This is a genomic window from Rhodococcus sp. WY5, from assembly GCF_018588185.1.
Classification (GTDB): domain Bacteria; phylum Actinomycetota; class Actinomycetes; order Mycobacteriales; family Mycobacteriaceae; genus Rhodococcus_F; species Rhodococcus_F qingshengii.
Genome location: NZ_JAAMPR010000001.1, coordinates 4,600,832 through 4,657,639 on the forward strand (window position 1 = coordinate 4,600,832; position 56,808 = coordinate 4,657,639).

Below are 56,808 nucleotides of genomic sequence, written 5' to 3' on the forward strand. Positions count from 1 at the left end.
GCATCGGGCCCATAGAACGAGGGGTGGTACTTCAGTGCCGACGTACCGTCGAAACCAAACGCGTCGAAACCAATCGCGTCGTCGAAAACCCTGTTGCTTTTCAGTGCTGCGTTACCCATCGTGACCTCCGCTGGTCGACACCGATCGATGTGTTCGATCATGCGTTCGATGGAACGCATGTTCGAATTTCTACCACGCCTGGCCGACAATGTCTCTACTTGGAGCGACACGAATCGAACAGATGTTTGAAACCGCGAGCAAATCCGGCTAGATTCGTGTCAGACCACACAGCGGGAATTGCGAAAGCCTCCGTGTTTGTCGACAGCTCGAATGTTGGCAGGAGGCACCGACAGGTTTCTGCGCGACTTGCACCAGGCACTTTGCAGGCACTTTTGCAGGCTGTTTTTCAGACACGACTTCTTCAGACACGGAGGCAACAGGCCATGAAGGACGATCGCTCCAGCACAGCCGCGGAGGCAGGAGCTTCTGCAGTTCCGTCTCCGTCGAGCGAGACGCTCACCGAGCGTCAGCGGCGCGTTCTCGAAGTGATCCGCGATTCGGTGACGGAGCGCGGGTATCCGCCGAGCATTCGCGAAATCGGGGATGCGGTGGGGCTTACCTCCACGTCGTCGGTCGCGCATCAACTGCGAACGTTGGAGCGCAAGGGCTTCCTTCGACGCGATCCCAATCGCCCTCGTGCAGTCGATGTTCGGGGTCTCGACGAGGTTGCGGCCGATACCGCCATCGCGTCGGTGTCGAAGCATTCCGGCGAGTACAACAGTGCCGACCCGCTGCCAGAGCCGGCGTTCGTCCCCATCCTGGGCCGCATCGCTGCCGGCGGACCGATCCTCGCCGAGGAAGCTGTGGAGGATGTGTTTCCACTCCCCCGCGAGCTCGTCGGCCAAGGTTCGCTCTTCATGCTCAAGGTTGTCGGTGAGTCGATGATCGATGCAGCGATCTGCGATGGCGACTGGGTTGTCGTCCGTCAGCAGAACGTCGCCGAGAACGGTGACATCGTGGCCGCAATGATCGACGGCGAAGCCACCGTGAAGACGTTCAAGCGTACGAAGAAGGAGGTGTGGCTGATGCCGCACAACGACCTCTTCGAGCCGATTCCCGGCAACAACGCCGTCATCTTGGGCAAGGTTGTCACGGTCATGCGGAAGATCTGAGTTCGCTCGCACCCTCGATCACAAAACTCTGGGCCCCGGCATCAGCCGGGGCCCAGAGTCTTTTCGTGACGATCAGCGGTCCATCACCCGAATCAGAGATTCAGCGAACGTCCGATGATCTCCTTCATGATCTCGGTTGTGCCACCGTAGATGGTCTGCACACGAGAGTCCATATACGCCTTGGCAACCGGGTATTCCTTCATGTAGCCGTAGCCTCCGTGCAGCTGGAGGCAGCGGTCGATGAGCTTGACCTGAGCTTCGGTGGTCCACCACTTCGCCATCGCAGCTTCCTGCACGGTCAGCTTCTCGGCATTGAGCTGCTCGATGAACTTGTCCACCAGGATGCGCACTGCCGTGGTCTCTGTTGCCAATTCGGCCAGTACGAATCGGGTGTTCTGGAAGCTGCCGATCGACTTGCCGAATGCCTTGCGGTCACGGCAGTACTGGATCGTGCTCTCGAGAACCGATTCCATTGCGGCGGCAGCAACGACGGCGATCGAGAGTCGTTCCTGGGGAAGGTTCTTCATCAAGTAGAAGAAGCCCATTCCCTCTTCGCCCAGCAGGTTGGCAGCGGGAACGCGTACGTCGGTGAAGCTGAGTTCGGCGGTGTCCTGAGCCTTCATGCCGATCTTGTCGAGATTGCGTCCTCGCTCGAAGCCGGGCATGTCCCGCTCGACCACGAGGAGGCTGAAGCCCTGAGCACCCTTGTCCGGGTCGGTGCACGCGACAACGATGATGATGTCGGCGTTGATTCCGTTGGTGATGAAGGTCTTCGAACCGTTGAGTACCCAGTGGTCCCCGTCGCGAACTGCTTTCGTCTTGATGCCCTGCAGGTCGCTACCGGTACCCGGTTCGGTCATCGCGATCGCCGAGATCAGCTCACCCGACGCGAATCCGGGTAGCCAACGCTGCTTCTGCTCCTCGTTGGTCAACTCCAGGAGGTACGGCGCCACCACGTCGTTGTGCAGCGTGAAGCCGATACCACTGAAGCCACCCTTGGTGGTTTCCTCGGTGATGATCGCGTTGTAGCGGAAATCCTTGACACCGCCGCCGCCGAATTCCTCAGGTACCGCGGTTCCCAGGAATCCCTGCTTTCCGGCCTCGACCCAGACGTCACGATCGACGATGTTCTGCTCTTCCCACTTCTCGTGGTTCGGTGCCACGTGCTGTGCCAAGAACTTCTGGTACGACTCCCGGAAGAGTTCATGTTCCGGTTCGAACAGGGTGCGCTCCACGCCGACTCCTTGCAATTCGATATACGGCACTTCAGTGATGTACCCGGTGGGGACGATGTACCCGGTCGGGATGTTTTCGCTGAGACTGGGCACGCCGAAGTTCGCGGGCCCACGTCACTGCCTCCGACGGTAGAACCTGTTGCGATACCCGTCGATGACCCGAACGATCACGATTCGTGACTGTAGCGGTTATCTGTTACTCGAAGTACGGAATTTGGCGAGGTATCGCATGATCGGGTAGGCGACCAGGATGCCGATCGACCCCCAAGCGATGCCGCCCAGCTCGACCGAACCAATGGTCAGCGTCAGGTTCCCGATGCCGGCAACCAGTGCGGCAGCGGCGACGGTCAGGTTGACCGGATCGGTGAAGTCCACCTTCGCTTCCATCCAGATGCGCACACCGAGAATGCCGATGAGTCCGTAGAGAACCATCGTCGCACCGCCGATGACGCCGTTCGGAACCGTGAAGACCAGTGCACCGAATTTGGGCGAAAATGCCAGGATCACGGCGGTGGCGGCCGCTACCCAGTACGCCGCGGTCGAGTACACACGCGTCGCTGCCATGACCCCGATGTTCTCGGCATACGTGGTGGTTCCGGATCCGCCGCCGGCGCCCGCCAAGGTCGTGGCGAGACCGTCTGCAAACAGCGCATTGCCGGCCAGATCATCGAGGGACTTACCCGTCATGGCGGACACCGCCTTGACATGTCCGACGTTCTCGGCGACCAGAACGATCACCACGGGCAGCGCGAGCACGATCACCGACCAGTCGAACGACGGTCCGTGCAGACTCGGCAGCCCGAACCAGTCGGCTTCGCGCAGAGCGGACACTCGTTCACTGTCGAGACCACCGATGACCGCGGCGAAGACCCAGCCGATCACTACGCCGACCAGAATGCCCAACCGGCCGAGCAGCCCGGGACCGACGACCGTGACCAGCAGGATCGAAACGAGCGTCACCGTGGCGATCAGCGGCTGCGATTCGAAGGAGCCGACCGCCGTCGGAGCGAGGTTGAGACCGATCAGCGCGACGACGGCGCCTGTCACTACCGGCGGCATGACGGCGTCGATGACCCGGCTGCCGATCAGACGTACGGCGACGCCGATCAACATCAACACGATGCCGACGGCCATGACGGCACCGAGCTGCGCGGCCGGGCCCGATCCTGCCGACGCTGTCAGCGGGGCGATGAACGCGAAGGACGAACCGAGATAGCTCGGGATCCGGCCCCGGGTGATGAGCAGGAACAGCGCGGTGCCGATACCCGAGAACAACAGCGTCGTCGTGACGGGGAAGCCGGTGATGGTCGGAACGAGCAGTGTCGCTCCGAACATCGCGATGACGTGCTGCATCCCGATCCCGATGGTGCGCGGCCAACTCAGTCGTTCGTCCGGCGCCACGACGGCGCCGTCGGCGATCCGCTTGCCGTCTCCGTGGACAGTCCAGCCGATTCCGCCGGCCCCGGTCATTGTTTCTCGTTCGATCACAGGTCGAAATACTAGAGGTCAGGCGCTCGGTCTCCGACCGAGACCAACGAAACCAGTTCAGCTGATTGCGTCGGCCGCCGCTTTGCGCGCTGCCACCGGATCACCGGTTGCCAGCACCGCCGCCGCAGCCGCCTCACATTGCGCCATGGTGACTGACCCGACCTTCGCTCCCACACCCGCGACCGACGCCGCAGCGCACGACAGCGAGGAAACTCCGAGTCCGGCCAGAACACACGCCAACAGTGGATCGGCGGCCGCCTCACCGCAGACGCCGACGCGCTTGCCTGCCGCCTGACCGGCCTGGGCCGTACGTGCGACAAGGGCGAGCACCGCGGGCTGCCACGGATCGGTCAGGTCGGCGAGTTCGGAGGACATCCGATCAGCGGCCATCGTGTACTGAGCGAGGTCGTTGGTACCGATCGAGAGGAATTCGACGTGTTCGAGAATCTGGTCGGCCAACAGCGCCGCCGCCGGGATCTCGACCATCACACCGGGAACAAGATCGCGTGCCCGCACCGCATCGGCAAAACGTTTCGCCTCGGCCGGGGTGGCGATCATCGGTGCCATGACCCACGGGGACGAGTTGGTCGACGCCGCGGCTGCCGCGATCGCGTCGAGCTGGCGGTCGAGAATTCCCATGTCCTGCCAGGCGATTCGGACCCCACGAACGCCGAGGGCCGGATTCGCTTCCTCTTGATGGTTGGCGAATTTGAGCGGCTTGTCCGAACCCGCGTCCAACGTGCGAATGATGACCTTCTTTCCTGCGAAGGCCTCGAGAACTTCGGCGTAGATCGCCGCCTGCTCGTCTACGGTCGGTTCGGTCTCACGGCCGAGGAAGCAGAGTTCGGTCCGGAAGAGCCCGATGCCTCCCGCTGCGGTCAACGCCGCGGCGCGAGCGCCCGCGCCGTCTTGAACATTGGCGAGAACGTCTACCGGCCGACCGTCCGACGTCCGGCCTGGTCCGGTCCACGTGCTGACGCGTTCGCGATCGATCCGGGATTGTTCGACCAGTTCGCGCGCCTGCTCGGGATCCGGCTCCGCGATCACGTCGCCGGTGGTTCCGTCGATCAGAATCGGTGTTCCAGCCGCGATGGATTCCAATTCCTTCGCAGCCACGATGCACGGGATGCCCAACTGCCTCGCGATGATTGCCGTGTGGCTGGTCGGGCCGCCGAAGATGGTCACGAGTCCGATGATCTTGGTTGCATCGAGGCCCGCGGTGTCCGCAGGAGCCAGATCGTCCGCGCACAGCACCGACGGCGTCTCGGGCATCGGAACTCCGGGTTCGGGCAATCCGGAGAGTTCGGCGATCACGCGGTCGCGGATGTCCTCGAGATCGGTGACGCGCTCGGCCATCACACCGCCGACCTTGGTGAACAGCACCACGAACTGCTCCGTCGCCGCGATCGCAGCCTGCACCGGGGGCACTCCGCCGGCGATCGACTTCTTTGCCGCCCCGATCCAGCCGCGATCGGCTGCCATCGCCGCGTTGGCCTGCAAGACCTCGGCGGCCGCGCCTGTGGCTTCGGCAGCCCGTCCGAGAAGGCGGTTCTCGACAGCCTTCGCTGCTGCGACGAAGGCGTCTGCAGCGGCCTCTCGATCGACCTCGTCGAGTGCGGGCGCATCGGTGACGAGTTCTGGTCGGCTGGACGGCCAGATAGCCGGGCCGTAGGCAATTCCGGGCACGACGGGGGTGCCGTGCACGGTGATTCGGTTGAGCTGTTCGGTCATCTGTCCTCCTTGAGCGATGGGCCCGGTGTCACACCGGATCACCTCGAGCGCGTAAAGCCCTCACCTTCGTTGTGACGAAGATTACTCCCAAGTCTTGACATGTCAACACACTCGGGCGTAAAACAACATAAAGCAACATTCACTGTGATCCACAACGCACCGTCGGATCACATTTCGGAATCGGAGAGCACGTGTACGCGGAAGAACGCCAACAAGCGATCGGCACCATGGTGTCGCAGCGCGGACGCATGTCCGTGGCGGCGCTGTCGGAAACCTTCGGTGTGACCACCGAGACCGTGCGTCGCGATCTGGCCTTCCTCGAGCGGATCGGACAGATCAGGCGTGTACACGGCGGCGCCGTTCCGACCGGATCCCTCCACGTGACCGAACCGGGCATGGCGGAACGCGATCAGACCCGCGCGCAACAGAAGGACCGGATCGCCCGCTGCGCGGTCACCTATCTCCCTCCTACCGGCGGCAGCGTCATCTTCGACGCGGGCACGACCACGGGCCGCATGATCCCCGAACTTCCGACCGAGAACGACTTCACGGCCGTGACCAATTCCGTGCCGATCGGCGCACGACTGGCATCGATGAACTCGATTTCCCTGATCCTGCTCGGCGGACGAGTACGCGGGGTGACGCAAGCCGCGGTCGGCGAGGACGCTCTGCGCCTGCTGAGCACGTTGCGGGTCGACGTCGCCTTCGTCGGAACCAACGCGATCAGCGTCGGGCACGGACTCTCCACCCCGGACAGCGAAGAGGCCGCCGTCAAACGAGCGATGGTCAAGGCCGCCAATCACGTTGTCGTGGTGGCCGATTCCAGCAAAGTCGGCCGCGAGCACTTGATCAGCTTCGCACCACTCGACAGCATCGACGTCCTCATCACCGACGAAGAGATCAGTCCCACAGACACATCCGAGTTCCACGACCACGGAATCGAGGTGGTGATCGCATGATCGTCACACTGACAGCCAACCCGAGTATCGATCGGACCGTACAACTCGAGCAACGGCTCGAACGAGGCTCCGTCCTACGCGCCCACTCCACTCGCAGCGACCCCGGCGGCAAGGGGGTCAACGTGGCGCGTGTTCTCGCCGCAGCCGACCTCGACGTGCTCGCGGTGCTGCCGGGAAACGGTGGTGACCCTCTGCTCTCGGCGCTCGCAACCGGTGGGATTCCCCACATCGGCGTCGCCACAACGGGTCCGGCTCGCACCAACATCACCATCGCGGAACCGGACGGGACCACGACGAAGATCAACGAACCGGGCGCAACGCTGTCCGGTTCGACGCTCGACGCCCTGGCACAGGAGTTGATCGCCCGCGCCGACACCGCACTGTGGTTCGCGCTGTCCGGCTCACTGCCTCCCGGCGTTCCGCTGGGGTGGTACGGCGAACTGGTCGCCGCGCTGCGCGATCACCCGTGCAAGGTGGCGGTCGACACCTCGGACGCCCCACTGACGGCACTCGCCGAAGGCTTCCCCGGCTCGGCACCTGATCTGCTCAAACCCAACGGCGAGGAACTCGCGCAACTGACCGGCGTCGACGGCCACGTCCTCGAACGTGCTGCCGAGAACGGTGATCCCGGGCCTGCAATCACGGCGGCGCAGCGATTGGTCGATCGCGGAGTCGGCAGCGTGCTCGCCACGCTCGGCGCAGCCGGGGCCGTCCTCGTCACGGCCGACGGCGCGTGGATCGCCACCGCTCCCCCGATTGTCGCAGTCAGTACCGTCGGCGCAGGCGATTCGTCGCTGGCCGGCTACATCCTCGCCGAAGCTGGCGGCGGCTCGGAATCCGAGCGGCTACGTCACGCGGTCGCCTACGGAAGCGCCGCTGCCTCCCTTCCCGGCACAACCCTTCCCACACCCGAACAGATCGATCTGGCAGCGGTTTCGGTATCTGCAGCAGATGCCGCCTCTCCCATCCCCGTCCCCACCGAACTCGCCTGACGCCCTAAGGAACCTGACATGTCCGATACCACCGCAGCCGGCAGTTCCGGCCCGGAGATCATCAGTCCCGAACTGATCTCACTCGACACCGACCTGGGTTCGACCAAGGAAGATGTCATTCGTTCTCTCGCAGCGCGATTGACTGCAGCGGGACGGGCGAGCGACGCCGCGGGACTGGTCGATGCCGCACTCGCTCGCGAAGCGCAGTCCGCGACCGGACTGCCCGGCGGAATCGCAATTCCCCACTGCCGCGCCGAGGCTGTCTCGTCCGCGTCCCTGGGGTTTGCTCGACTCGATCCGAAGGTCGACTTCGGTGCACCCGACGGCCCCGCCGATCTGGTCTTCCTGATCGCGGCCCCCGAAGGCGCCGGGGCCGAGCACATGAAGCTGCTCTCCTCGTTGGCCCGAGCACTCGTCAGGCCCGCGTTCGTCACGTCACTTCGTGAAGCGTCGACGCCGGACGAGATCGTGAGACTGGTCGACGAGGTACTCAATCCCGCACCGAAGGATCCTGCAGCAAAGGCTGCGGCAGCGACACCCCCGGCACCTGTTTCCACCGGGAAACACGCTACCGAGGAGACCCCGGCACCAGCGCCCGCGGAGCGTCACATCGTCGCGGTCACCGCCTGCCCGACCGGAATCGCTCACACCTACATGGCGGCGGACTCACTCGTCGCCGCGGGTGAACGCGCCGGCGTCAAGGTGCACGTCGAAACCCAAGGTTCGAGCGGAAGCACCCCCCTTGATCCTTCGGTGATCGCCGGAGCCGCCGCGGTCATCTTCGCCACCGACGTCGGAGTGAAGGGCCGCGAACGATTCGCCGGTAAGCCCGTCGTCGCTTCCGGTGTGAAGCGGGCAATCAACGAGCCGGACAAGATGCTCGCAGAAGCGTTGCGCGCCTCCGAGAATCCCGCCGCCGCCACCGTTGACGGCACCGCCGCAGCGGCCGCGGATTCCGATGCCGGTTCCGTAGGGTTCGGCACCCACCTCCGTCAGGTCCTCCTGACCGGTGTCAGCTACATGATCCCGTTCGTCGCGGCCGGCGGCCTGCTGATCGCACTCGGCTTCCTGCTCGGCGGATACGAGATCTCCGGTCCGGCCAAGGACATCGTTCTCAACAACTCGATCACCAACCTTCCCGACGGTGGTCTGGCCACCTATCTCGGCGCAGTGCTGTTCCAGATCGGTTCGTTGGCATTCAGCTTCCTGGTGCCCGCGTTGGCCGGCTACATCGCCTTCGCCATCGCCGACCGGCCTGGCATCGCTCCCGGCTTCACAGCCGGGGCGGTCGCCGTGTTCGTCGGTGCCGGTTTCATCGGCGGCTTGGTCGGTGGTCTCATCGCCGGTGTCGTCGCGCTCTACATCGGCCGGATCGCCGTCCCGCAGTGGCTGCGAGGCCTGATGCCGGTGGTGATCATTCCGCTGTTCGCGACGCTGGTCGTCGGAGCACTGATGTTCATCGTCCTCGGGCGTCCGCTCGCCGCGATCACCTCCGGTCTCACCGACTGGCTCAACGGACTGTCCGGCAGCTCGGCCATCTTCCTCGGCATCATTCTCGGCCTGATGATGTGCTTCGACCTCGGTGGACCGGTCAACAAGGCGGCTTACGCCTTCGCCGTCGCCGGACTCAACGTCAACGACCCGGCCACTTTGCGCATCATGGCGGCTGTCATGGCTGCCGGTATGGTTCCGCCGCTTGCCATGGCACTTGCCTCGACGGTGCTGCGTCCCAAGCTCTTCAGCGAAGCCGAACGGGAGAACGGAAAGGCTGCCTGGTTGCTGGGTTCGGCATTCATCTCCGAGGGCGCGATTCCGTTCGCCGCTGCCGACCCGCTTCGCGTGATCCCCTCGATGATGGCGGGCGGCGCGGTCACCGGCGCGCTGATCATGGCTTTCGACGTCACTCTCAGCGCCCCGCACGGCGGGATCTTCGTCTTCTTCGCAGTCGGCGGAATCGGCTGGTTCCTGGTCTCGCTCGCCGCGGGAACCGTGGTAGCTGCGCTCGCCGTCGTCGGAGCCAAGGAGTTCTTCCGCAAGGGGCCGTCCGATGCCGAACTCGACCCCGAAATCGTGCCCGCTGCGGCATGATCGACAGCAGGCAACACTGCAGTCACCACCTGAGTCACCAGATCTGCCCGAACACCCCATAACGTCCGCAACGACAGTTCTACAACGAGGAGATCCCATGCCCAGCAAGACAGTTGCCGTCGGTTCCGCAGTCGGCCTCCACGCCCGCCCCGCCGCTCTCATCGCCGAAGCAGTCGGAGCCTCCGGCGCCACGGTCACCCTCGCAGTCGCCGACGGCGAACCCGTGGATGCAGGTTCGGCACTGATGATCATGACGCTCGGAGCCGCCAAGGACACCGAAGTAACCATCGAGTCCGACGACGCCGACGCACTCGCCAAGGTCGCCGAGCTGGTAGCCGCTGATCTCGACGCCTGACCTGATGTCAGTCGGTGCTGTGCAGCGGGCCGGACACTCTCACGGAGTCAGTGCGAGTGTCCGGCCCAGCCAGTCCATTTCGAGTTCCAGAGCAGTGCCCCACACATCACCCGAGTGCCCGCCGGGAAGGGTGTAGTAGTCCACGTTCATGTCGGCGGCGCGTGCAGCCTCGAACATGATCTCCTGCTGAGGGCGGTAGATGTCGTCGTCCTCACCCGCGACAAATACACCAGACAACTGCGGATACCGATTCTGCGCCATCAGGTCTCGGGCGTTGACCGCGTCGAAAGCGTCTTCGTCGCCGTCGAACATCGCAGCCACAGTGTCCTCGTGGTCACCGGTCGACGGTTCGTCCTGGCCGGAGAAGTCCAGGAACGACGGGTATCGGTCCGGGAAGTTCACGGCCATTTCGATCGCGCATGTCCCGCCGTACGAAAACCCACCGATAGCCCATTGCGCAGCGTCCGGATTCACTTGAAGGTTCGATTCGATCCAGTTCGGGACGTCCTGGTCCAGATACGTCGCGACGTTGCCGAGCGCCGAATCCATGCAGCCGGGGTTGGCGTCGTAGTCCCCCAACGCGTCGGGCACCACCACCACGGGAGCAAGCCCGGAATGCCTCGACGCATAGGCGTCGACGGTGGTCGCGAGCCGGCCACTGTCCAGCCAGTCGCTGGGGCTGCCGGGTTCACCCGCCACCAACACCAGTACGGGCAACTCGGCACGCGGATCGGCAAGATAGGCCGGCGGGAGATACAGCGTCGCAGGCCTCGCGTCGAATCCCGAAACGTTTCCTGGAATCGCCGCTTCCGTCACGACACCGTTGCTCGGCATCCGCACCGGAACCTGCCAATGAGTTTCGGTGGGCAGTCCCCGTTGTACCCAAGGTTCGGCCCCGGGGAGCGAATCGAAGGCAACGTTCTCGACCGAGCCCACCGGCCAGTGCCCGACCAGTGAGCCGAGTGTGGGATAGGTGCCGGTCTGCGCGTTGACCTGACCTACTGCGACGATCGCGGCCAGCCCGGCGAATGCCGTCACCGAAAGGCCACGCGCAAGCCCTGGGCGCCGAAGGAGAACGAGTGCGGCGCCGATGACTCCGAACATCGCCAGCGCTATCCAGACAAAATTCGACGCCGGTAGCTGCGCGGGCAGCGGCCGAAAGCTGAGCCACACGAACGTCGCACCGGTGGCTGATCCGAGCACTGACAGAACTAGCGCAACCAACGCGGCCCTACGCGGCAACCACCGAAGCAGAAGCAACGTGCCGACGCCGACGATGACGAAACCCACGAGCAGCACTGCGGTGATGTGTCCGTGCTCGAGTGACATACGCGAGAGCCGCGTCAGGAGTTGATGCCCGTGCATTCGTTCCAGTATCCACATCTACCGGCGGTCTGCGAATTCGTGGAATTATTTGGGAATCAGCGGCGTCGTCGAAATCTCACGAACGCCGCGCCCCCGATCGCACATCCTGCCGCGACCAACCCGGCCCACACGAATGTCCACGGATCGACCCCGACACCGACCGAACCGTCAGACGAGTCAGCCGTCGCTTCTGTCGCGTCCACGAGCGCTCGCATCACGTACACCGGCGGCAACGCTCCGCCGGCAGATTCAGAACCGATCAGAACATCGCCCGCATCGTTGAATGCCACCGCCTCACCCTGAGGCTCCTTCGGGAGCGGGATCCGCAGCGGTTCGGTACCGGTGAGCGTCGCGCCGATTCCGCCGTCCACGACTTCGTACACGTACAGGTCGGAGTAACTCCGAAGTGCGATCGCCGAACCGTCCGACGACACCGCTCCCCCGGTGAACATCACCGACACGGGCTTCTCCGGTCCGAGGGACACGGCTCCGACGCGCTCGAGCGGCGTCGGGCCGGGCTGCGCCAAGTCACTCAGTTTCTGATCCCCGACCGGTGTGTAGACACTGCTCTCGCCGAACAATTCCTTGGTCACGACAAAAACGTGGCCGTCGGGATCTAGCAGTATCGACTCGGTGTCGTGCGCACCGTCCGGGTACGTGAGGCGGTGCAACGTACCGTCACCGGAATCGAGGTCCATCGTGATGAACGCCACTGTTTCGCGGGTCCGGAGGTTGTCACCGGTGTCCGAGAGAACGAGCGTTCGCCCACTCACCGCAAGATCTTCGACGTCGTAAGGGTCTATCGGGACCGGAATCTGTTTCTGGACAACACAGTTCAGGTCCATTTCGAATACGAAGTCGTCACTGCCGCCGTCGCCCATCGCGTAGATCCGATCGTCGACGACGACCATCCCCGACAACTCCTGGAGCGCAGGATCGGTAGGCGTACAGAGTGGGGCGAACTCGCTCGGTTCGAACGACGACGCCTGTGCGAGCGCTCCGGGAAGCAGTGCGGCTGCCGTAGTCGCAGCAATCACCGCGACCACGGCCCCGAAACTACGCACTAGGTGCGTACTCGACCAATGCCGAGGCCAACATCTGTGGCACGCGTGCGTGCACCCGCGTTCCCGCCTCTTCGTGAGTCGATTCCAAAATCGTTCCGTCCGAGTGGATTCGAGCCATCAAGTCACCGCGCGTGTACGGCACCAGCACGTCGACCTCGACCTCCGGCCGAACCAGCACCTCGCTGAGATGTGCTCTTAGTTCGGCGATTCCCTCACCCGTCCGCGCCGAGACGAACACGGCACCAGGCAACAGACCACGTAGTTGCGTCAACGTAACCGGATCTGCCGCGTCGATCTTGTTGACCACGATCAACTCCGGCGGAGCCTTCGAATCCGTCTCGCGCAGAACATCGGTGACGACTTCCCGAACAGCCTTGATCTGTTCTGTCGGCAACGGATCCGAACCGTCGACGACGTGCAGCAGCAGATCCGCGTCGGTTACTTCCTCGAGAGTCGAGCGGAATGCCTCGACCAACTGAGTCGGCAGGTGTCGCACGAAGCCGACCGTGTCGGTGAGTACGTACTCGCGGCCGTCGTCGAGTGCTGCGCGGCGAGTGGTCGGGTCCAAGGTGGCGAACAACGCGTTCTCCACGAGCACACCCGATCCGGTGAGCGAATTGAGCAGACTCGATTTGCCCGCGTTGGTGTATCCGAGGATGGCGATCGACGGGATGTCGCTCTGCAGTCGACGTGTGCGCTTGGTGTCGCGAGCGGCCTTCATGCCCTTGATCTCGCGGCGTAGTTTTGCCATGCGCTCACGAATACGACGGCGGTCCGTCTCGATTTTCGTTTCACCGGGACCACGCAGGCCCACACCGCCGTTACTGCCGGCACGGCCACCGGCCTGGCGCGACATCGACTCGCCCCAACCACGCAGACGCGGGAGCATGTACTCCATCTGAGCAAAAGCGACCTGCGCCTTACCCTCACGCGAAGTGGCGTGCTGAGCAAAGATGTCAAGAATCAGAGCTGTCCGGTCGATGACCTTGACCTTGACGATCTTCTCCAGCGCCGTGAGCTGCGCCGGCGTCAGCTCACCGTCGCAGACGACGGTGTCGGCACCGGTCGCCAGCACAACTTCGCGCAGTTCCTGCGCCTTGCCCGAACCGATGTAGGTGGCAGCGTCAGGTTTGTCGCGACGCTGAACCAGTCCTTCGAGGACCTCGGAGCCGGCCGTCTCGGCAAGTGCGGCCAACTCGGTCATGCTCGCCTCGGCCTGCTCGGCAGTTCCCTGCGTCCAGACGCCGACCAGGACAACTCTTTCGAGTCGAAGCTGGCGGTACTCGACTTCGGTGACGTCCTCGAGCTCGGTCGACAGACCGGCCACGCGGCGCAGGGCGCCGCGATCTGCGAGTTGCATCTCACCGGTCGACGGGTTGCCCGATGCGGACGCTGCCGTGTATTCGGCTTGCGCGTACTCGGACTGCTCGTGAGCGGTGGACTCTTCGTTTTCATGTGTGTTCGTCATACAAGATCCATGGTCCCACGAAACCTGGCCACGGTGCATCCGTATTTCCCGCAGGCGTATTTCCCGCGGGCGATATCACACAAGCGATTGCCACCAGGCATCGCTGATCGTCCCGTTCGCCACCAGAACCGAGGGCCCCCGCAACGACCCTTTGCCGCCTTCGACGGTGACCTGTACCTCGCCGCCGAGCACGCGCACCAGTACCGAGCCTTCATCGCGGCCGTCGTACCTCAGCGCCGCGGCCGCAGCTGCGACCGTTCCGGTTCCGCAGGAACGAGTCTCGCCCACACCACGCTCGTGTACGCGCATGTGGACCCCACCGTCGTGGATCGGCGTCACGATCTCGATGTTGACCCCGTGCGGGAAGAACCCGGGATCGAAGCCCGGAGAAACACTCAAATCGAGCGCACTCAAAACTTCTGCCGTCACGTGCTCGTCGACACACGCCAAATGCGGATTACCGACGTCGATGCCGACGCCGGCGAAGACGCGGCCGTCGATTGTTGCCGAACTGGTGCCGAGGTCCTTGATCGGGCCCATCGCCACGGTCACGTCACCATGTGTGGCGTCGTAGCCGTGCACCACGACCGGACGCGCTCCGGCGCGGCTGCCGACCACGAACTCGTCCTTGCTCTCCAAGCCCGAGGCCTTGAGATAGTGGGCGAATACGCGAACTCCGTTTCCGCACATCTCCGCGATGGAGCCGTCGCTGTTGCGGTAGTCCATGAACCAGTCTTCGGCAGCGACGCCGTCGGGCAGCGCACCGAGCACGCCCGCGTCCGCAAGTGCGCCTGCCCGGGCGACACGAAGGATGCCGTCGGCGCCGAGGCCACGCTGACGATCACACAACGCTGAAACTCGCGCCGGCTCGAGATCGACCCGAACGTCGAGGTCAGGGAGAACAACGAAGTCGTTCTGCGTGCCGTGGCCCTTACTGAAATCCATGGTCGCCATCCTATCCGGACCTGCCGACCGACTCACGCAGGTGACGCGGTGACCACGACGTTCTGTTCGTACGTGAAGCCGGACGGCAACGAGGGGTCGGGCACGGTTGCGCCGCCGCAGGTCACGAGGACCAGCCTGGGCGCACCCGTTTCGGAAAAGAACTCGGCCGGCAAAGCCACCTTTTCGTACAGCTTCAGGCTCGCTGCGTGATAGGTGAACATCGTTCCGGTGTCGTCGCTCACGTAGATCGGTGTTCCGGGCTTCATCTGGTGCAGCGCCCACAAGGCGCCGTGCGTGCGATCACCGTCGTCGACGTGGCCGGCAACAAGATTGGTGCCCTCCGAAGATCCGAACTGCACACCGTTGGTGAAATGCGAAACCTTGTCAGGATGCGGAAGGATCATTCCGCGGTTGGCGCCGAACCCACTGGTCACGATGTCGGCTCGCACATCGAGATCGGGAATCGCGAGCGTGTTCGGCGGCAGATCCGTTGGCGCAGGCGCCCACGTCGCCCCTGGATCGGTTGGAGCTCCCACGTCGAAGGGTGCTTCGGGAACAGGTGCGCTGATGGGCTTCCCGGCCGCACTCACCGCAAAATAGACGAGCACCCCGCCGACCGCGAGAAATGTGACGAGCAGTAGGAGAAGCGGCAGCCGACCCGCGGGTCGGCCTCTCGGTCGCGCGTGTGTCCCGGTCTGCGCCATGTTCGTTGTCCTCCAGTCCGTCGATCGCGAAACGAATGGATCGCGAAAGAGCTAACTGTAAGATAGCTGATCGGGGCGATCGTGTTACAGGCCGCGATATGCAAGGGCAGCGAAGGCCGAGCGAGCCAGCTCCGGATCGGCACCGTCGAGCCAGTGCACGCGTGCGTCACGACGGAACCATGATCGTTGGCGGCGAACGTAGCGCCGCGTCCCGATGAACGTCCGTTCGAGTGCTTCGGCCAGATCGTATTCACCGTCGAAATGTGCGAGCACCTGTGCGTAGCCGATGGCTCGCGGCGCTGTGACGCCCTCACGCAATCCTTGCTCGACGAGTACGGCGACTTCGTCGACAAGTCCGCCTGAAAACATCAGCTCGGTTCGCAACCGAATCCGGGCGTCGAGTTCTTCCGTATCCCGATCCACGCCGAGAATGCGGGTTCCCCATCGAGGGTCACCGATCTGCGGCGCCGAGGCCGCGAACGGCAGACCTGTCAGCTCGACGACCTCGAGCGCCCGAACCATCCGCCGACCGTCCGTCGGCAGTATCGACGCCGCTGCTACCGGATCAGCAGCAACAAGCGCCGTATGCACCGCACCGACCCCACCGTCGGCCAGCACTGCCTCCCACTTCGCACGAACTTCGGGATCCGTTGCCGGAAAGGACCATTCGTCGAGTAGAGACTGGACGTACATCATGGATCCGCCGACGATCACCGGAACCTTGCCCGCCACGATCAGATTCTCGGCGATCGCGATCGCGTCGCTTTGATAACGCGCGACGGTGGCGGTCTCCTTCACGTCGAGAACGTCGAGCAGGTGATGCGGAATCCCGCGACGCTCGGCCGGCGTCAGTTTGGCGGTCCCGATATCCATGCCGCGATAGAGCTGCATCGCGTCGATGTTGATGATTTCACCGCCGAATTCCTCGGCCAGCGCCAGCGCGAGATCGGACTTTCCCGACGCTGTCGGACCGACAACTGCGATCGGGCGAAGTTCTTCAGGGACGTTCACGGCCGCCACGTCCCGACGTGGTAACCGACGCCGAACGGCGCATCGCTGTAGTCGGCCGTCGCGCGAGGATGGGCTGACCGAGACGAGCCCGTAAAGGCACCGGCCAGGACCTGCCACGCCGCGCGCCCCTGGGCTCCGACACTCCGGCAGAGCTGGGGATCGAGAGCAAGAAGCGCCTCCGGGTCACCGGCCGTCAGGGCGTCGTCGATGGCCGACTGCACACCCGCGGCGCGCTCGTCGAAGCTTCCTGGCGCCTTTGCCGTCAGCGTGGACGCACCGTCAGCAACGATCAGAAGCCCTTGCGGTCGGTTGTCGCTGTCGAGTTGCTTGCGCAGCTGCTGCCCGAACTCACGACATTCATTCGCCGACGCCTTTGCACTGACGACGTGCATGTCGACGGTTATCTCCACGTCTGTTCGGCCACGCAGCCAGCCGGCAACAAGGGCGCACAGTTCGAGAGATGGCATCGGTTCGCCTGCCGCATCCGCGTCCAGTGACGTCCGGACATCGGCGCCGAATCCAGCGAACGTACCGATCTGCCCACGTCCGACGCCCGATCGCCAGAGTTCGCCTGCTGCTTTCTCGGGTTCTGCATTCTCGGGGCCGACGCCGACGCCCACCCAGTGCACCGCCTCGTGAGCGAGCCGGCGCACGGCGGTTGTCGCTGCAGCACGCACCTGAGCGGACTCGGCCGAATCACCGGACAATTCCGGCACGAGTAACGGCGCCGAGGGGACGAGAACAGCGGAAGTCAACACAGTTGCCACGCTAGTCGACCCCGAGGTGGCGACCTCACACCCTCTTACCTGATTCAATAGTCGGAGAACGTGAGTACCGGGTTCAATGGAACCAGGAATGCGATCAGGCAGCCGTGACGCGCGGCAGAGACGAGGACCGATGACCGAGAACAGTGAACCCACCACCGGCGCCGACAGCAGTTCGGCCAGCCCGAGCCCGGCAGCACCCAAACCCGGCGCTCCCAAACCTGGTGGACCACGCCCCGGTGCGCCCCGCCCCGGAGCACCTCGCCCCGGACCAGCAGCCTCGCATGCCGTCACCGCCGCACCGGCCAGCGACCCGAGCAAGTTCGGACGCGTCGAGGAAGACGGAACCGCCTGGGTGAAGACCGCTGACGGTGAACGTCAGATCGGTTCGTGGCAGGCCGGCGACGCCACCGAGGGCCTCGCCCATTTCGGTCGTCGCTACGACGACCTCGCGACCGAGGTCTCGCTACTCGAGGCGCGACTGACGTCGGGCGCCGGAGACGCCAAGAAGACCAAGGCTGCCGCCATCGCTCTGTCCGAATCCCTCTCGACCGCTGCAGTGATCGGTGACCTCGACGCTTTGGCTCGCCGACTCGACGTGATCGTTGCCGGTTCCGACGAGGCCGCAGCGCACGCGAAGGAAGAGAAGGAACAGTCGCGCGCGGCAAGCACCGCCCGCAAGGAGGCCCTCGCAGTCGAGGCCGAGCAGATCGGCTCGGAGTCGACCCAGTGGAAGACCGCGGGTGATCGACTGCGCGAGATTCTCGACGAGTGGAAGACGATTCGCGGAATCGACCGCAAGGTCGACGACGCGCTGTGGAAGCGGTACTCCAAGGCTCGCGAGTCCTTCAACCGACGACGTGGAGCGCACTTCGCCGAACTCGACCGGGATCGTGCGAGCGCCCGTTCGACGAAGGAAGAACTGGTCGAGCGCGCCGAGAAGCTGTCGACCTCCACTGAATGGGGACAGACCGCCGGGGAATTCCGCGATCTGCTCAGCGAGTGGAAGGCTGCCGGCCGCGCACCGCGCGAGGCCGACGACAACCTGTGGAAGCGCTTCAAGGGCGCTCAGGACGTGTTCTTCGCCGCGCGCAACGCTGCTGCATCCGAGCGCGACGCCGAATTCGAGCAGAACGCAGTCGCGAAGGAAGAGCTGCTCGCTGCGAACGCGAACATCGACCCGGCGCACGGACTCGAGAATGCTCGTGCAGCGCTTCGCGACCTGCAGGAGAAGTGGGACGCGATCGGCAAGGTGCCGCGCGACCGAATGCAGGAACTCGAAGCGAAGCTCCGGGCCATCGAAACCAAGGTGCGCGACGCGGTCGACGCCGAGTGGCGTCGCACCGATCCGGAAGCACTTGCCCGGGTCGCGCAGTTCAAGGAGCGGGTGAGCCAGTTCGAGGAGCAGGCCGCCAAGGCTCAGGCTGCCGGCAAGACGAAGGACGCCGAGAAGGCTCTCGCTCAGGCCAAGCAGTGGCGTGAGTGGGCCGAAGCTGCCGAAAGCGCCGTCAACGAGTAATCGACGACGAGCTGTAAAGACAACAAAAACGCCGGCTGACTCCGAAAGGAGTCAGCCGGCGTTGTCTTGTGCTTTGGACGGACGGCCTGCTGTGTCAGCCGACGTTCCATTCCTGATGCTTCTCGGCTTCGGCCGCAGCGATCCGGCGTTGCTCCTCGGCAGCGAGCTGAATGTTGGTTCGTGTCCAGACCACCTTGAGCCAATGGAACGTCAAGAACACGACGGCAAACCATCCGATGATCAGCCCGATCGACGGTCCTGCCACATTGAAACCGGCGGGAATGGTCTGACGCGACCAGACCGCCATCATGCCGAGAGCGCTCGCCACGGCACTGCCGGCGAGTGCGACCCAGGCCAGACTCCAACGCCGCGTGACCAGCGCGAGCATCGAGAATCCGATGCCGAAGATGACGACGAACCACACGAACAAGCGTGAGAACAGTGCAATCCGTTCGGTTTCCGCGTCCTGGTTGTACGCGAGCACATCCCAGCCGTTCGCAACTCCCGCATGGGGCAGTGCAAGGGTGCCGACCAGCACGAGCACCGCAACCGCGACAACCATGGCGCGCACACCCGGATCGATTTCTCCCGCGACCTTGCGTTCCGCGTCGTCGAGATCCTTGCGGTAGCCCTCGAAGGCGTCGTCGCCCGGCTGTGGTGTCGTGTTCTCGTGTTGCGAGGTCATGCGTTGCATCCCATCTGGACGGGTTGTGGGGCCGGGGCACCGATCTTCGGTAGTCCGAGACCTACGCCGATGGGCGGGGTCTTGGGTGTGATGCCCTTTTCGAACGAATCACCGGCGCGGGTCCGACGGTGCGTGAGCACTCCGTCATCTGCCACGAGGTGATGAGGGGCTCCGTGGGTGACGACGACCGTCACCACGTCACCGGGTCGGATTGTGCCGTCCAGGTTTCCCTCGGGGCGGAAATGCACCAGGCGGCCGTCTCGCGCGCGACCACTGAGACGTTGAGTCGCCGCGTTCTTCCGACCCTCCCCCGCTGCCACCAAGAGTTCGACCTCGGTGCCGACGAGCTTGCGATTCTCCTCGATGTTCACTTCTTCCTGAACGGCGAGCAATCGCATGTAGCGTTCCTGGACAACCTCTTTGGGAAGCTGATCTGCCATCTCCGCCGCCGGCGTGCCCGGGCGCTTGGAGTACTGGAAGGTGTAGGCGTTGGAGAATCGCGCCTTACGCACGACGTCCAGCGTCTCCTCGAAATCCTCCTCCGTCTCCCCCGGGAACCCGACGATGATGTCCGTGGTGATGGCGGCGTGCGGCATTGCGGCGCGCACCTTCTCGATGATCCCGAGGTACTTCGACTTGCGGTACGAGCGCTTCATCGCTTTGAGAACCTTGTCCGAACCGGACTGCAACGGCATGTGCAGCTGCGGGCAGACGTTGGGAGTGGTTGCCATCGCTTCGATGACGTCGTCGGTGAATTCTGCCGGGTGCGGCGATGTGAACCTCACCCGTTCGAGGCCGTCGATGTGTCCACATGCCTTCAAGAGGGAGGCGAAGGCTCCGCGATCGCGCGGTTGTTCCGGATCGGCGAACGACACGCCGTAGGCATTGACGTTCTGTCCGAGCAGGGTTACTTCCGAGACACCCTCGTCGACGAGTGCCTGCACCTCGGCCAGAATGTCGCCGGGACGTCGATCCACTTCCTTGCCACGCAGGGCCGGAACGATGCAGAACGTACACGTGTTGTTGCAGCCCACCGATATGGAAACCCAACCTGCATAAGCAGATTCGCGTTTGGCTGGCAGTGTCGAGGGAAACGCCTCGAGCGCGTCGAGGATTTCGACCTCGGCGCGCTGATTGTGACGCGCACGATCGAGCAGCGCGGGAAGCGAGCCGATGTTGTGAGTGCCGAAGACGACGTCGACGAACGGCGCCTTCTTGACGACGGTGTCACGATCCTTCTGCGCCAGGCACCCGCCGACCGCGATCTGCATGTCGGGGTTCGCCTCCTTGTTCGGGGCGAGCTGGCTGAGGTTGCCGTACAACTTGTTGTCCGCGTTCTCGCGGACCGCACACGTGTTGAAGACGACAAGATCAGGATCGGTTCCGGTCTCCGCCTTCGAATACCCGGCGTCCTCGAGCAGACCCGACAGTCGCTCGGAATCGTGGACGTTCATCTGACAGCCGTACGTCCGCACCTCGTAGGTGCGAACAGACTTCGCAGTCGGCTCCGGAACTGCAGTCGGCTCCGGAACTGCAGTCGGCTCCGGAAGTGCAGGGGACATTTCGTCGATCAGTGACACGCTTCAGCCTAGCTCACGTCCACTACGACGTGTAATAACGCCCTGATAAACAGCCGAAACGCGACATAAACGTCGTCACAGTAAAATTTCCATTACATATGGCAAGAACCATGGCGAAATCACGGGCGTCGACGCAAACTACGCCTAAGGTTCTCGTTTATGACCCAAGCCGACGATGCGACGACGCCGACCACCTCCGGCGATTCCACATCCATGATTTCGATGACCTCGGTGAACAAACACTTCGGGGAACTTCACGTCCTGCAAGAGGTCAATCTCGAGGTACCCAAGGGCCAAGTGGTGATCGTCCTTGGTCCGTCGGGCTCCGGTAAGTCGACTCTGTGCCGCACCATCAATCGCCTGGAACCCATCGACTCGGGCACCATCGCCGTCGACGGCAAGACGCTCCCCGAGGAGGGCAAAGCACTTGCCGCACTTCGTGCCGACGTCGGGATGGTCTTTCAGTCTTTCAACCTGTTCGCGCACAAGACGATCCTCGAGAACGTCATGCTCGCACCGATGAAGGTCCGCAAGGCAAAAAAGGACGAAGCCAAGAAGACCGCGCAGGCGTTGCTCGAACGTGTCGGTATCGCCAATCAGGCCGACAAGTACCCGGCGCAGCTTTCCGGCGGTCAGCAACAGCGTGTCGCCATTGCTCGCGCTCTCGCGATGCAGCCGAAGGTGATGTTGTTCGACGAGCCCACCTCCGCTCTCGACCCCGAGATGGTCAACGAAGTCCTCGACGTCATGACCTCCCTCGCGAAGGAAGGCATGACCATGCTCGTGGTCACGCACGAGATGGGCTTCGCGCGCAAAGCCGGCGATCGTGTGCTGTTCATGGCTGACGGCCAGGTCGTCGAAGACACCACGCCCGAAGAGTTCTTCACCCATCCCAAGTCGGATCGGGCCAAGGACTTCCTCGGCAAGATCCTCACGCACTGATTACAGTCTCCCCTCCGACAGTCCTGTCCTCGTCCACAAGACAACTTGCTCGACTGCACCGTTCACCTCGGCTGCACCGTTCATCTCGACTGCACTGTTCGTGTGTCGACAACTGAGAGGATCTTCATGAAGATCAATCGTTCCGTCCGTTTCGGAATCGGAATCATGGCCATCGCGTTCGCTGCCACGGCCTGTGGCGGCGGCGAGGAGAACAAGTCGATCACCGAGAGCGCTTCCGACGGCACTCTCACCGTCGGCATCAAGTTCGATCAGCCCGGCCTCGGTCAGCGCAACCCTGACGGCACCTTCTCCGGCTTCGACGTCGAGGTAGCCCGTTACATCGCAAACGAACTGGGCGTAAAGCCCGAAGGCATCACCTTCAAGGAATCTCCGTCAGCCCAGCGCGAGACCCTGATCCAGAACGGCGAGGTCGACTACATCGTCGCGACATACTCGATCACCGACACGCGCAAGGAAAAGGTCAGCTTCGGCGGCCCGTACTTCATCGCAGGCCAGTCGCTGCTCGTTCGCTCCGACAACACCGACATCACCGGCCCCGATTCCCTGACCGGCGGCAAGAAGCTCTGCTCGGTGTCGGGTTCGACTCCGGCGCAGAACATCCAGGACAACTACGCCAAGGACGTCCAGCTCCAGCCGCTCGACACCTACTCCGCTTGTGTCGAGGCTCTGCGCAACGGCGCTGTCGACGCTGTCACCACCGACGACATCATCCTCGCCGGCTACGCTGCCCAGTACCCGGGCGAGCTTAAGGTCGTCGGAGAACCGTTCACGACCGAAAAGTACGGTGTCGGCCTGGCCAAGGACGATTCCGAGGGTCGCGGCAAGATCAACGATGCCATCGAGAAGATGATCTCCACCGGCGCGTGGGAAGAAGCCTTCAACAACACCGTTGGTGCTTCGGGCTACCCGATCCCGGCCCCGCCCACCGTTGATCGTTACTGACCTGCTTTTTTCACCGTCAATCTCGCTGCGGCTCCCCATTTCGGGAGCCGCAGCGCGTGACGCCACCAACGGAGATCCCGTGATCTGGGGAGACGGCAAGTGAACCTTCTGAGCAAGTACGGCGACCAGATTCTGGAAGCCTTCTGGACCACGATCCAGCTGACGTTCTTCTCCGCGATCGGCGCCGTCATCATCGGTGTCCTGATCGCGGCCATGCGCGTGTCACCGGTTCCGGTCGCCCGATTCCTGGGTACCGCGTACGTGACCGTGTTCCGCAACACCCCCCTGACACTGATTCTGCTGTTCTGTCTGTTCGGTCTGTCGCAGACGCTCGGAGTCAATCTCGCCAAGTCGGACTCACCGACGTTCTTGACAGACAACAACTTCCGACTCGCAGTACTCGGCCTCAGTGTCTATACCGCCGCGTTCGTGTGTGAGTCACTTCGATCGGGAATCAATACCGTTCCGGTCGGCCAGGCCGAAGCGGGCCGATCACTCGGTCTGTCGTTTGCACAAAATCTTCGGCTGATCGTCCTGCCTCAGGCATTTCGCGCGGTCACAGCACCGCTGGGTAGCGTGCTGATCGCACTGACCAAGAACTCGACCATCGCCGCGGTGATCGGCGTATCCGAAGCGTCAGCGCTGATGAAGAAGATGATCGAAAACGAAGCGGCGATCTTCGTCGTCGGTGGAATCTTCGCTGTCGGTTTCGTGATCCTGACACTTCCCATGGGCTTGATCTTCGGCAAGCTGAGCAAGCGATTCGAGGTTTCACGATGAGCAACCGCGCAACAGTCCTCTACGACGCGCCAGGCCCCAGAGCGCGAAATCTCTACCGATTCGCGTCCCTTGTCGTCGCTGCACTCATGGTCGCAATCGGTTACGTCATCTACCGCGCACTCGACGAAAAGGGCCAGCTGACAGCAGCGAAGTGGGATCCGTTCCTCGAATCCACGTCGTGGACAACGTATCTGATACCCGGCATCCGGGGAACGCTGATCGCGGCTGCGATGTCCATCGTCTTCGCGCTCATCCTCGGTTCTGCCCTGGGTATCGGCCGACTCTCCGAGCACAACATCATTCGGAAGATTTGCGGCGTCATCGTCGAATTGTTCCGAGCAGTACCGGTTCTGATTCTGATGATCTTCTCGTATCAGGTGTTCGCCGAATACGAGGTCTTCAAGTCCAAGTACCTCGCACTCGCGGCAGTCGTCGTGGGTCTGACTCTGTACAACGGGTCAGTGATCGCCGAGATCGTCCGTGCCGGAATCAACTCACTCCCACGAGGGCAAAGTGAGGCCGCCAAGGCACTAGGCATGCGCAAGACGCAGATCATGGTGACGATCCTGCTCCCCCAGGCGGTTACCGCCATGCTCCCGGCACTGATTTCACAGATGGTCGTGGCGTTGAAGGACTCCGCCCTCGGTTACCTGATCGGGTATGTCGAGCTGGTGCGTCAGGCCCAACAGCTCGGCACCTTCTACGGAAACTTCCTGCCGGCGCTCATCGTGGTCGCCGCGATTATGATCGCTCTCAACTCGGCTCTGACCTTCCTGGCAACCAAGGTGGAGAAGCGCCTGCGTTCCGGAAAGCGAAAGGGCAAGGGCCCCATCGCGGCTCCGTCCGCCGACCCAGCCGTTTCAGTTCCGGGTATGGACCTGACCAAGCCGTGAATCAGATGGAGCCGTGAGTCGAATCCGGCCGCGTTAGCGCGAATACACAACAGGGCGGGGGTACCACCGAATTTCGGTGGTACCCCCGCCCTGTTGTTCTGAATGCTGCACTTCGCTACGAGTCGGTGACCGCCGCCATCTCGGCTTTGACCACCTCGTACGACATCCCAGCTGAATATCCCTTGCGTGCCAGCATCGAGACCAGTCGACGCGTGACCTTGTCGCGATCATCGACGGACTTGTTCTTCAGCTTCCGCCGAACCAGCTCCGCTGCTCGCTCGCGTTCATCTTCCGGATCGATCTGTGACAACGCTTCGGAAGCGGTGTCCTGGTCGATTCCTTTGAGCCGCAACTCGACTGCAAGCGCACGCTTTCCCTTGCCCGAGTACGTATGCCGCGAATGAACCCACTGGTTCGCGAAGTCTGCGTCGTCGATCAACCCGATTTCTTGGAGTCGATCGAGGACCTTGGCAATGATCTCGGGCTCGAAGCCGCGCCCGCTCAGCTTTGTTTCCAGCTCGGAACGACTGCGCGCCCGGTCGGTCAGGAGGCGTAGGCAAGCATCTTTGGCCTGCGCCTCCGTCCCACCTTCTGCGCGTTGCGACGGCTTCTCGGATCGTTGACGGGATCGACGCCGAGGAGCGCCGTACTCTTCACGAGCATTCTCGCCGTTGTCACCGTCGTCGAAGCTCATGACTGAACTCAGAAGTCGGCGGGAGCTTCGTCGGTTGCAGTGACGTCAGCACCGATACCGAGCTTTTCCTTGATCTTCTTCTCGATCTCGTCACGGATATCGGTGTTCTCCAGCAAGAACTTACGAGCATTTTCCTTGCCCTGACCCAACTGGTCACCTTCGTAGGTGTACCAGGAGCCGGACTTGCGGATGAACCCGTGCTCGACACCCATGTCGATGAGCGAGCCTTCCTTGCTGATGCCCTGGCCGTAGAGAATGTCGAACTCGGCCTGCTTGAACGGCGGCGCGACCTTGTTCTTGACGACCTTGACGCGAGTGCGGTTACCCACTGCGTCGGTACCGTCCTTGAGAGTTTCGATACGACGGATGTCGAGGCGGACCGAAGCGTAGAACTTCAGCGCCTTACCACCGGTGGTGGTTTCGGGAGAACCGAACATCACGCCGATCTTCTCGCGAAGCTGGTTGATGAAGATGACGGTGGTGCCCGAGTTGTTCATGGCACCGGTGATCTTGCGCAGCGCCTGGCTCATCAGTCGAGCCTGCAAACCGACGTGGCTGTCACCCATCTCGCCTTCGATCTCGGCGCGAGGAACAAGAGCGGCCACGGAGTCGATCACGACGATGTCGAGGGCGCCTGAACGGATCAGCATGTCGGTGATTTCGAGGGCCTGCTCACCCGTGTCCGGCTGTGAGACCAGGAGTGCATCGGTGTCGACGCCCAGCTTGGCTGCATAGTCGGGATCGAGTGCGTGCTCCGCGTCGATGAACGCCGCGATGCCGCCGTTGGCCTGAGCATTGGCAACTGCGTGCAGTGCCACGGTGGTCTTACCCGAGGACTCCGGGCCGTAGATCTCGATGACGCGGCCACGCGGCAGTCCGCCGATACCCAGCGCGACGTCGAGCGCGATGGAACCGGTGGGAATGACGGCGATGGGCTGGCGGACACCCTCACCCAGGCGCATCACCGAACCCTTGCCGAAGTTCTTGTCGATCTGCGCCAACGCGAGGTCGAGTGCCTTGTCCCGATCAGGTGCCTGTGGTGCCATCGTGATCCCCATCCTTGTTTCAGTCTTCAGTGCCTGCCTGAGCAGACTCCGTCTCTTCAGCGCCTGCCTGAGCCGACCCTGTTGGTGTGTTGCGATCAGAGTAGATCCGGCCACCGACAGACTTTTCGATCTTGCTTTAGCGCTTGTCGATCACTGTGCTTGTAGGTCACCGCGTTTGTAGAACATCGAAAGTTCGCAGTTACCAAAGAAGCGTCACCACCGAACAGGTTCAGCATAGACGAACACGTGTTCGAACAGAAGATGGGAGACGTTCGACACGCCGAAGAATCAGCGGCGGGCGGGTGGTACGTCGAACTCCACACAGAGCGCACGCCACACCTCGCGAGGCTCCCAGCCTGCTTCGACGGCCTCCGCGGCAGTCATTCCGTCGAGACTCTGGAGTACATGGTCGATCAGCATCGAGTCGCCTCGTACCTGCCCGAACTCTTCGCGCACCATTTCATGAAATTCGGTCAACCGCACAGCCGCCACCGTAGTCCACAGGGCGGTGCACCTGCATTCAGGCGCAACGTGCTCACGCCGTCACACCACCGTTGACCACCTGTCGGCACACCGCCACCGGATCGGTGACCTGCGACGCAGTCGCGGCAGCCGCTCTCGCAGCTTCCGCGAATCGTTTGTCGGAGAGCACCTGCAGTACGGCATCGCGAATCGACTGAGCATCTGCGGGCCGCACGATCACCGACGTCCCTGCCCGCGCAGCGCGATTGGCCAACTCCCACTGGTCCCCGCCCCCGGGAACGACGACCGTCGGCACGCCGGCCAGCAGGGCCTTCGCCAACATGCCGTGCCCGCCGCCACATACCAACACCGACGCGTCACGCAGCATCGCGTCCTGGCGTCCGAGACCTGCACGAACCCAATCAGGATGCTCACCTTCAGCCCCGTCGAGCATCGACGCGATCAGCCGCACACCGGCTCCGCCGAGTCCTTCGACCGTGCCCTCGAACATTCCCACTGCGCCGGTGTGCGCCGTGGAGGGCGCCACCATAACCAGCGGTTCGTCACCTGGCGGTGGATCCAGAATCACCTCGGTCGGCTCCCACAGAAGCGGTCCGACGACGTGAGCGCGCTCCGGCCAGTCGGGGCGAGGCACTTCGAGTGCCGGAAGTGTTGCGATCAGCCGCGCTTGCGGACCGGGATCCAGAGCGGGCAGTCCGACACCGACACGGGCCTGGGATCGCTGGGCCAACCCTTGCTTGATCGAACGTCCCGTCGCTGCGCGCATCAGGGTATCGCGGAGTCGACCACGAATTCCGACGCCGGGAGCGAGCCCACTGCCGATCGGCGGCAACCCCCGTGAAGGTGAGTACAGCGGGTGAGGCGAGAGTTCCACCCAGGGGATGCCAAGTCTTTCGGCGGCCAATCCGCCTCCGGCAGTGAGGATGTCGGAAACGACGAGATCCGGGGAGACGGACTTCAGGTCGGGAAGCAGTTCGGTGGAAATATAGGCGGCGCGCGAATGAATCCGAGCGCCTGCATCAAGATCGTCGTCTCCCGGCCGCGGGGCCAAGCCCTTGAGCGGCTCGGCTTCCACGCCGGCTGCTCGCGCTGCCTCGACCCACCGGGTCCCCGTGTACAGGATCGGTTCGTCGCCGGCCTGGATCAACGCCAGCGACAACGCTATTGCGGGAAAAGCATGACCCGGGTCCGGCCCGGCAACAACGGCTACACGCACCGGATCAGAGTGTCACACCGAGTGAAAGGCCTGTTCCGCCGCACCCAGTGCGCGTTCGCGATCCGAAGCCACCAATCCGATTCTCGTCCTGCGATCGAGGACGTCGTCGACGTCGAGGGCGCCTTCATGCGACACCGCGAAATCGAACTCGGCACCGCAGATCTCCAAGTCCGCAACCGACCGGAGACGATCGCCGCTCGCCGCGGCAACGACCTCGGCCTCGGTGCCGTATCGCGCCACCAATGACGCGGGTGCCTTGATCTTCTTCAATTCCGCCGGTGATGCAGCGCCTACCAGCGGCAACGCGCGTGTCCGACATGCCCCGGCGCTCAGCGACCCGACCTCGACCGCAGCGTCGACGGCGTCTTCGGCCATCTTGCGGTACGTCGTGAGTTTTCCGCCTACCACCGTGACCAAGCCCGAGTCCGAACGGACTACAGCGTGATTGCGCGAGAGGTCGGCCGTCGAGCCTTCACCGGTGTCCAGCAGCGGACGCAGACCCGCGAAGGTCCCCAAGACGTCCCCACGGGTCAGCGGAACTTCCAACGCCGTGTTCACGGTGTCGAGCAGGAAGTCGATCTCGTCCTCGGACGCCGTCGGGACGTCTGGCACCGGTCCCGGAGCTGCTTCGTCGGTCAACCCGAGGTAGATCCGGCCGAGCTGCGCGGGCAGGGCGAAGACGAAACGGTTGGTCTCGCCGGGAATCGGCACGGTCAGCGCTGCCGTGGGGTTCCCCAATCGCGCTGCATCGAGCACCAGGTGCGTCCCGCGGCTGGGGCGCAGGGTGATGCTGGAGTCGACCTGATCAGCCCAGACACCGGTCGCATTGACCACGACGCGGGCACGCATCAAGAACTCGGATCCGGTCAACTCGTCGCGCAAGGTGGCCGACGTTCCGGATACGTCGTATGCACCGACGCGGGTCAGGATTCGCGCGCCGTGCGACGCTGCGGTTCGGGCGATACCGACGACGAGGCGGGCGTCGTCGATGAGCTGCCCGTCGAACGCGGTCAAGGCGCCTCGTAGGTTCTCCTGCTTGACCGCGGGAGCCAATTCGCGCGCCCGCGCGGCGCTGACCGTCCGTGATCTGGGCAGCACCGAAGCCGGGGTTCGCGCCGACATGCGCAGAGCGTCACCGGCCAGGAAACCGGTACGCACCAGGGCCTTCCCGAAGAACGACGTTTCGGGCAACAGCGGTACGAGTTGAGGCATGGCGCGAACGAGGTGCGGCGCGGTGCGCGTCATGAGAATGCCGCGCTCGACCGCACTTTCACGCGCTATACCGACATTGCCGGAAGCCAGGTACCGAAGGCCGCCGTGTGCGAGTTTCGAACTCCAGCGGCTGGTGCCGAACGCGAGGTCGTGCTTTTCGACCAGCGCAACACTGAGCCCACGAGTCACAGCGTCGAGAGCGACACCGACACCGGTGATTCCGCCGCCGATCACCAGGACGTCGACCGAATCGCCGTTCGCCAACTGCTCGAGTTCACGAGTACGCCGTTGTGCGTTGAGCGCTGAATCGCTGCCTGCTGAATCTAGGGGGCTCACAGCTATTCTCCCGAATTCTTGACGGGTGCCAGATAAGCAGCGACCGCATATCGAAGTTGCTCGACCGACGCATCGGAGGAAAGCTCCGGCTCGAGAGTCGGCGCAGAAATGACGACGGACTGAGCCATCAGTAGAACCATCGCCGCGATCTCGTTGACGCTTCCCTCGCGAATCGAACCGTCTTGTTGGCCGGCCGCGACAACGGATGTGATCAGCTCGAGAATCGACTTCTGGCTCGCGCCGAGCCGGTCCACGATGTAGGTCGTCAGCAATTCTTGATCAGCTTGCCGAATTTTCACGAAGAGCGGATGGTCGCGAATCTGGCCGACGACGTCACCGATCGCCTCCACGAGCAACGTGCCGGCAGACCCGTTGAAGGTCACCTCGGGCAGCACCGATCGGATCTCCCGGGTGAGCAGGTCCGCGACGACAGCTCGCGTGTCCGGCCATCGCCGGTAGACCGTCGGTCGGCTCACGCCGGCGCGACGCGAGATCTCGGCAAGTGTGGTTCGCTGCATTCCGAAATCGAGGACACACGACCTTGCTGCGTCGAGAATCACGTCGTCGATCTCGCGGCTGGGGATGCGCTGACCATCTGCCTTGCGAGGGGCAAATGAGTCATCTGCGTTACGGATTACCATCGTGTGTAACACAATACCGGACAAGTCACCGGTAATCCCGTCGGGACTTGCGATTTCTCTCGCTCAGAGATCATCAGAAATAGTACAACTCGAAACCAACTGCTCGCTCGGCGTCGAAACCAGGCTTCGGTCCGCTGACCATGTCGATCTGTGCGCGCGCCTGTTCCCGGATCGGCGTGGAACTCAGCGCCGCCAGATATCGCGCATGTTCCGCGAGCGAATCCACGGCGCGATCGACCGTCGACGTCACGTCGACGCAGTGTGTGGGAGTCATCGTATTGACCGCAACCCACCGAACACCGGGCCACGGCGCCAGTCCCTGCGCCGTCAACGAGGGAAAGATCCATTCGTTTGCTGCGTCGGCAGTTGCGTCGAGAACGCTGATCCCGAGTGCACGGTGATCTGCGCTGTTCAGATAGCCGGGGCCCCAGGTGTGGGAGAAGTTCATCGTCACCACCAATTCCGGACGGTGGCGGCGAATTGCTGCGGCGAGAGTCGAGCGCAACTCCAAGCCTTCCGCGAGACGACCGTCGGGCAGGCCGAGGAACTCCACCTCACCGACACCGACGATCGCGGCCGAGCGACGCTCTTCTTCCTCGCGGATCGGGCCGGACTCCTCGGGCGACAGACCGGCGATTCCGGCCTCGCCGCGCGTGGCCAGGACATATCGCACGTCTTTGCCGCGATCGGTCCACTGCGCCACTGCTGCGGCTGCGCCGTATTCGATGTCATCGGGATGCGCCACGATGACAATCGCGCGCTGCCAGTCCTCGGGGAAGTTTTCCATAGGGCAGATCTTGCCCGTCAGAACCGCGAAGCGGGCGAATTGTCGTCACTTCCCGACATCGCCTTCACCAGGAAGTAGATTCCGAAGCCGACAGCGCCGACCACCAGAACCCAGAAAAGCCCCTTGATCAGCGCACCGACCACCGCGAGTGCGACCCACACCAGTACGACGGCCAAAACGATCTTCCAAAACATGCTTACCTCCAACGTGCCGTTGAATAATCAGTCGAATCGGACAGGTGCTGCGTCGTCCGTAGAACCAGCCTGACAGGTCTGGCGTGACAAAGCAGCAGCTCAGCGGCAAGTTCAGGTAAAGATCAGGGTTCACCCCGAGACCGGCCCTCACGCAGGTCAGGTGTCCAACCCATGGGAGCTTGCTCCTGGCGTAAACTCGCGAAGTTCGATCCCGTATGCCGAAGGAGCACGTCCGCAGTGTCTACGACCCGTTTCCCCGCTCGCGATCTCGCGCATGTAGCCGTCTTCGCCGCACTCATCATCGCGCTGGGCCTACCCGGGTCGATCAACATCGGCATTTCCGGCGTGCCGATCACCCTTCAGTCCATGGGCGTCATGATGGCCGGCGCTCTACTCGGACCGCGCAAGGGTGTTCTCGCCGTCCTGACGGTCATTGCTCTGGGATTGGTCGGTCTACCGGTCCTTGCCGGCGGTCGCACCGCACTCGTGTCTCTATCGAGCCCGACAGCCGGATTCCTCATCGGTTGGATCCCGACGGCGTTTGTCATCGGATGGCTGACCGCCAAGATGCTGCCCAAGTACCGGATCATCGCGGGCATCGGCATCAACCTTCTCGGCGGCGTCGTCGTTCTCTACGCGTTCGGCATCGTTGGAATGATGGTCCGCGGACACATGAGCTTCGTTGCCGCATGGTCGGCCAACGCCGCCTTCATCCCGCTCGACGCCGCAAAAGCAGTCGTCACCGCGTTGGTCGCGTCCCAGGTTCACCGGGCATACCCGGCACTACTGCGCGACTCGGTGATCTCGTCGAACAAGACCGTGGTGGCGAATTAATCTCCGATGAGTGAGATCGTCTTCGAGAACGTCGGACACAGCTTCGGTGAACGAACGGTCCTGCAGCAGATAGATCTGCGACTGAGCGAGCAGCGAATCGGAATCGTGGGTGCGAACGGAAGCGGCAAGTCGACGCTCGCTCGCATGATCAACGGACTGGTCGTTCCGACGGAAGGACACGTCCACGTCAACGGCTTGGACACGGCGAAGAAGGGCCGCGACGTACGCAAGCAGGTCGGATTCGTCTTCACCGATCCCAACCACCAGATCGTGATGCCGACGGTTGCCGAGGACATCGAATTCTCGCTCCGCCGTAGCGGATTGGGCAAAGCCGAGCGCGCCGCAAAGGTGGCCTCGGTGCTCGAACGCTACGGCCTCGCCGGGCACGCCGACCATCCCACCCACCAGCTTTCGGGCGGGCAGAAACAGCTCCTCGCGCTCGCGGCCATCATGGTGACGGAACCGAACGTACTCGTCGCCGACGAACCCACCACGCTCCTCGACCTTCGCAACTCTCGGCTGATCAGCTCGGTATTCGAGTCACTCGATCAGCAACTGATCGTCGTGACCCACCAACTCGATCTCCTCGAATCCTTCGAACGGGTGTTGGTCGTCGACCAAGGCCGCGTCGTCGCTGACGGCTCCCCCGCCGACTCCATCGATCACTACCGGTCGTTGGTCTCGTGACCACTCTCGGCGTCTACCGTCCGGGCCGCTCACTCCTGCACCGGATGCCGACGGGGATCAAGCTCCTCGCATTGATCGTGGCGATACTGGCCGTCTCGATCTTCGTACGTGAGCCGTGGCAACTGGCAGTTCCCACGATCGTCGTTGTGGCCCTGTACGTCATTGCGCGCATCCCGCCGATGACGGCGATCCGGCAGCTGCGACCCGCACTGTGGATGTTGCTGTTCATCGGCGCGTTCCAGCTGGTGGTCGCGGGGTGGCAGCGAGCGACCGTCGTGTGCGGCGTCCTGATCATCTCGATCGCCTTCGCGGCGATCATGGGTCTGACCACGCGGATCTCCGAGATGCTCGACGCGATCACCAGATTCCTGACACCCTTGCGACGCTTCGGCGTCAATCCCGAACGGATCGCCTTGCTCCTGGCAATGACGATCCGGTGCATTCCGCTGATGTTCGAGGTCATCACACAGGTGTCCGAAGCACGCAAGGCACGAGGGCTCGGCTTCTCGCTGCGTTCCTTCGCAGTGCCGGTCATCGTCGGCACCCTGATGACCGCAGATGCGATGGGTGAAGCATTGGCAGCCCGCGGCGCCGACGACTGAGCGCCAATCAGACCAGGAACTGTCAGTTGTACTTGCGGGTGATGTCGTCCACCTCGCCGATGGCGTCGGCAAGCGCCGAAAGTCGCTCGGCGGCCGCGTGCAGCGCCGAGAGTTCTCGGTTGAATCCCACCAGAGCCGAAGGGCTGTGAGGCGCTGTCAATGCAGCTGCGGAGGTCACCAGATCCTCGTACTGATCCAACCCCGACTGCAACTCAAGAACTGCGCCGTCGATGGTGGGATCAAGAGGTTCGGTCACCTTGGGTGTAGCGGCCACGGCGCGTTCCATTGCGACGACATCCGAAGACACCGCGAACATCGCTCTCAATGCCGAATCGGCGGTAACAGTGATTTCGTCCAACTCACCGGGGTCGATGGTGTCGGCGCGCCTGAGCACACTCAAGATCTCGAACAACGAAGTCTCGGCGCCGATGAGGCGAGACATCGGGATGAACGCGCGAGACGACGACGGTGGCAAGCGCCGGCGAATCGGCGCCGACGGCGGTGGGCCGGAACTCATCGAACGGTAGCGGCCGACCGCGATGACGGCGGGAACCGCGAACAGTGCCGCTCCCCCGCCTGCCACGACCACCGACCACTCGGGGGCCGACGCAACAGCAAGGCCGGCCGTGCCGACCACTGATCCGCCGGACATGAAACCCCAACGCTGAGCGCGTCGACGTGCACGGGCACGTTTGCGCTCGAATTTGGCGCGCGGGTCCTGCCACCGCCGAGCGGCATCCGCCGCAGACAGTCCGACCTCGCGCAATGTGTCCGCGGTGCGTCCCAACGCTCCGAAGGCGCCGGATACGGAAACGGGAACGGCCGACCGGGGCTCGCGCCCAGATCGACCGTCTCGTGAAGAAAACATCAGAGCATCACTGCCGACATCGAGGATTCGGCTACTGCCCGGTCTGACCGGCAGCCGGGGGCTGCTTCTCGACGGACGGAGTCGCAGGAGTGGCTGCTGCGCCGCCGGACGGCAGTGCCTCGCCCTTCATGGAAGCACGAATCTGCTCGAGGCGACTGTGCCCTGCCATCTGGACCGAGGCCTGCTGGACCTCCATCATGCGGCCTTGAACGGAGTTCTGAGCGAGTTCGGCAGAGCCGAGTGCGTCGGCGTAACGCCGCTCGATCTTGTCGCGCACAGCATCGAGGCTGGGTGTGTTGCCGGGAGCCGACAGCGTGCTGTCCATGGACCGAAGGGACTCGCTCACGCGCTCCTGCATCTTGGCCTGCTCCAGCTGGCTGAGCAGCTTGGTGCGCTCGGCAACCTTTGCCTGCAGAGTCATCGCGTTCTGCTCGACAGCCTTCTTGGCCTGAGCGGCGGCCTGCAAGGACTGGTCGTGCAGTGCCTTCAGATCTTCGACGCCCTGCTCGGCCGTCACCAACTGGGCCGCAAAAGCTTCGGCAGCGTTGGTGTACTGGATCGCCTTGTCGTTGTCGCCGGCAGCAGCGGCCTGATCGGCGAGGTTGACAGCCTGGCGCGCGTTGGCGTTGAGCTTTTCGACCTCGTCGAGTTGACGGCTGAGCTTCATCTCGAGTTGACGCTGATTACCGATCACCGACGCAGCCTGCTGGGACAACGCCTGATGCTGGCGCTGTGCGTCCTCGATCGCCTGCTGAATCTGAACCTTTGGATCTGCCTTCTCATCGATCTTCGAATTGAAGAGCGCCATCAGGTACTTCCAGCCCTTGACGAAAGGATTAGCCATTGGTTTGATCCTGCCTCCATCTGATGCGCCGCGCCGAACGCGACCCGGAGCGCGACCGTCGCGCACCGAAACAAGGGCTGCGCCCTATCTGCTCTGACCCCACCTGCTGGAAACCGGCGGTTACGTACAAAATCTATCGGTTACGGCCGGTAGTGGCTACGCCGCCGCCAACCTTCGAGCGTTCGGTGCCGGAATCACGACGCGGGTATCGCGTGCGATTGTCGGCGAACCGGAAGCCGAGACCGAACCGGAAGCCGACACGGCGGGTTCGGCGACCTGTCGACCAGCTACCGGAGCGCTCTTCTTCGTGGCCAGGGTCTCGCTCACGTCGACCAGCACGTCGGACAGTGGGACTGCGAGCGCATCACAGATCGCCGCCAACAGTTCGCTCGATGCTTCCTTACGTCCACGTTCCACTTCGGACAGATAGCCCAAGCTCACACGCGCGCTGTTCGACACCTCACGTAGCGTGCGGCTCTGCGAAACGCGCGTACGCCGGAGACTGTCACCGATTGCCTCACGCAATAGCAGCGCCATCTCGCTCCTCCTTCATCCGTGACCTCATCGTGCATGGTCGTACGTCTTCACAATCGTCAACGTCCGAACACATCCGATTGGTTCCCGAGCCTATCGTGCCGCACGCTCTGCGACACGATCACGTAACCGCGACACGGCAGTTGCGACTGCGGTTGTCCGAATCTCCCACCGTTCGCCGCCGAGCGCGAGCGGTACGCATTCGGTTCCGTCCGGACCGGCGATACCGAGAAACACCGTTCCGACCGGGTGTCCGTCCTGCTCACTCGGACCGGCGACTCCGGTCAGTCCGATACCCCAATCGGCGCCGCACCTCGTCCGGGCGCCGAGCGCCAACGCCACCGCCGTGCTCTCGGACACGGGGCCGTCCGTTGCCAGACGCTCGGGATCCACGCCCGCCAGCGTCGCTTTCAAGTCGGTCGCGTACACGACCAGGCCCCCACGCAGCACCGCGCTCGACCCCGGCACGGACGCGACCGCAGCCGTGAACAATCCAGCCGTCAGAGATTCGGCGGCGGCGACAGTATGCCTCGCGGCGCCAAGGGCGTCGACGAGTTCGACCACTCCGAGTGCGAGCAGCGGGTCCGTCATGACTCGACTGCGCGAACTCCGGCGCGAAGCCTGATCGCCTGCACGATGTATTCGATTCCCGTCGCCACCGTCAGCACGACGGCAGCAGCCATCAGCAATCCGCTGACGATGTCCCAACTGCTCGGCAGCGGGCACAGGTAGAACCCGATCGCGACGGCCTGCACGAGGGTCTTGAGCTTGCCGCCCTTGCCCGCCGGGATGACCGCGTGCCGCAGTACCGCGAACCGCAACAGCGTGATTCCGAGTTCTCTGGCGATGATCACTCCGGTCACCCACCACGACAGGTCACCGAGAACCGAAAGACCGATCAGCGCGGCGCCGATCAGTGCCTTGTCCGCGATCGGGTCCATGAGTTTGCCGAAATCGGTGACCAGACCGTACTTCCGAGCCAATTGGCCGTCGATCCGATCCGTGATCGCGGCGACGATGAACACGCCCATTGCCCCGAGACGCCACCACGTCGAGTGTCCGCCGTCGACGAACAGAACAACGAGAAAAACCGGAACGAGAACCATTCGGACCATCGTGAGAATGTTCGCGATGTTCAGCAACGGAACCGGGTTGTCCGCGACAGGTGTGCCGTCGGACGGGCCGACGGCGGCGCGATGGGCGTCGGTCTGATCGCGCGGGGTACTCATCGGATCACCGCACAGGCGGTGAGCCGAACCCGGGACAAAGCCGAGCGGCGCGGGAATTGCGTGGGGCGGACAGGCACGCGACTTAGAATATCGGTAGGGCCATTGACTAATGTGCACCACATGACTTCGACCGCGCCGACCTATACCGAGAGCCAGTTGATCGTGCGTCGCGCGCGAACGTCGGACATCCCCGAAATCAAGCGTCTGATCGACATCTACGCCGGCAAGATCCTCCTCGAGAAGAATCTCGTGACGCTGTACGAGGCAGTCCAGGAGTTCTGGGTCGCCGAGCGAGGCGGCCAGGTAATCGCTTGCGGCGCACTGCATGTGCTGTGGGCGGACCTGGGTGAGATCCGCACCGTCGCAGTCGATCCGACTGCCAAAGGCCAGGGCGCAGGTTTCCACGTCGTCGACAAACTCATCGAGGTCGCCAAGGAATTGGAGTTGGAACGGTTGTTCGTTTTGACGTTCGAGACCGAGTTCTTCCACCGTCACGGATTCGCGGAGATCGACGGCACCCCCGTCACCGCCGAGGTCTATGCGGAAATGTGTCGGTCCTACGACGCCGGCGTCGCCGAGTTCCTCGATCTGAGCTATGTGAAACCCAACACACTCGGCAATACTCGCATGCTCCTGACTCTCTGAACCGTTCAGACTCTTCACACACCACCCTCTCGATCACCAGCCCCGAAAGCGGTTCACGATGTCGTTGTTCCTCGTCGAATACACCTACGCGCCCGAGAAGAACGCTCAGCGCGACGAAGTCCGTAGCGATCACCGCGCGTGGCTCGCGGATCTGGTTTCCCGCTCGATCGTCTTGTCATCCGGCCCGTTTGCAGATGGAAACGGCGCGCTGATCATCGTCGACGCCGCAGACGCCGACACCGTTTCCCTCCTCTTCACCCACGATCCGTTCGCGATCGCCGATTTGATCGAGAAGGTCCGGATCACCGAGTGGGTTCCGGTGTTGGGTCAGTTCAGCGCCTGAGAGCCCCGGCCCCGGCTTACTCCCCCGCCCGGTCGCGAGTCTTCAACAGGCTCGCGACCGTCGTCACCGCCAATACTCCGATGATCACTCCGAGTGAGAGTGCCGTGGAGATTTCCGGGACGGAGACGTGTTCGCCTCCGTTGACGAACGAGAGGGTGTTCTCGTGCAACGCGTGGAGTACCAATTTCACACCGATGAACGCCAGGATTATCGAGAGCCCGTACGAGAGATAGACCAGCCGTTCGAGCAACCCACCGATCAGGAAGTACAGCTGCCGTAGACCCATCAGCGCGAAGGCGTTGGCGGTGAACACCAGATACGGTTCCTGGGTCAGACCGTAGATCGCCGGAATCGAATCGAGCGCGAAGAGCACGTCGGCAAACCCGATTGCGATGAGCGCCAACAACAACGGTGTCACGACGCGCTTGCCGTCGATCCGGGTGATCAGTTTGTCCCCGTCGTATTCCTCGGTTGTCGGCAGCACCCGCTTCACGAGTGAGATGATGCGACTGTCGCGCTTCTCCTCGGCTTCCTTCTCATGCCCGTGATCGCGGATCAGGGTGTACGCGGTGTAGATCAGGAACGCACCGAAGAGGTAGAACACCCAGCTGTACGCATTGATGGCGGCCGCACCGACTCCGATGAAGATTCCGCGCATCACCAATGCGAGGACGATGCCGATCAGCAGGACTTTCTGCTGGAACTCTCGCGGGACGGCGAACGTCGACATGATGATCACGAAGACGAACAGATTGTCGACCGAGAGCGCCTTCTCCGTGACGTAGCCGGCGAAGTACTCACCGCCGTACGTGGTGCCCCAGATCCACATCACGACGAGGCCGAAGACGATGGCGATCGAAATGTAGACCGTCGACCAGAATGCCGACTCCCGGAACGTGGGCGCATGCGGAGTGCGGACGTGGGCGAAGAAGTCGAAGACGAACAGGCCGAGGATCACCACGATCGTGATTCCCCAAGCCAACGGCGTCACATGCACGGGTTCCTCCGGTCGTCTGTCGACGGCTTGTCCGCCGAGGTGTCGCTACTCGTCTGCGGGTGCCTCGTCCGGGTCGCCACCGCGAATCGACCACAGCAGACCGTCGAGCTCCTCGGGCTTCATGAGCACCTCGCGTGCCTTCGAGCCCTCGCTGGGTCCGACGACGCCGCGGTTTTCCATGAGGTCCATCAGTCTGCCGGCCTTGGCGAACCCGACTCGTAGCTTGCGCTGCAACATCGACGTCGAACCGAATTGACTCGTGATGACCAATTCCACGGCCTGCAGGAGGACATCCATGTCGTCGCCGATGTCGGGGTCGACGTCTTTCTTCTCCCCTGCCTTCTGTGCGGTGACACCTTCGGTGTACTCGGGCTCGGCCTGGTTTTTCGCGAAGTCGACAACCGCCGAGATTTCCTCGTCGGTGATGAACGCGCCCTGCATACGGGTCGGCTTACCCGCGCCCATGGGCAGGAACAGGCCGTCACCCATACCGATGAGCTTCTCGGCGCCGGGCTGATCGAGGATGACTCGCGAGTCCGTCAGTGAAGACGTCGCGAACGCCAGACGCGAAGGCACGTTGGTCTTGATCAGGCCGGTGACGACGTCGACGGACGGGCGCTGCGTTGCCAGCACCAGGTGGATACCGGCAGCACGGGCTTTCTGCGTGATGCGGACGATTGCTTCTTCGACGTCGCGCGGCGCGGTCATCATGAGGTCTGCCAGCTCGTCCACGATCGCGAGGATGTAGGGGTACGGACGGTAGACGCGCTCGCTGCCCAGCGGGGCGGTGATTTCGCCGGACTTGACCTTGGAGTTGAAGTCGTCGATATGACGCACCCGGTTGGCCTGCATGTCCTGGTAGCGCTGTTCCATCTCCTCGACCAACCAGGCCAGCGCTGCCGCTGCCTTCTTCGGCTGAGTGATGATAGGCGTGATCAGGTGCGGGATACCTTCGTACGGCGTGAGCTCGACCATCTTGGGGTCGATGAGGATCATCCGTACTTCTTCCGGCGTTGCTCGGGTGAGCAACGAGACGAGCATCGAGTTCACGAAGCTCGACTTACCCGAGCCGGTCGAGCCTGCCACCAGAAGGTGGGGCATCTTCGCGAGGTTCGCACTGACGAAGTCACCTTCGATGTCCTTACCCAGACCGATCACCAGCGGATGGTGATCGCGTCGGGTGCTCGGCGCGTTCAAAACGTCGGCGAGGCGGACCATTTCGCGGTCGGAGTTCGGTACCTCGATACCCACCGCGGACTTACCCGGAATGGGGGCCAGGAGGCGGACGTTGTCGGTTGCCACGGCGTACGCGATGTTGCGGGCGAGCGCGGTGATCTTCTCGACCTTCACGCCTGGGCCGAGTTCGACCTCGTAGCGCGTCACCGTCGGTCCGCGGGTGAAACCGGTAACAGCGGCATCGATCTTGAACTGTTCGAGGACTTCGCTGATCGCCTCGATCATCGCGTCGTTCGCAGAACTGCGGAGCTTGGGCGGGTCTCCCTCGATCAGCAACGTCGTCGGCGGGAGGTTGTAGTCGCCGTCGGTGACCCGATCGGTGACGAAGTGTTCCTTCTCCTCCGGCTCCGGTTCGGGTTTCGGCACGGGCTTGGCGATGGGGACCGAACGCGCAGGCACCTTGGGGCGCGGCGCCGGAGTCTCCACCACGGGCGCTGCCGCAGCCGCGACGGGCTCGTCGGGTACTGCGGTGTCGTCGGCGTTCCACAGGCCGAGGACTTCGGTCTTCTTGTCGCCCGACTCGAACTCGTCCGTCGGGTAGTTGTCGATCGGTGCGCGTCGGCTGGGCCGCTTGGCGGGCTTGAGCGGCGGCTCAGCGTAGGTGTCGACCGGGTAGCCGTCGGCGTCGAACAGTGAAGGATCGTAAGCAGATTCGCCGTAGTGGTGCTCACCGTCCTCGTCGAATTCGGATCCGTAGTCGCCGTATTCATCCGAGCGATACGAGGCTCCGAAGAAGGACTGGAACTTGCTCGGCACCTCACGCAGAGTCGTTCCGGTCAGAAGGAGGATTCCGAATCCGGCGGCGATGACCAGCAGCGGCGCAGACAGCCAGACGGTGAGCCCGTTGGTGAGCGGGCCGCCCACGACGTATCCGACAGACCCTGCGCCGTTGGAGCGACCGGTGGCGTCTGTCGGTGAACCCGAGATGATGTGCCAGAGGCCGAGCGCCGGCAGACCGACCAGCAGCGATCCCATGATCAGTCGGGGCCGGATCTCAGGTTTCGGTTCGGTGCGCATCAACAGGATCGCGAGGCCGACGCCGACGATGGGGAGCACGGCCGAGGCCGCGCCGAAGATCGCCCGCACGAGGGTGTCGATGCCGCCGCCGATCGGACCACCGGCCTTGAACCAGACGCCACCGGCGATGACGACGCTGAATGCGATCAGGCCGAGCGCTATTCCGTCGCGGCGGTGGCCGGCTTCGATCTCGCCGACCTTACTGACGGTGCGTGTGGTGGCGCCGACGCCGCGGGCAGCCAGGGACCACCCGGCTCCGATTCCCTTGCCCACAGCGGCCAACGGGCTGGCCCGCTGAGAGGTTTTCGATACCGGGCGGCGCGCGGCCGACGACGTACCGGACGCCTTCTTGGGCGCCGGCTTGGAGCCTTTGCCCGACGCGGGGCGCCCACCAGCCCTGGCCGAAGTCGTGACATTTCGAGGAGTCGATACGGTTCGCGTGGTGCGCGAGGCACGAGGTTTTGCGGTTGCGCGCGCGCTCGGAGTAGAGGCTGACGACCTGGTCGATGCCCTGGACGTAGACGTGCTTGTACTGGATCCCCGGGCGCTCGACTTACCTGCCATGGAGTTCAGGCTAGTCTGTGCGACCCCATCTGGACCATCCGCAACACCAGCAACACTGGTGGCGAGTGCGAAACGTGATCTTCACAACCCGTCTGTCGAGCTCGGCTCCGGCAGAAGGGGGCCATCAGAAACTGCGATCGAGCGCCATCACGGATTGAACGTCGGCCAGTTCACCTTTGGCTTCGATCTTCACCTCGTTGCGACCGAAAGCGTGCAGCAGCAACTCGGCGGGTTCACCCTGCAGGACAACACTGCGAGAGCCGGATTTGTGGACGACCGCACTCTCGCCGGACGGAAGTTCGAAAATGACCTCGACAGCGGCTTTGCGGTAACCCATCTTGCCGATCTGCCGGGCGTACTTCCACAGCTGAGCCTGCCGACCCTCCGACAACGGACGCGGCGCCCAGTTCAGATGTGCGCGTCGTACATCTTCGTGGTGGACGAACATTTCCGTGGTATTCACCTGCGCGTCGAGCCAGTACATCGGCGACCACCGAGGCGGCCCACTCCGAACGTCGTCGAGGATCTCCTCCCACGGACGCGCCGCTGCGGCCTTACGCACGCTCTCGGTGTGACCGGCAAGAGGGCTCAACATGATTCCGGGAGCGGCGTCGAGACGCCGCTCCCGGACTATCAGATGTGCTGCCAGGTCACGATTGGTCCACTCCCCACACAGTGTCGGAGCATCGGGGCCGAATTCGACCATGCTGTCCACCAGGGCGAGTCGTTCGTCATGAGCGAAGGTCACCTTCGCCAAAGTACTCGAACCGGACCGGGTTCGAGCGGAAGCGACCTGCTGTGCCGAATCTACGGAACCGCGATGACCGTCGGAATGATCATCGGACGGCGGCGGTACTTGTCCGCGACCCAGCGTCCGACGACGCGGCGCACCGACTGCGCGATGCGATGAGCGTCGATGACGCCTTCGCTCGCCAACCGGGCCAGGTCCGATTCCACGAGATCCGCGGCAGCCTTGAGCGCTGTCGGATCGTCGGAGAAGCCGCGACCGGACACCTCGGGGGTGCTGACCGCACGGCCCGTCGACTCGTTGATGACGATGGTGATCGCGATGAAGCCGCCCTCACCGAGCACGAGGCGATCGGACAGCGTCGGCTCACCGACGTCGCCGACGGACAGACCGTCGACGTAGACGTGTCCGACCGGTACGCGTCCGACGATCTCGGCGAGACCGTCCACCATGTCGACCACGACGCCGTCCTCGGCCAATACGATGCGCTCTTCCGGCACGCCGGTTGCCTTTGCCAGCGCGGCGTTGGCACGCAGGTGCCGCCATTCACCGTGGACGGGCATGGCATTGGTGGGCCGAACCGCGTTGTACAGGTAGAGCAACTCACCGGCGGACGCGTGGCCCGAGACGTGAACCTTGGCGCTCTGCTGGGTCACGACGGTGGCACCGCGCTTGGCCAAACCGTTGACCACGGCGAAAACGGAGTTCTCGTTGCCCGGGATCAGCGAAGACGCGAGAACGACCAGGTCGTTGGCGCGGATGTTGATCTGACGGTGTTCGCCGCGCGCCATCCGCGAGAGCGCTGCCAACGGCTCACCCTGCGAACCCGTCGAAATGAGCACCAGGCGATCGTCGGGAAGGGTGGCGGCGGTGTCGATGTCTACGACGAGGCCGTCGGGCACCGTCAGGTAGCCCAGATCCTGGGCGATCTGCATGTTGCGGACCATCGAGCGGCCGACGAAGACGATGCGGCGGTTGTACCGAGCGGCTACGTCGACGACCTGCTGGATGCGATGCACATGGCTGGCGAACGATGCCACGATGACACGCTGCTTCGCCTTGCCGATGACGTTGTCGAGCACTCCCCCGATTTCGCGCTCGGGCGTGACGAATCCCGGAACTTCGGCGTTCGTCGAGTCGACGAGGAACAGGTCGACGCCCTCGTCGCCCAGGCGGGAGAATCCGGCGAGGTCGGTCAGGCGGCCGTCGAGAGGCAGCTGATCGAGCTTGATGTCACCGGTGTGCAGTACGACGCCGGCGTCGGTGCGAATCGCGATCGCGAGAGCGTCGGGAATCGAGTGGTTGACCGCGAAGTACTCGCAGTCGAACGGGCCATGAGTGGTGGTGTTTCCCTCGACGACCTCGACCAGGTTCGGACGCAGGCGATGCTCGCGGCACTTGGCGGCAACGAGAGCGAGAGTGAACTTCGCGCCGATGACCGGAATGTCCGCGCGCAGACGCAGCAAGAACGGCAGAGCACCGATGTGGTCCTCGTGTCCGTGAGTCAAGATGACGGCTTCGACGTCGTCCATACGGTCTTCGATGTAGCGGAAGTCCGGGAGGATCAGGTCGACGCCAGGCTGCTGGTCCTCGGGGAACAGCACACCGCAGTCGACGATCAGCAACTTGCCACGGTGCTCGAACACCGTCATGTTGCGACCGATTTCGCCGATGCCGCCCAGCGCGACGATGCGCAGACCCGATGCCGGCGCCTTCGGGGGTGTTCCGAGGCGACCCGTGGGATCGACGGCCGGACGGTTCTCGGGGCGCTTGTTTCCGCGCCCGTTGCCCGACTTCGATGCTGCCGGTCGGTTACCGCCGGAAGATTTGCGCGGCGACCTGTCTTCGGTCGACTTCTTGGGTGCAGCAGATTTGGTGGCAGCGGACTTGGTTGCTGCAGATTTGGTTGCTGCGGCCTTCTTGGGCGGGGCGGCTGCGGCGGGGGCCGCTTCTGCCGCCGGCGCAGCTGGTGCCTCTACCGGTGCGGCCTTTGCGGCCGTTTCGGGAGCCGGAGGCGAAGGCGGACCGGCTTGACGACTGGCACTACGACGTCGGGGGGGACGGGTCATTTACAAAACTCCTGCCGCATGCAGATCGGCGGCAAGACCGTCGATCTGCTCTTTAGTGGGTGCAACCTGCGGAAGGCGTGGTTCTCCGACATCGATTCCGATGAGTCGCAGACCCGCCTTCGAAGCGCTGACACCGCCGAGGCGGGCAACGGAACGAATCACAGGGATCAAACTGAGGTTTATCTCGCGCGCGCGGGCGATATCGCCGGACACGAACGCGGTGTGAAGGTCGCGGAGACGACCCGGAACAAGATGGCCGATGACGCTGACGAAGCCGGTGGCGCCCACAGCGAGCCACGGCAGATTCAGCGGGTCGTCGCCGGAGAAGAACTGAAGCTCGGTGGTGCCGATCAACTCTGCGCCGGCGTTGAGGTCGCCCTTGGCGTCCTTGACGGCCTTGATTCGCGGGTGCTCGGCGAGTCGGCGGATCGTCTCGGTCTCGATGGGAACGACGGAGCGGGGCGGAATGTCGTACAACATGACGGGCAGGTCGGTCGCGTTGGCGACGGCGGTGAAGTGTGCAAACAGTCCGGCCTGGGGCGGACGTGAGTAATACGGGGTGACGACGAGCAGACCGTGCGCTCCGGCGCGAGCCGCGTCACGTGCGAGTTCGACGCTGTGAGCGGTGTCGTTGCTGCCGGCGCCTGCAACGATCTTCGCGCGGTTACCGACGGCGTCGATCACTGCGCGGAGCAGGTCGAGCTTCTCGGACTCGGTGGTGGTGGGAGATTCACCGGTGGTACCGGCAAGAACGAGGCCGTCACAGCCGTTGTCGACGAGATGGGCTGCGAGGCGCACTCCCGCGTCGACGTCCAACTTCCCGTCGGCAGTGAACGGGGTCACCATCGCAACGGAAATGGTGCCGAACGGACGCTCGACAAGAGAAGCGGAATCACCGTAGGTCATGGTCAGAAGGTTACCCGGTTCAGCTCTTACTTCTGCACACGAGTCACGACTCGGCCGCAAATGCGCTGACGGCAATTTCCGATCCGTCGCTTCCGCGAAGAATCTCGTAGTCCCCGAACACATTTGGCGCGACATCACGAAGCTGACGCAGGCACTCGACCGCGACTCGCCGGATCTCGACATCCGCATGTTCGGTGGCACGCATCTCGACGAAGTGCCGCCAGGCCCGATAGTTTCCGGTCACGACCAAGCGCGTCTCGGTGGCGTTGGGCAGCACCGAGCGCGCAGCCTGCCTGGCTTGCTTGCCCCGCATCGGGGCACCGGGCACCGATTGCAGTTTCCCTTCGAGGGCAGTCAGCAGTTCCCCGTAAGCGCGACGGCTTTCGTCGGTGGCATTCAGAAACAGTGCTTCGAGCTCGGGATCACCTTCGACAGCAGGAGGCACGACGACGTTTGCATCGTTCTCACGGACGAATCGCTGCGAGAGTTGCGAGTACGAGAAGTGCCGGTGACGAATCAATTCGTGAGTGCACGAGCGCGAGATACCGGTGATGTAGAAGCTCACTGTCGCATGCTCGAGCACCGAAACGTGTCCAACCTCGAGCAGATGCCTCAGATAGCCGGCGTTGGTTGCGGTTCGCGGATTCGGCTTGGACCAACTCTGGTAGCAGGCTCGACCGGAGAACTCGACCAGCGCTTCGCCACCATCCGCGTCCGTCTCCCACGGAATGTCCTCGGGCGGGAAGAACTCGGACTTCGCCACCAACTGCACTTTCAGTGACACCGTGTTCGGCACAACCCACTCCTCGACAAGCACGAAACGACCAGCACGAAACCCGGGCGCCGTTCGCCTCAGGTGCTGGGCAACTCTATAGCGGTCGACCGCCCTCGATACCGAGTGACGTCATCACATCCTTGACTGACGTCACTTTTGACGCCACTGTGGTGTCATGGACATTTCGGAGTACACCGCAAAGCTGCAGAACGACCTCGCCACTGCAGCCGAACTCGGCGACGATCACACGCGCCGGATTGCGGCGTCGTTGTCCGCCGCCATCGAACCCTCGGTCCGCCTGGTCTTGTTGGCCGCGGCGACGGAACTGGCCAAGGAGATCGGGGCGAAGCTGGGCGACCGAGAGGTCAAGGTGAATCTCGACGGAAGCGAATTACTGGTCGACGTCGTTCGCCCGCCGAACTCGACAGGCGGCGAAGGTGCAAACGAGAAGGCAGACGACGAGAAGAAGGACTCAACCTACTCGTTCGACGGCGTCAGCGGAGATATCAGCCGGGTGACGTTGAGGATGATGGAACAGATCAAAGCCCGCGCCGAGGAGGCCGCCAATCAGAACGGAGTCTCCCTCAACTCGTGGGTTTCACAAGCCGTCCAGGGCGCATTGCGGGACCAGATGCGCAAGAACGGCATGGACTAGCTCGACGCCAACCCGATCACCGAATGATCTAATTGCGCAACTGCAGTAATCACGAACCGTTGCCGCAAGGCGAGAAGGAGCACGTTCATGGCCGTTTCGGGCGTCAAGGAATTCGAGATCAAGGCTGATCCGGAAACGGTGATGAAGGCCGTAGCAGCCGTCGATCGGCTGCCGGAGTGGTCGTCTGCACACAAGAAGATCACCATCGAGAGCACCCACGACGACGGTCGCCCCCATCGCGTTCGCATGGCCGTGTCCATTCTGGGAATCAACGACGAGCAGGTAGTCGACTACACCTTCGAGGGCGACGAGAAGGTGACCTGGACCCTCGTGGAGAGCGGTCAGCAGAACCAGCAGGACGGCTCGTACGTCTTGACTCCCACCGACGGTGGAACCAAAGTCACCTTCGAACTGACCATCGATCCCAAGATCCCGCTGCCGGGCTTCCTGGTGAAGAAGGCACAGAAGACGGCGCTGGAAACAGCGAGCAAGGGCCTGACGAAGTTCGTCGAAAACTTCTGAGCGCACACGCAATTCAGGCGGCCCTTACTTCCGGCGTTCATCGCCGGGTAGGGGCCGTTTGCCGTGAAGCCGAGCTGTGTTTTCGCGGAAGTCCCTGCCGATGTTGAAGATTCGCCGGTAGCCGGGGACCGCCCGGAGTAACGTCGGCCGCGTGTCCGCCGAGACCGCAGAGCCCAACTCCATGGCACCCGTGCGCATCCTCGTCTACAGCGACGACGCACACACGCGCGAGCAAGTTCGGCTCGCTCTCGGAGAGCGCCCACATCCGTCGATGCCCACCATCGACTACATCGAGGTCGCGACGGCACCGATCGTCGTAGCCAAGCTCGATGCCGGCGGAATCGACCTCGCCATTCTCGACGGCGAGGCGAGTCCGGCGGGCGGCATGGGCGTCGCGAAACAACTCAAGGACGAGATCGCCGACTGTCCACCGATCCTCGTACTGACCGGTCGACCCGACGATGCGTGGCTGGCGTCGTGGTCGAGAGCGGAAGCCTCAGTGCCGCAGCCGATAGATCCAATCGAACTTGCTTCCACCGTCATCGCGCTTCTGCGTCGACAACTGAGCCGGTGAGCACCCGTTGCAGCGGTGATTCGTTGCGGCGCCGACTACTTCGGACTTTCGAGAGCGAAACTCGGCACCCCGAAAACGAACCCAATGTCGGAGGCCTCCCCTAGTGTGGGTGTCGCAGGTCACATAAGTATCGAATTGCTGGCAGTATCGAAATCGAACGGCACCTTCGGGCTGGGCGGACATCCGCACAGCGGAGAGGAGTTCGGGTGACATGAACGCTTACATCCCCATTCTCGTCCTCGGGGTCATCGCGATGGCCTTCGCTGTGGTGTCGGTTGTTCTCGCGTCCGTGGTCGGTCCGAAGCGGTACAACAGGGCGAAACTCGAAGCCTACGAATGCGGAATCGAACCGGCACCCCGTACCGCCGGTGGCGGGCGGTTTCCCGTCAAGTTCTATCTGACGGCAATGCTGTTCATCATCTTCGACATCGAGATCGTTTTCCTCTACCCGTGGGCGGTGCATTTCGATTCGCTCGGCTTGTTCGGCCTCGCGGCGATGGGACTTTTCATAGTCAACGTCTCGGTGGCATACGCATACGAATGGCGACGAGGCGGTCTCGGTTGGGACTAGGCCAGCGGACACAGGTACAGCACACATACGTCAGACAAAACCGGTCACACCGCAGCTGTTACGACTGAAAAGAGTCGGATATGGGTCTCGAAGAAAAGCTCCCCAGCGGATTTCTACTGACCACTGTCGAGGGCCTGGCAGGGTATGCCCGCAAAGGATCACTGTGGCCTGCCACCTTCGGGCTCGCGTGCTGCGCGATCGAGATGATGGCAACCACGTCAGGTCGCTTCGACCTGGCGCGGTTCGGCATGGAGGCATTCCGCGCGTCGCCGCGACAGGCAGACCTTCTGATCGTGGCCGGGCGGGTCAGTCAAAAGATGGGGCCGGTACTTCGTCAGGTCTACGACCAGATGGCCGAGCCGAAATGGGTTCTGGCCATGGGTGTGTGTGCGTCGTCCGGCGGTATGTTCAACAACTACGCAGTGGTACAGGGCGTCGACCACATCGTGCCGGTCGACATCTACTTGCCCGGCTGTCCGCCGCGGCCGGAGATGCTCCTGAACGCGATCATCGAACTGCACCGAAAGATCCAGGAGATGCCCCTCGGCGTGAACCGCGAAGAGGCACGCGCGGCAGCCGAGCGCGCCGCACTGGCATCCACCCCCACCATCGACATGAAGGGGCTTCTGCGATGACCGCGGGCAACAACGGATCGAGGGGGATGTTCGGGGTCCGCGGCAGTGGTGACACCTCGGGCTACAGCCGGCTCGCCCCGCCGATCTCAGTAGAGGACAAGGCCTCTCGACCGTTCGGTGGATACTTCGACGAAGTTGCGGACTCCTTGGATGCCGCATTGCGCAGCGGGGGCAGCACTTTCACCGATGCAATCGAGCGGGTAGTGATCTTTCGAGACGAGATGACGCTGCATGTCGAACGGTCTCACCTCCCGCAGGTCGCGCGCAGACTGCGCGACGAATCGGAACTGCGCTTCGAACTTTGCCTGGGTGTCGATGGAGTCCACTATCCACAGGACACCGGTCGCGAGCTCCACGCCGTGTATCCATTTGCTTCGATCACGCACAACCGCCGGATCAGACTGGAAGTGTCCGTGCCGGACTCCGATCCACATATTCCGTCCATCGTCGGGATATACCCCACCAACGATTGGCACGAGCGTGAGACCTACGACTTCTTCGGGATCGTCTTCGACGGTCACCCGGCCCTGACCCGTATCGAGATGCCCGACGACTGGAAGGGCCACCCACAGCGCAAGGACTATCCGCTCGGCGGTATCCCGGTCGAGTACAAGGGCGCCCAGACTCCTCCACCCGACGAGCGTAGGTCGTACAACTGATGAACGAGACGACAGGAAGCAACTCCGGTGCCACGACGGAAACCGTCGTCACAGCATCGGGTCAGGACTGGGACGACATCGTCACCGCGGCCGCTCGCCAGCGAACCGGCGAGGCCGAACGGATCGTGGTCAACATGGGCCCGCAGCATCCGTCCACTCACGGCGTCTTGCGCCTCATTCTCGAAATCGAGGGTGAGACAGTCGTGGAAGCTCGGTGTGGAATCGGCTACCTGCACACCGGAATCGAAAAGAATCTCGAATACCGGAACTGGACGCAGGGCGTCACTTTCGTTACTCGAATGGACTACCTGTCACCGTTCTTCAACGAAACCGCGTACTGCCTCGGAGTCGAAAAACTTCTCGGCATCACCGACGACATTCCCGAGCGAGCCACCGTCATTCGCGTGATGATGATGGAGCTCAATCGAATCTCGTCGCACCTTGTCGCCCTGGCAACCGGTGGAATGGAACTGGGCGCCGTGACGGCGATGCTGTTCGGATTCCGCGAACGCGAATTGATTCTGGACGTGTTCGAGACGATCACCGGACTGCGGATGAATCACGCCTACATCAGGCCTGGTGGTCTCGCTCAGGATCTACCCGACGGGTCGGTCGCGAAGGTACGAGAACTGTTGAAGGTCCTACCGAAACGGTTGCGTGACGTCGAACTGATGCTCAGTGACAACTCCATCTGGAAAGCCCGCACCCAGGGAATCGGATATCTCGATCTCACCGGCTGCATGGCGCTCGGCGTGACGGGGCCGGTCCTACGCGCCACGGGTCTCCCCCACGATCAGCGTCGAGCGCAGCCCTACTGCGGCTACGAGAACTACGAGTTCGACGTCGTGACGTACGACGGATCCGATTGCTACGGAAGGTACGTCATCCGTGTCGAGGAGATGAAGGAGTCCCTCAAGATCGTCGAGCAGTGCCTCGACAAACTGCAACCGGGGCCGGTCATGGTGGACGACAAGAAGATCGCCTGGCCTGCCGATCTCGCTGTCGGACCGGATGGCCTCGGCAATTCGCAGAAGCACATCGCGAAGATCATGGAGTCGTCCATGGAGGGTCTGATTCACCATTTCAAACTGGTCACCGAAGGAATCCGCGTGCCGCCCGGCCAGGTGTACGTCGCCGTCGAGTCCCCGCGTGGCGAGTTGGGTGTGCACATGGTCAGCGACGGGGGAACCCGGCCGTACCGCGTCCATTTCCGGGATCCGTCATTCACCAACCTTCAAGCGGTAGCGGCGATGTGCGAGGGAGGCATGGTGTCCGACGTGATCGCCTCGGTTGCCAGTATCGATCCCGTCATGGGCGGAGTGGACCGATGACCGGCCCGAACGGCTCGTCACGGGTGTTCATCGAACTCGGGCCGCGCCCGGACGAGCCCACGCAACTGGTACGCCCTGGCGCACGATCGAGTTATCCGCCTGACGTACTCGCCCGACTCGACGCCGATGCCGAAACCGTCATCGCTCGTTACCGTGAGCCCGACGCCGCGGCGACCACCAGTCGATCAGCCCTCCTGCCGCTCCTTCATCTCGTGCAGTCCGAGGACGGGTACATCACCCCGGCCGGGATCGATTTCTGCAGTGCCAAGCTGGGTTTGACCGGCGCCGAGGTTGCCGCCGTTTCCACCTTCTACTCGATGTATCGCCGTGGTCCGACGGGTGAGTATCTGGTCGGAGTCTGCACCAACACGCTGTGCGCGATCATGGGCGGAGACGACATCCTCGCAGCACTCGAAGAGCATCTCGGGTCAGCAGGCTCCAGAGACGAAGGCGGACACTCCATCTCGACGTCCGACGGCAAGATCACCCTCGAACACATCGAGTGCAATGCGGCGTGCGACTACGCCCCCGTCATGATGATCAACTGGGAGTTCTTCGACAACCAGACTCCGGAATCGGCGCGCTCACTCGTCGATGCGCTCCGCGCCGGAGAGCGCGTGACACCCAGTCGCGGTGCCACACTGTGTTCGTTCCGGCAGACCGCACGCACCTTGGCCGGTTTCCCGGATACGCGAATCGAAGCAGCCGAAGCACAAACAATCGGCGGGGCAACTCTTGCCGGACTGCGTATCAGCCGATCTCACGACGACAACCCACCCGGCTCGGCCTCAGCAGCCGACGCTCCCGACGAAGGGAAGTGACATGACACTCGCCCCCGTCCTGAGTCGCTACTGGGATCAACCGAACTCGTGGACTCTCGACAGCTACCTTCGTCACGACGGCTACCAAGCCCTACGCAAAGCGCTAGCCATGTCCCCCGACGCCGTGATCGAAACGGTCAAGGACGCGGGCCTTCGTGGGCGCGGTGGCGCCGGTTTCCCGACGGGCCTCAAGTGGAGTTTCATCCCACAGAGCACCGAAGACAAGCCAGGAGACGGCAAGCCTCACTATCTCGTCGTCAATGCCGACGAGTCCGAACCGGGCACATGCAAGGACATGCCGTTGATGATGGCGACCCCACACACGTTGGTCGAGGGAGTCATCATCGCGGCGTATGCAATTCGAGCGGCCAAAGCGTTCATCTACGTCCGGGGCGAGGTGGTCCCGGTCCTGCGACGTCTGCAGACCGCCGTGGCCGAGGCCTACGCGGCCGGATACCTGGGCCGCAACATCCTCGGTTCGGGATTCGACTTGGATCTCGTCGTGCACGCCGGAGCAGGCGCGTACATCTGTGGTGAGGAGACAGCCCTCCTCGATTCGTTGGAGGGACGACGCGGTCAGCCTCGACTGCGGCCGCCATTCCCCGCCGTCGCCGGCCTCTACGCCTGCCCGACCGTCGTCAACAACGTCGAGTCCATCGCGAGTGTGCCGTCGATCGTCCTGGGCGGCCCGGAGTGGTTCCGGTCGATGGGAAGCGAGAAGTCGCCGGGGTTCACGTTGTACTCGCTCTCTGGTCACGTCACCACTCCCGGCCAGTACGAGGCGCCGCTCGGCATCACGTTGCGAGAACTTCTCGATTACGCGGGCGGCGTTCGCACCGGGCACACCCTCAAGTTCTGGACTCCCGGCGGATCCTCGACTCCGATCTTCACCGACGAACATCTCGATGTCCCACTCGACTACGAGGGTGTCGGCGCGGCGGGATCGATGCTCGGCACCAAGGCACTGCAGATATTCGACGACACAACCTGCATCGTGCGCGCGGTGCTGCGGTGGACCGAGTTCTACGCCCACGAATCTTGCGGTAAATGCACGCCGTGCCGCGAAGGCACGTACTGGCTGGTGCAGATCCTGCGGCGACTCGAAGGCGGAACAGGTACTGAAGCTGATCTCACCAAACTTCTCGACATCTCGGACACCATCCTCGGAAAATCCTTCTGCGCGTTGGGCGACGGAGCGACCAGCCCGATCATGTCCTCCCTGAAGTACTTCCGCGAGGAATACGTAGCGCATTTCGACGGCAACGGATGCCCGTTCGATCCTCGCCGGTCCGTTCTCGCGACAGGAGCGTTCGTCTCATGACTGCAGCCGACGCCACCACTGGAACCGATGCGGCACCGCCGATTGATCTCGTCACCCTCACCATCGACGGCCGGGAACTCCAGGTACCCAAGGGCACGTTGATCATTCGCGCTGCAGAGATGATCGGCACACAGATTCCGCGGTTCTGCGATCATCCTCTTCTGGACCCGGTCGGGGCGTGCCGACAGTGCATCGTGGAGGTCGAAGGTCAACGCAAGCCGGTGGCGTCCTGCACGACACCGGTTGCGGACGGAATGGTCGTCACCACACAGCTCACGTCACCGGTGGCGGAGAAGGCGCAGCGCGGGGTGATGGAACTCCTGCTCATCAACCACCCTCTGGACTGCCCCGTGTGTGACAAGGGCGGCGAGTGTCCGCTTCAAAACCAGGCGATGTCGACCGGTCGCACCGAATCCCGGTTCGGTGAGGAGAAAAGGACCTACCCCAAGCCCATCCCACTCTCGTCCGAAATCCTGCTCGACCGCGAGCGTTGCGTCCTCTGCGCCAGATGCACACGGTTTTCGGGCCAGATCGCCGGCGACCCGTTCATCGATCTCCTCGAGCGCGGCGCGCTTCAACAGGTCGGGATCTACGCCAACGAGCCCTTCGAGTCCTACTTCTCGGGCAACACCATCCAGGTGTGCCCGGTCGGCGCGCTTACCAGTACGGCATACCGATTCCGGGCGCGACCGTTCGATCTGGTGTCCAGCCCCAGCGTGTGTGAACACTGCGCCGACGGATGTGCTCAGCGCACGGACCACCGTCGCGGAAAGGTTCTCCGCCGTCTCGCCGGGGACGACCCCGAAGTCAACGAGGAATGGAACTGCGACAAGGGCCGTTTCGCATTCACGTACACGACCCAAGGTGATCGGATCACCACTCCCCTGATCCGCAACGCTGACGGCGAATTGATTCCGGCGTCGTGGCCCATGGCACTCGACCTCGTTGCGCGATCCTTCGCGCAGGCCCGCGGTGACGCAGGCGTACTCGTCGGCGGACGCTCTACCTTGGAGGACGCCTACGCCTACGGCAAGTTCGCGCGAGTTGCTCTCGCTACCAACAACATCGACTTCCGAATCCGTGCTCATTCTGCCGAAGAGGCAGGTTTCCTCTCAGCACACGTCGCCGGCCGCACACTCGAAGAGTCGGTGACGTACCAGGACCTCGAGTCGGCCCCGGCCGCATTGCTGGTAGCTCTCGAGCCCGAGGAGGAGTCACCGATCATCTTCCTGCGGCTGCGCAAGGCCGCACGTTTCGGCAAGACGACGGTGCTCTCCAGCGCGCCATTCGCTACGCGCGGCCTGCAGAAGATGGGCGGCTCTTTGCTTCGGACCGTACCCGGAAGTGAAGCAGCTCTGATGGATTCGTTGGCTCGCCCTGGAAATGAGGAGGGCCAGCTCCTCCGGCAGCCCGGTGCAGTGATCCTGTTGGGCGAACGAATCAGTGAGGTGGCGGGCGGCTTCGCCGCGGCGGTACGTCTCGCCGAAGCGACAGGAGCTTGTTTGGCTTGGGTCCCACGCCGCGCTGGTGATCGCGGCGCCGTCGAGGCCGGCGCACTACCGGGATTGCTTCCCGGCGGACGCCCCGTTGCGGACCCGGCAGCACGTCAGGAGGTGGAATCAGTGTGGGGGGCCTCCATCCCGGCATCCGACGGGCGCGACGCCGCGAGTCTGCTAGATCCGGGGCAGACGACTGCTGCCCTTCTTGTCGGCGGCGTCGAATTGAGTGATCTCCCGAACCCGGCGAAGGCAAGGGCCGCGATCGAAGCAGCAGGGTTCGTGGTGAGTTTGGAGATCCGTCACAGCGGAGTCACCGAACTCGCCGACGTCGTCTTCCCGGTGGCACCGGTCGCCGAGAAGCCCGGAACCTTCCTCGACTGGGAAGGCCGCGAGCGCGTGTTCGACACCGCGTTGAGAACGACAGGAGTAATGCCGGATCAGCGCGTTCTCCACGCGATCGCAGCCGAGATGGGCATCGATCTGGGCCTACCCGACGCAGATTCCGCACGCTCGGAGATACACCGCCTCGGCGCTTGGTCCGGATCGCGCCCCACCTCGCCTCAGGTCCCGTCAGGCACCATGCCCACACCGGCACTGGGCGAGGCAGTGTTGTCGAGTTGGCGAATGCTGCTCGACAACGGCCGACTGCAAGACGGCGAGCCCAACCTGGCGGGTACGGCACGGCTCCCACTCGTACGTTTGTCTGCCGAGACCGCTGCCGAGATCGGCGCCGACAACGGCGATCACGTTGCGGTGTCGACTGAATCCGGTTCCATCACATTACCGTTGGAGATCACCGAACTCCCGCCTCGAACAGTCTGGCTCCCACTCAATTCACCGGGTAGCACGATCTACGAAACGCTCTGCGTTACCGCGGGTTCCGTGGTGAAGATTGCGAAGGCTGGAGCGCAATGACCACCCACGAATACGGGACCGTGGCAGCTCCGGTCGACCTGTCGGCGTTCGGGCACGACCCGTGGTGGTTGGTGATCGGCAAGGCTCTCGCCATTTTCGTGTTCCTCGTACTCACACCGCTGGTGGCAATTTACGCGGAACGAAAGGTCATGGCACGCATGCAGATGCGTGTCGGACCGAACCGCGTCGGCCCCCGTGGAATGCTCCAGAGTCTCGCTGACGGAATCAAGCTCGCCCTCAAGGAGGGCATCACACCGACCGGCGCCGACAAACCGATTTATCTCCTCGCGCCCGTCATCGCAGTCGTGCCCGCGTTCATGGCCTTTGCCGTCATCCCGTTCGGTCCGCAGGTGTCGATCTTCGGAACCCTTTCACCCCTGCAACTGACCGATCTTCCGGTCGGAGTTCTCTACATCCTCGCCGTGACTTCAATCGGTGTGTACGGGATCGTGCTTGCCGGCTGGTCGTCCGGATCGACGTATCCACTACTGGGCGCACTTCGATCGACCGCGCAGGTCATCTCCTACGAGGTAGCAATGGGGCTGTCCTTCGCCGCAGTCTTCCTCTACGCCGGCACGATGTCCACGTCCGGCATCGTCAGCGCCCAACAAGGTGCCTGGTACGTCTTTCTCCTCCTGCCGTCCTTCTTGATCTACGTGACAGCCATGGTCGGCGAAACCAACAGGGCTCCCTTCGACCTTCCCGAGGCCGAGGGTGAACTGGTGGGTGGGTTCCACACCGAGTACTCCTCACTCAAGTTCGCGATGTTCATGCTGGCCGAGTACGTGAACATGGTGACGGTGTCCGCTCTGGCCACGACACTGTTCCTGGGCGGGTGGCACGCACCGTTCCCGTTCAACCTGTGGGACGGCGCCAATTCCGGTTGGTGGCCGGTGCTGTGGTTTGTCGCCAAGGTGTGGGGCTTCCTCTTCGTCTTCATCTGGTTGCGCAGCACGCTTCCTCGATTGCGCTACGACCAGTTCATGAATCTCGGCTGGAAGGTTCTGATCCCCGCTGCCTTGGTGTGGGTGATGGTGATCGCGACTGTTCGTGCCTTCCGCAACGAGGGTTACAACACCTGGGTCGTACTTCTTT

Annotated in this window: 58 protein-coding genes (2 of these 58 only partly in view); 26 read left to right on the top strand and 32 right to left on the bottom strand. The window is 63.2% G+C overall.

Features of this window, described 5'->3' with window-relative positions:
* Window positions 1-179: the 5' portion of a LysM peptidoglycan-binding domain-containing protein gene (locus G4D79_RS21195; protein ID WP_030535544.1), read on the bottom strand. The gene continues 535 nt to the left of window position 1, outside the view; 179 of the gene's 714 nt are visible here — the first part of the coding sequence; its start codon is at window positions 177-179; its stop codon lies beyond the left edge, outside the window.
* Between the two features lie 264 nt (window positions 180-443).
* Between G4D79_RS21195 and lexA the strand changes: the two genes are divergently transcribed.
* Entirely contained in the window at window positions 444-1,172 is a 729-nt protein-coding gene (lexA, locus tag G4D79_RS21200; RefSeq protein WP_007735195.1) for a transcriptional repressor LexA, read from the top strand.
* 92 nt (window positions 1,173-1,264) lie between these two features.
* On the opposite strand, the gene G4D79_RS21205 is transcribed toward lexA, so the two are convergent.
* From G4D79_RS21205 to G4D79_RS21215, 3 genes are all read right to left on the bottom strand, one after another.
* Window positions 1,265-2,407 carry an acyl-CoA dehydrogenase family protein gene (locus G4D79_RS21205; RefSeq protein WP_007735194.1) on the bottom strand — a complete coding sequence of 381 codons (1,143 nt, stop codon included), beginning with the start codon at window positions 2,405-2,407 and terminating at the stop codon, window positions 1,265-1,267.
* 189 nt (window positions 2,408-2,596) lie between these two features.
* Window positions 2,597-3,877 carry a uracil-xanthine permease family protein gene (locus G4D79_RS21210; protein WP_020907537.1) on the bottom strand — a complete coding sequence of 427 codons (1,281 nt, stop codon included), beginning with the start codon at window positions 3,875-3,877 and terminating at the stop codon, window positions 2,597-2,599.
* Window positions 3,878-3,952: 75 nt separating this feature from the next.
* On the bottom strand, window positions 3,953-5,626 hold the full coding sequence (locus tag G4D79_RS21215) for a putative PEP-binding protein (protein ID WP_214514343.1): 1,674 nt from the start codon (window positions 5,624-5,626) through the stop codon (window positions 3,953-3,955).
* A gap of 191 nt (window positions 5,627-5,817) precedes the next feature.
* Here G4D79_RS21215 and G4D79_RS21220 point away from each other — a divergent pair, with 191 nt between their 5' ends.
* The 4 genes from G4D79_RS21220 (at window position 5,818) to G4D79_RS21235 (ending at window position 10,020) form a co-directional block, all read left to right on the top strand.
* Entirely contained in the window at window positions 5,818-6,585 is a 768-nt protein-coding gene (locus G4D79_RS21220) for a DeoR/GlpR family DNA-binding transcription regulator (protein WP_003942134.1), read from the top strand.
* Window positions 6,582-7,577: a 1-phosphofructokinase family hexose kinase gene (locus G4D79_RS21225; protein ID WP_042450660.1), complete on the top strand. Its 996-nt coding sequence runs from the start codon at window positions 6,582-6,584 to the stop codon at window positions 7,575-7,577. Before G4D79_RS21220 ends, G4D79_RS21225 begins: the two co-directional genes overlap by 4 nt.
* An 18-nt stretch (window positions 7,578-7,595) precedes the next feature.
* Window positions 7,596-9,665 carry a fructose-specific PTS transporter subunit EIIC gene (locus G4D79_RS21230; RefSeq protein ID WP_050655799.1) on the top strand — a complete coding sequence of 690 codons (2,070 nt, stop codon included), beginning with the start codon at window positions 7,596-7,598 and terminating at the stop codon, window positions 9,663-9,665.
* A gap of 97 nt (window positions 9,666-9,762) precedes the next feature.
* Window positions 9,763-10,020 carry an HPr family phosphocarrier protein gene (locus G4D79_RS21235; protein WP_003942144.1) on the top strand — a complete coding sequence of 86 codons (258 nt, stop codon included), beginning with the start codon at window positions 9,763-9,765 and terminating at the stop codon, window positions 10,018-10,020.
* 39 nt (window positions 10,021-10,059) lie between these two features.
* Here G4D79_RS21235 and G4D79_RS21240 read toward each other — a convergent pair whose 3' ends face one another.
* The 7 genes from G4D79_RS21240 to G4D79_RS21270 form a co-directional block, all read right to left on the bottom strand.
* Entirely contained in the window at window positions 10,060-11,385 is a 1,326-nt protein-coding gene (locus G4D79_RS21240) for an esterase family protein (protein WP_250887559.1), read from the bottom strand.
* 56 nt (window positions 11,386-11,441) lie between these two features.
* Window positions 11,442-12,431 carry a hypothetical protein gene (locus tag G4D79_RS21245; RefSeq protein ID WP_308252600.1) on the bottom strand — a complete coding sequence of 330 codons (990 nt, stop codon included), beginning with the start codon at window positions 12,429-12,431 and terminating at the stop codon, window positions 11,442-11,444.
* Between the two features lie 10 nt (window positions 12,432-12,441).
* Entirely contained in the window at window positions 12,442-13,917 is a 1,476-nt protein-coding gene (hflX, locus tag G4D79_RS21250) for a GTPase HflX (RefSeq protein WP_214514346.1), read from the bottom strand.
* Between the two features lie 75 nt (window positions 13,918-13,992).
* Complete coding sequence (dapF, locus tag G4D79_RS21255; RefSeq protein ID WP_214514347.1) at window positions 13,993-14,862, bottom strand: diaminopimelate epimerase; 870 nt, start codon at window positions 14,860-14,862, stop codon at window positions 13,993-13,995.
* A 32-nt stretch (window positions 14,863-14,894) separates the two neighbouring features.
* A complete protein-coding gene (locus G4D79_RS21260) occupies window positions 14,895-15,566 on the bottom strand; it encodes a class F sortase (protein ID WP_214514348.1) in 672 nt (223 codons plus the stop codon).
* A gap of 84 nt (window positions 15,567-15,650) precedes the next feature.
* A complete protein-coding gene (gene miaA, locus G4D79_RS21265) occupies window positions 15,651-16,586 on the bottom strand; it encodes a tRNA (adenosine(37)-N6)-dimethylallyltransferase MiaA (protein WP_063316518.1) in 936 nt (311 codons plus the stop codon).
* A complete protein-coding gene (locus G4D79_RS21270) occupies window positions 16,574-17,335 on the bottom strand; it encodes a class III extradiol dioxygenase subunit B-like domain-containing protein (RefSeq protein ID WP_058226374.1) in 762 nt (253 codons plus the stop codon). Before G4D79_RS21270 ends, miaA begins: the two co-directional genes overlap by 13 nt.
* A gap of 139 nt (window positions 17,336-17,474) precedes the next feature.
* Here G4D79_RS21270 and G4D79_RS21275 point away from each other — a divergent pair, with 139 nt between their 5' ends.
* Entirely contained in the window at window positions 17,475-18,860 is a 1,386-nt protein-coding gene (locus tag G4D79_RS21275; RefSeq protein WP_003942193.1) for a DUF349 domain-containing protein, read from the top strand.
* Between the two features lie 94 nt (window positions 18,861-18,954).
* Here the strand turns inward: G4D79_RS21275 and G4D79_RS21280 are convergent, their stop codons facing one another.
* Together G4D79_RS21280 and miaB are read right to left on the bottom strand one after the other, a co-directional pair.
* A complete protein-coding gene (locus tag G4D79_RS21280; RefSeq protein ID WP_003942155.1) occupies window positions 18,955-19,545 on the bottom strand; it encodes a hypothetical protein in 591 nt (196 codons plus the stop codon).
* Window positions 19,542-21,125, bottom strand: a complete 1,584-nt coding sequence (gene miaB / locus G4D79_RS21285; protein WP_214514349.1) for a tRNA (N6-isopentenyl adenosine(37)-C2)-methylthiotransferase MiaB — start codon at window positions 21,123-21,125, stop codon at window positions 19,542-19,544. Before miaB ends, G4D79_RS21280 begins: the two co-directional genes overlap by 4 nt.
* Window positions 21,126-21,338: 213 nt before the next feature.
* Here miaB and gluA point away from each other — a divergent pair, with 213 nt between their 5' ends.
* The 4 genes from gluA to G4D79_RS21305 all read left to right on the top strand — a co-directional run bounded on the left by gluA (window position 21,339) and on the right by G4D79_RS21305 (window position 24,703).
* On the top strand, window positions 21,339-22,067 hold the full coding sequence (gene gluA / locus G4D79_RS21290; protein ID WP_007735175.1) for a glutamate ABC transporter ATP-binding protein GluA: 729 nt from the start codon (window positions 21,339-21,341) through the stop codon (window positions 22,065-22,067).
* Window positions 22,068-22,193: 126 nt separating this feature from the next.
* Window positions 22,194-23,030 carry a glutamate ABC transporter substrate-binding protein gene (locus G4D79_RS21295; protein ID WP_020907523.1) on the top strand — a complete coding sequence of 279 codons (837 nt, stop codon included), beginning with the start codon at window positions 22,194-22,196 and terminating at the stop codon, window positions 23,028-23,030.
* A 99-nt stretch (window positions 23,031-23,129) separates the two neighbouring features.
* Window positions 23,130-23,810, top strand: coding sequence for an amino acid ABC transporter permease (locus G4D79_RS21300; protein WP_019748198.1), 681 nt, complete (start codon window positions 23,130-23,132; stop codon window positions 23,808-23,810).
* Entirely contained in the window at window positions 23,807-24,703 is an 897-nt protein-coding gene (locus G4D79_RS21305) for an amino acid ABC transporter permease (protein WP_007735172.1), read from the top strand. Before G4D79_RS21300 ends, G4D79_RS21305 begins: the two co-directional genes overlap by 4 nt.
* Window positions 24,704-24,818: 115 nt before the next feature.
* Here the strand turns inward: G4D79_RS21305 and recX are convergent, their stop codons facing one another.
* From recX to G4D79_RS21345, 8 genes are all read right to left on the bottom strand, one after another.
* Entirely contained in the window at window positions 24,819-25,397 is a 579-nt protein-coding gene (recX, locus tag G4D79_RS21310; protein WP_214514350.1) for a recombination regulator RecX, read from the bottom strand.
* Between the two features lie 8 nt (window positions 25,398-25,405).
* Window positions 25,406-26,443, bottom strand: a complete 1,038-nt coding sequence (recA, locus tag G4D79_RS21315) for a recombinase RecA (protein WP_007735170.1) — start codon at window positions 26,441-26,443, stop codon at window positions 25,406-25,408.
* Between the two features lie 288 nt (window positions 26,444-26,731).
* Window positions 26,732-26,926 carry a DUF3046 domain-containing protein gene (locus G4D79_RS21320; RefSeq protein WP_003942185.1) on the bottom strand — a complete coding sequence of 65 codons (195 nt, stop codon included), beginning with the start codon at window positions 26,924-26,926 and terminating at the stop codon, window positions 26,732-26,734.
* A 52-nt stretch (window positions 26,927-26,978) separates the two neighbouring features.
* On the bottom strand, window positions 26,979-28,142 hold the full coding sequence (locus G4D79_RS21325) for a glycosyltransferase (protein WP_042450679.1): 1,164 nt from the start codon (window positions 28,140-28,142) through the stop codon (window positions 26,979-26,981).
* A gap of 12 nt (window positions 28,143-28,154) precedes the next feature.
* Window positions 28,155-29,690 (bottom strand): glycerol-3-phosphate dehydrogenase/oxidase, encoded by a 1,536-nt coding sequence (locus G4D79_RS21330; protein WP_042450680.1) that lies wholly within the window; start codon window positions 29,688-29,690, stop codon window positions 28,155-28,157.
* Between the two features lie 2 nt (window positions 29,691-29,692).
* Window positions 29,693-30,331, bottom strand: a complete 639-nt coding sequence (locus G4D79_RS21335; protein ID WP_050655792.1) for a TetR/AcrR family transcriptional regulator — start codon at window positions 30,329-30,331, stop codon at window positions 29,693-29,695.
* A 73-nt stretch (window positions 30,332-30,404) separates the two neighbouring features.
* Window positions 30,405-31,118, bottom strand: coding sequence for a PIG-L deacetylase family protein (locus G4D79_RS21340; protein WP_050655791.1), 714 nt, complete (start codon window positions 31,116-31,118; stop codon window positions 30,405-30,407).
* Between the two features lie 17 nt (window positions 31,119-31,135).
* Window positions 31,136-31,312 (bottom strand): hypothetical protein, encoded by a 177-nt coding sequence (locus G4D79_RS21345; protein WP_003942133.1) that lies wholly within the window; start codon window positions 31,310-31,312, stop codon window positions 31,136-31,138.
* 237 nt (window positions 31,313-31,549) lie between these two features.
* Here G4D79_RS21345 and G4D79_RS21350 point away from each other — a divergent pair, with 237 nt between their 5' ends.
* Genes G4D79_RS21350 through G4D79_RS21360 form a run of 3 tightly spaced genes read left to right on the top strand, consistent with a single transcriptional unit; the run spans window position 31,550 to window position 33,435 of the window.
* Window positions 31,550-32,146, top strand: a complete 597-nt coding sequence (locus G4D79_RS21350) for a biotin transporter BioY (RefSeq protein WP_007735162.1) — start codon at window positions 31,550-31,552, stop codon at window positions 32,144-32,146.
* Between the two features lie 6 nt (window positions 32,147-32,152).
* Window positions 32,153-32,833 carry an energy-coupling factor ABC transporter ATP-binding protein gene (locus G4D79_RS21355; RefSeq protein WP_007735161.1) on the top strand — a complete coding sequence of 227 codons (681 nt, stop codon included), beginning with the start codon at window positions 32,153-32,155 and terminating at the stop codon, window positions 32,831-32,833.
* Window positions 32,830-33,435: an energy-coupling factor transporter transmembrane protein EcfT gene (locus G4D79_RS21360; RefSeq protein WP_065455668.1), complete on the top strand. Its 606-nt coding sequence runs from the start codon at window positions 32,830-32,832 to the stop codon at window positions 33,433-33,435. Before G4D79_RS21355 ends, G4D79_RS21360 begins: the two co-directional genes overlap by 4 nt.
* A 22-nt stretch (window positions 33,436-33,457) precedes the next feature.
* On the opposite strand, the gene G4D79_RS21365 is transcribed toward G4D79_RS21360, so the two are convergent.
* The 5 genes from G4D79_RS21365 to pgsA all read right to left on the bottom strand — a co-directional run bounded on the left by G4D79_RS21365 (window position 33,458) and on the right by pgsA (window position 36,910).
* On the bottom strand, window positions 33,458-34,303 hold the full coding sequence (locus G4D79_RS21365; protein ID WP_231917320.1) for a hypothetical protein: 846 nt from the start codon (window positions 34,301-34,303) through the stop codon (window positions 33,458-33,460).
* 31 nt (window positions 34,304-34,334) lie between these two features.
* The gene (gene pspA / locus G4D79_RS21370) at window positions 34,335-35,147 is read right to left on the bottom strand and encodes a phage shock protein PspA (protein ID WP_003942098.1); all 813 of its coding nucleotides are present in this window, start codon (window positions 35,145-35,147) and stop codon (window positions 34,335-34,337) included.
* Between the two features lie 156 nt (window positions 35,148-35,303).
* The gene (locus G4D79_RS21375; protein ID WP_003942191.1) at window positions 35,304-35,684 is read right to left on the bottom strand and encodes a helix-turn-helix domain-containing protein; all 381 of its coding nucleotides are present in this window, start codon (window positions 35,682-35,684) and stop codon (window positions 35,304-35,306) included.
* Between the two features lie 90 nt (window positions 35,685-35,774).
* A complete protein-coding gene (locus G4D79_RS21380; RefSeq protein WP_030535560.1) occupies window positions 35,775-36,272 on the bottom strand; it encodes a CinA family protein in 498 nt (165 codons plus the stop codon).
* Window positions 36,269-36,910: a CDP-diacylglycerol--glycerol-3-phosphate 3-phosphatidyltransferase gene (gene pgsA, locus G4D79_RS21385; RefSeq protein ID WP_003942125.1), complete on the bottom strand. Its 642-nt coding sequence runs from the start codon at window positions 36,908-36,910 to the stop codon at window positions 36,269-36,271. Before pgsA ends, G4D79_RS21380 begins: the two co-directional genes overlap by 4 nt.
* A gap of 120 nt (window positions 36,911-37,030) precedes the next feature.
* Here pgsA and G4D79_RS21390 point away from each other — a divergent pair, with 120 nt between their 5' ends.
* Window positions 37,031-37,555 (top strand): amino-acid N-acetyltransferase, encoded by a 525-nt coding sequence (locus tag G4D79_RS21390; protein ID WP_007735157.1) that lies wholly within the window; start codon window positions 37,031-37,033, stop codon window positions 37,553-37,555.
* Window positions 37,556-37,613: 58 nt separating this feature from the next.
* Window positions 37,614-37,898 carry a YciI family protein gene (locus G4D79_RS21395; RefSeq protein ID WP_003942124.1) on the top strand — a complete coding sequence of 95 codons (285 nt, stop codon included), beginning with the start codon at window positions 37,614-37,616 and terminating at the stop codon, window positions 37,896-37,898.
* Window positions 37,899-37,914: 16 nt separating this feature from the next.
* On the opposite strand, the gene G4D79_RS21400 is transcribed toward G4D79_RS21395, so the two are convergent.
* From G4D79_RS21400 to thyX, 6 genes are all read right to left on the bottom strand, one after another.
* Window positions 37,915-38,895, bottom strand: a complete 981-nt coding sequence (locus G4D79_RS21400; RefSeq protein WP_019748181.1) for a TerC family protein — start codon at window positions 38,893-38,895, stop codon at window positions 37,915-37,917.
* A gap of 45 nt (window positions 38,896-38,940) precedes the next feature.
* Complete coding sequence (locus G4D79_RS21405; protein WP_214514351.1) at window positions 38,941-41,712, bottom strand: DNA translocase FtsK; 2,772 nt, start codon at window positions 41,710-41,712, stop codon at window positions 38,941-38,943.
* Window positions 41,713-41,836: 124 nt separating this feature from the next.
* On the bottom strand, window positions 41,837-42,460 hold the full coding sequence (locus G4D79_RS21410; RefSeq protein WP_003942175.1) for a TIGR03085 family metal-binding protein: 624 nt from the start codon (window positions 42,458-42,460) through the stop codon (window positions 41,837-41,839).
* A 59-nt stretch (window positions 42,461-42,519) separates the two neighbouring features.
* Window positions 42,520-44,529, bottom strand: a complete 2,010-nt coding sequence (locus G4D79_RS21415; protein WP_003942231.1) for a ribonuclease J — start codon at window positions 44,527-44,529, stop codon at window positions 42,520-42,522.
* Window positions 44,530-45,435: a 4-hydroxy-tetrahydrodipicolinate synthase gene (gene dapA / locus G4D79_RS21420; protein ID WP_003942142.1), complete on the bottom strand. Its 906-nt coding sequence runs from the start codon at window positions 45,433-45,435 to the stop codon at window positions 44,530-44,532.
* Between the two features lie 43 nt (window positions 45,436-45,478).
* Complete coding sequence (thyX, locus tag G4D79_RS21425; RefSeq protein WP_003942250.1) at window positions 45,479-46,231, bottom strand: FAD-dependent thymidylate synthase; 753 nt, start codon at window positions 46,229-46,231, stop codon at window positions 45,479-45,481.
* A gap of 154 nt (window positions 46,232-46,385) precedes the next feature.
* Here thyX and G4D79_RS21430 point away from each other — a divergent pair, with 154 nt between their 5' ends.
* From G4D79_RS21430 to nuoH, 11 genes are all read left to right on the top strand, one after another.
* On the top strand, window positions 46,386-46,865 hold the full coding sequence (locus tag G4D79_RS21430) for a toxin-antitoxin system HicB family antitoxin (protein ID WP_214514352.1): 480 nt from the start codon (window positions 46,386-46,388) through the stop codon (window positions 46,863-46,865).
* Window positions 46,866-46,952: 87 nt separating this feature from the next.
* The gene (locus tag G4D79_RS21435) at window positions 46,953-47,387 is read left to right on the top strand and encodes an SRPBCC family protein (RefSeq protein ID WP_003942203.1); all 435 of its coding nucleotides are present in this window, start codon (window positions 46,953-46,955) and stop codon (window positions 47,385-47,387) included.
* 181 nt (window positions 47,388-47,568) lie between these two features.
* Entirely contained in the window at window positions 47,569-47,961 is a 393-nt protein-coding gene (locus tag G4D79_RS21440; protein ID WP_042450864.1) for a response regulator transcription factor, read from the top strand.
* 211 nt (window positions 47,962-48,172) lie between these two features.
* Window positions 48,173-48,532, top strand: a complete 360-nt coding sequence (locus tag G4D79_RS21445) for an NADH-quinone oxidoreductase subunit A (protein ID WP_003942165.1) — start codon at window positions 48,173-48,175, stop codon at window positions 48,530-48,532.
* 80 nt (window positions 48,533-48,612) lie between these two features.
* Window positions 48,613-49,167, top strand: a complete 555-nt coding sequence (locus G4D79_RS21450; RefSeq protein WP_003942234.1) for an NADH-quinone oxidoreductase subunit B family protein — start codon at window positions 48,613-48,615, stop codon at window positions 49,165-49,167.
* The gene (locus G4D79_RS21455) at window positions 49,164-49,826 is read left to right on the top strand and encodes an NADH-quinone oxidoreductase subunit C (protein ID WP_007735151.1); all 663 of its coding nucleotides are present in this window, start codon (window positions 49,164-49,166) and stop codon (window positions 49,824-49,826) included. Before G4D79_RS21450 ends, G4D79_RS21455 begins: the two co-directional genes overlap by 4 nt.
* Complete coding sequence (gene nuoD, locus G4D79_RS21460; protein ID WP_214514353.1) at window positions 49,826-51,157, top strand: NADH dehydrogenase (quinone) subunit D; 1,332 nt, start codon at window positions 49,826-49,828, stop codon at window positions 51,155-51,157. Before G4D79_RS21455 ends, nuoD begins: the two co-directional genes overlap by 1 nt.
* Window positions 51,154-51,978, top strand: coding sequence for an NADH-quinone oxidoreductase subunit NuoE (gene nuoE / locus G4D79_RS21465; RefSeq protein WP_047271447.1), 825 nt, complete (start codon window positions 51,154-51,156; stop codon window positions 51,976-51,978). The genes nuoD and nuoE overlap by 4 nt, the downstream gene beginning before the upstream one ends.
* Window position 51,979: 1 nt before the next feature.
* Window positions 51,980-53,299: an NADH-quinone oxidoreductase subunit NuoF gene (nuoF, locus tag G4D79_RS21470; protein ID WP_007735149.1), complete on the top strand. Its 1,320-nt coding sequence runs from the start codon at window positions 51,980-51,982 to the stop codon at window positions 53,297-53,299.
* Entirely contained in the window at window positions 53,296-55,713 is a 2,418-nt protein-coding gene (locus G4D79_RS21475; RefSeq protein ID WP_214514354.1) for an NADH-quinone oxidoreductase subunit G, read from the top strand. The genes nuoF and G4D79_RS21475 overlap by 4 nt, the downstream gene beginning before the upstream one ends.
* Window positions 55,710-56,808, top strand: partial view of an NADH-quinone oxidoreductase subunit NuoH gene (nuoH, locus tag G4D79_RS21480; RefSeq protein ID WP_214514355.1) — the 5' portion only. Its footprint extends 242 nt past the window's final position; the window shows 1,099 of its 1,341 coding nt (coding positions 1-1,099); its start codon is at window positions 55,710-55,712; its stop codon lies off the right edge, out of view. The genes G4D79_RS21475 and nuoH overlap by 4 nt, the downstream gene beginning before the upstream one ends.

Coding starts and splice junctions, on each gene's coding strand:
- lexA (WP_007735195.1), top strand. CDS start 444: ATGAAGGACGATCGCTCCAGCACAGCCGCGGAGGCAGGAGCTTCTGCA.
- G4D79_RS21210 (WP_020907537.1), bottom strand. CDS start 3,877: ATGACCGGGGCCGGCGGAATCGGCTGGACTGTCCACGGAGACGGCAAG.
- G4D79_RS21215 (WP_214514343.1), bottom strand. CDS start 5,626: ATGACCGAACAGCTCAACCGAATCACCGTGCACGGCACCCCCGTCGTG.
- G4D79_RS21225 (WP_042450660.1), top strand. CDS start 6,582: ATGATCGTCACACTGACAGCCAACCCGAGTATCGATCGGACCGTACAA.
- G4D79_RS21230 (WP_050655799.1), top strand. CDS start 7,596: ATGTCCGATACCACCGCAGCCGGCAGTTCCGGCCCGGAGATCATCAGT.
- G4D79_RS21235 (WP_003942144.1), top strand. CDS start 9,763: ATGCCCAGCAAGACAGTTGCCGTCGGTTCCGCAGTCGGCCTCCACGCC.
- G4D79_RS21240 (WP_250887559.1), bottom strand. CDS start 11,385: ATGCACGGGCATCAACTCCTGACGCGGCTCTCGCGTATGTCACTCGAG.
- hflX (WP_214514346.1), bottom strand. CDS start 13,917: ATGACGAACACACATGAAAACGAAGAGTCCACCGCTCACGAGCAGTCC.
- dapF (WP_214514347.1), bottom strand. CDS start 14,862: ATGGATTTCAGTAAGGGCCACGGCACGCAGAACGACTTCGTTGTTCTC.
- G4D79_RS21260 (WP_214514348.1), bottom strand. CDS start 15,566: ATGGCGCAGACCGGGACACACGCGCGACCGAGAGGCCGACCCGCGGGT.
- G4D79_RS21275 (WP_003942193.1), top strand. CDS start 17,475: ATGACCGAGAACAGTGAACCCACCACCGGCGCCGACAGCAGTTCGGCC.
- G4D79_RS21280 (WP_003942155.1), bottom strand. CDS start 19,545: ATGACCTCGCAACACGAGAACACGACACCACAGCCGGGCGACGACGCC.
- gluA (WP_007735175.1), top strand. CDS start 21,339: ATGATTTCGATGACCTCGGTGAACAAACACTTCGGGGAACTTCACGTC.
- G4D79_RS21295 (WP_020907523.1), top strand. CDS start 22,194: ATGAAGATCAATCGTTCCGTCCGTTTCGGAATCGGAATCATGGCCATC.
- G4D79_RS21305 (WP_007735172.1), top strand. CDS start 23,807: ATGAGCAACCGCGCAACAGTCCTCTACGACGCGCCAGGCCCCAGAGCG.
- recX (WP_214514350.1), bottom strand. CDS start 25,397: ATGAGCTTCGACGACGGTGACAACGGCGAGAATGCTCGTGAAGAGTAC.
- recA (WP_007735170.1), bottom strand. CDS start 26,443: ATGGCACCACAGGCACCTGATCGGGACAAGGCACTCGACCTCGCGTTG.
- G4D79_RS21335 (WP_050655792.1), bottom strand. CDS start 30,331: ATGGTAATCCGTAACGCAGATGACTCATTTGCCCCTCGCAAGGCAGAT.
- G4D79_RS21340 (WP_050655791.1), bottom strand. CDS start 31,118: ATGGAAAACTTCCCCGAGGACTGGCAGCGCGCGATTGTCATCGTGGCG.
- G4D79_RS21345 (WP_003942133.1), bottom strand. CDS start 31,312: ATGTTTTGGAAGATCGTTTTGGCCGTCGTACTGGTGTGGGTCGCACTC.
- G4D79_RS21355 (WP_007735161.1), top strand. CDS start 32,153: ATGAGTGAGATCGTCTTCGAGAACGTCGGACACAGCTTCGGTGAACGA.
- G4D79_RS21365 (WP_231917320.1), bottom strand. CDS start 34,303: ATGTTTTCTTCACGAGACGGTCGATCTGGGCGCGAGCCCCGGTCGGCC.
- pspA (WP_003942098.1), bottom strand. CDS start 35,147: ATGGCTAATCCTTTCGTCAAGGGCTGGAAGTACCTGATGGCGCTCTTC.
- G4D79_RS21375 (WP_003942191.1), bottom strand. CDS start 35,684: ATGGCGCTGCTATTGCGTGAGGCAATCGGTGACAGTCTCCGGCGTACG.
- G4D79_RS21380 (WP_030535560.1), bottom strand. CDS start 36,272: ATGACGGACCCGCTGCTCGCACTCGGAGTGGTCGAACTCGTCGACGCC.
- pgsA (WP_003942125.1), bottom strand. CDS start 36,910: ATGAGTACCCCGCGCGATCAGACCGACGCCCATCGCGCCGCCGTCGGC.
- G4D79_RS21390 (WP_007735157.1), top strand. CDS start 37,031: ATGACTTCGACCGCGCCGACCTATACCGAGAGCCAGTTGATCGTGCGT.
- G4D79_RS21395 (WP_003942124.1), top strand. CDS start 37,614: ATGTCGTTGTTCCTCGTCGAATACACCTACGCGCCCGAGAAGAACGCT.
- G4D79_RS21405 (WP_214514351.1), bottom strand. CDS start 41,712: ATGGCAGGTAAGTCGAGCGCCCGGGGATCCAGTACAAGCACGTCTACG.
- G4D79_RS21415 (WP_003942231.1), bottom strand. CDS start 44,529: ATGACCCGTCCCCCCCGACGTCGTAGTGCCAGTCGTCAAGCCGGTCCG.
- dapA (WP_003942142.1), bottom strand. CDS start 45,435: ATGACCTACGGTGATTCCGCTTCTCTTGTCGAGCGTCCGTTCGGCACC.
- G4D79_RS21430 (WP_214514352.1), top strand. CDS start 46,386: ATGGACATTTCGGAGTACACCGCAAAGCTGCAGAACGACCTCGCCACT.
- G4D79_RS21435 (WP_003942203.1), top strand. CDS start 46,953: ATGGCCGTTTCGGGCGTCAAGGAATTCGAGATCAAGGCTGATCCGGAA.
- G4D79_RS21440 (WP_042450864.1), top strand. CDS start 47,569: ATGGCACCCGTGCGCATCCTCGTCTACAGCGACGACGCACACACGCGC.
- G4D79_RS21445 (WP_003942165.1), top strand. CDS start 48,173: ATGAACGCTTACATCCCCATTCTCGTCCTCGGGGTCATCGCGATGGCC.
- G4D79_RS21450 (WP_003942234.1), top strand. CDS start 48,613: ATGGGTCTCGAAGAAAAGCTCCCCAGCGGATTTCTACTGACCACTGTC.
- G4D79_RS21455 (WP_007735151.1), top strand. CDS start 49,164: ATGACCGCGGGCAACAACGGATCGAGGGGGATGTTCGGGGTCCGCGGC.
- nuoD (WP_214514353.1), top strand. CDS start 49,826: ATGAACGAGACGACAGGAAGCAACTCCGGTGCCACGACGGAAACCGTC.
- nuoE (WP_047271447.1), top strand. CDS start 51,154: ATGACCGGCCCGAACGGCTCGTCACGGGTGTTCATCGAACTCGGGCCG.
- nuoF (WP_007735149.1), top strand. CDS start 51,980: ATGACACTCGCCCCCGTCCTGAGTCGCTACTGGGATCAACCGAACTCG.
- G4D79_RS21475 (WP_214514354.1), top strand. CDS start 53,296: ATGACTGCAGCCGACGCCACCACTGGAACCGATGCGGCACCGCCGATT.